The following is a 57671-nucleotide window of genomic DNA, read 5'->3' on the forward strand; positions in this document are numbered from 1 at the left end:
ATGATCAATGGACGCTCGGCCGCCGCCAGCCACTGAGCAACCTGCTTCAAAGCGTGCGCATTACAGGACGGTGGCGCCGTTGGCGGCAAACGCCGACCACCCGGCGTGGTCGGCGCCGGAGCCGCCAGCGGCTCACGCGGCAGTGACAGGTAAACCGGTCCGGCCGGCTCGCTAGCGGCAATGGCCAGACCCCGCATCACCGCCGTCTCCAGTTGCAGCGCCGAGGTCACCTCGAAGGACCATTTGGTACCTTCGCGCGCGAGACCAGTCTGATCGAACATTTCCTGGGCCCAATGGATGTGACGCGAACGACTGCCTGCCATGCCCCCCTCAGTCAACGGAGTACGTCCCGACATCAGCAGCATGGGAATATTGGCTCGCCCTGCGTTGAACAGGCCGTTAAGTCCGTTTGCGAGACCGACGTTCACATGCAACATGACCGCCTGCGGCCGCCCCGATACCATCGTGTGACCATGCGCCATCGACACGGCCAGATTTTCATGGGGAATCGTCAGGACGCGCGGCAGCCGGCGTGCGGGCTCAAGCGTTGCGAGCGCCTCGATCAATGACGGGAAGTCCGTTCCCGCATTTGCGAACAGATATTCGACGTGCTGCTCGCCAAGCAGGCGCAGCAGCACGTCACCGCCCATTGCGGGCACGACTTCGGTCGTCGTCGCCGCGCTTATTGTTGCGTCAGTCATCATTGTTTCGGTCATTGCTCACACCTTGTATCGTCAGAAGTTTGCGGGTTACATGCCGGTATGACGTACGGAAATCGTCTGCGGATACGTAAACTCGCGCAGCCCTTCGAGGCCACCTTCCGTTCCGAAGCCAGACTGTTTATGTCCGCCGAAGGCGGCATGCGGCGACAGGTAGGCAAACTCATTGATCCAGACGGTTCCCGTATCGAGCCGACGTGCAATCTCGGCGCCGTACTCTGGATCGCTAGTCCAGATCGACGCGGCCAATCCGAACTCGCTCGCATTAGTCCGAGCCACCACGTCGTCGATGTCGTCGTATTTGAGAAGCGGAAGAATCGGCCCGAACTGTTCCTCCTGAACGATCCGGCTTTCCTCGGGCGGATTATCCAGAATCGTCAGTGGCACGAAATAACCTGGCCGGTCCGGCAGTTCGCCTCCGGTGAGGAACCGATAACCGTTATTCCTGGCATCGGCGATCAGGACGCGCAGCCGCCCATATTGGGCTGCATTTTGCACCGGTCCCAATTGCACCCCTCGCTCGGCCCCATCGCCCATTCTTATCGTTTTCGCGTAGGCAACCAACGCAGCCTTGAATGGTTCGTAAATGTCCGCATGCACGTACATCCGCTTCGCCGCAATACAGACCTGTCCGGAATTACGGAAGGCAGCCCAGAAGAGGCTCTCGGCTATCGCGGTTACATCTACGTCGGGCAGTACGATGGCCGCATCGTTTCCACCCAGTTCCAGCGTGATACGTTTGAGCCGGTACGACGCACCCCGCATGACAAGCTTGCCGACCTGGGTTGAGCCAGTGAAGCTGATTTTGCCGATGCCCGGATGCTCCGTCATCCAGCCACCCAACGCGTTGGCGCCGGAAATGACGTTGAGCACCCCCGGCGGAAGAAGCTCGTTGAACATTTCACCGAGCTTCAAGGTAGTAAGGGGCGTGGTAGGTGCCGGCTTCACAATGAGCGTGTTGCCGGCAAGCAGCGCCGGCGCCACTTTAAGCATCGCGAGCAGAATCGGCACGTTCCACGGCAAGATAGCGCCGACGACTCCAATAGGAACGCGATAAGTCTCCATGCGGCGCTCGGGCGTGTCTTCCACGATCGTTGTGGGGAAATCGAGCCTGGCAGTTTCGGCGAGCCAGAAGGCCGAACGACGCAACTCTCTCTCCGCATCCGAATGAGTCTTCCCTTGCTCACGGGTCAGCAGACGCGTCAGTGGGTCGATGTGTTGCACTATCTGCTGCGACATTGCCAGAAGCATCTCGCGCCGACGCTCGACAGAAGTCGCGCGCCAGCCGGGAAATGCATCCGCTGCTGCGCCAACCGCCGCGTCCAGTTGAGCTAGCGAGCAGTCCGGCGCGTCGGCGAATACCTCTTCCGTGGCGGGATTGATGACGGCCACATGGCCGTCGGTCGTCACCGGCGAGCCGCCGATGGTCATAACGAAATTGCAGTTGAATTCCATGTCGTCCGTCCTCAACGCTGAATCCGCATGGGTTTGTGATGTCGATGCCGTTGTTGCTCAAAGTGCACGTGTGGCCCCTCCGTCAATCACGACAGAAGCACCGCGGATGTAACTGCCCGCGTCAGATGCGAGGAAAGCGATCAGCTTGCCAATTTCCTCCGGACGAGCGACCCGTTCAACCCCGAGATATCGCGCATAGGCCTCCGGCGCGTCCGCGAGGTTGATACCTTCCGATTGGGAAAAACGCACGAGCACTTCATCCAGCCGCCGACCAGACACCCGCCCGGGCAGCACTGCGTTAACCGAAACGCCATCGCGAAGGCCTAGCTCTGCGGCCGACTTGCTGAAGTTGAGCAAGGCTGCGGCGATAGCGCTTGCCAATGTGGAACCGGTGCGCGGCCGGATCGCGAATACTCCGGAGACCAGAACGACATGGCCGTGGCTTTCCACCAGATAGGGCCATGCCGTCTTGACCATACGCACCGCACCAAAGAACATCGCCGCGAATCCATCGGTCCAATCAGCGGACGTCAAATCAAGCAGCGTGCCCTGACGGAATTCCCCTGCCGTCGACACCAGCACGTCCAGCCGCCCAAACCTGCCGACGGCTTCCGCGACAATCTCCGGCGCTGCCTGCTCGTTCGTGAGATCTGCGGCCACGACGTGAACGACCGCGCCCGTCCGGATTGCGACTCGCTCCGCCACCTCCATCAATCGCTCGCGCCGACGCCCCGAAAGCACGAGGTCTAGCCCTGCGTCGCCCAGTTCCAGCGCTGTGGCCGCACCGATATCTCCACTGGCACCGAGAACGAGAGCGATGCGCCGCCCATTAGCCTGGTTCTGCACCATCAGTCGATCACACCGTACATGGCATCGCGCGACTGGTCGCCTACGGTCATATCGTCAGGATGAGTCTTCATCCCTCGCCGTATCACATCAAAGCTCATGTCTCGTCTCCACAAGGCGATCTCGCCTCTCTATTTAGATGTACGTATCTGAGTAGTGGCGAATCCGATCAATTCGACACCAACGCCTACCCGTCTTCTTTTCTGAATGGACACGTTAGCGGAGCGCGCGATGTCATAGCAATCGACCATTGGACTATGGGTTCATAGCGTGGCCGCTATGGGTAAGGCATCCTGCAAGGACTGAACGATCGCATCCCAAAGACGCCCGTGCCGGTCACCGGAGTCTGCATCCGTGGTCCGTCGACACAGCACGGATCGCTCCGGTGTCAGCAGACGGTCCCATTTAACGAACAGGCTGTGTGCACGATCCGGCTGGCCCGCGTCGAGAGGCAGGTGAACCTGCACCTCCCTATGACGCCGGCCGTTGTACTCGACCTCAAGCGAGGCCGGAAAGACGTTAGGAAAGTACGCGTCGAGGTCCTGCGCATGCCTGACATCAACCCGCGCCGCAAACCCAGCAAGCGCGCGGACCTGGCGCTCATCGCGATTCGCCTTGTACAGCAGATCGGGCGCAAAAGCGGCGCAGGCAAGTTGAAAACCCAGGTTGCAGATCGTGCTGAGACGATCTGCCGCTTCGAGCGGCCGTATCAGGAGCGCTACGTTGGCATGCGGAACGAAGGCCGTGATGTGCGTTATTTTCTCCGGCGTCATTCCCAGGGAAAGCAGATGCTGAAAAGCCACGATCGCGTTCGCGCCTTGTCGAGCCGTCACGAAGGGTTTAAAACCGACCGTCTCAAGGCCCGGGGACAATGCTTCGCAGGTTGGGAAAGCAGGCTTGCCGCCACCCGCTGCGGCGTGCAACCATTCCTCGGTGACCAGCGAGAGATCGCCGCGGAAACCATGCCCTGCTGCATCCGCGGCGCGCACGCCTCGCGCCACCGCTTCACCGAAGAGCAGCCAGCGTCCTGAGGGCATGCCGTGCGGTCGACCAATGCGCCCGCTGGCGCCTGCCAGCGCTAGCGCCATCGCATGCGCCAGCATCAGCGGTGCGTAGCGACGCGCTACCCCAACCGTCACCGCCGCGATCAGCGGTGCACAGAAAAGAGTTGGCCACACACCGCGCGCCAGCGCCTCGAAACCGCCGATTGCCTGACCAAGCTCGATTCCTGCGACATACCCTGCTGTAATGGCATCGCCTGAATCATCCGCCCCCCCTTCGTCGGCCGCCACGGCCAGCGCGCAAGGGACGACGATCGCACCCGGTGTCAGGCCGCCGGCCAGATGGATGTCGTCGCACTCACTAAGACGCGCAATGGCCGCTATCGTCGAAGCGCAGCTAACCGTATCCCGGCAATCTCCATTTAGGGCAGCGAGCGCGCGACCCTCGGGTGTGTCGAGACCGGCCCAAAACGCAGCGGCCGTGTCGGCCACGACAAGATCGACCCCAGGTGATGCAGTGCTGCTCGCCAACCGCTCAGCCCACGCGAGCAGGCTCATCATCGCGCTGGAATCGTGGCGATCGCCGCCTCTTCCCATTTTCGTGATCTCCCCGGCCACGCCGACAACGCGGCGCGGACGTGTTCGTGGATGTCATTCAATCAGCAGCGTATTGCGGTCCCCTGAAGCGCCAAGGATCAGCGGCACGCTCGCGCGCCACGGGCCGTCGTCTAGTGCCAGGTGCACTGACAGGACAACCAGGCTGCCTGGCGGCAACGAATGTGATGACGGTCGATCATGTGTGGCGATGACGGACAACGGATAGACGTCGATGCTTGCCTCGAGTGTCCATCCGACCAGTTTGCCGGGCATGTCCACCGCAGTTGCCTTCAATTCTGGAGCGCCATTGACCGCGTCGACCTCGGCTGCAACGGCAAACACCCAGTTTGCGGCGCCCCCCCATGAACGAGGTTGAGCGGCGGCTGCGACACAGCGTGTCAGGCGAACCCAGGCCCCCTTGTAAGCGATTGACAGTTCGATGCTGAAGCGCTCGCCTAACATCGCGTCGCCCTCGATGCGCAACAACGTCGCGCTCTGCCCAAGGTCGGGGGCGATCCGTTGCAACACCTCTTCGGCGCCCGCGAGACGTGCCACCGATTCAACCGCTGCGAGAATCTCTGAAGCGCGCTTCGCATCGCGCGGGATAGCCTCCAACGCAGCCTCGCCAATCGACGTGGCGTGCTGAGCAAGCTTAGCCTCTTCCCAATCCGCCGGCTGGCGCAAAGTCGCGTAGAGGCTGCTCGCATCGACTAGCGCGTCGCCACCAACGCCCTGGATCAAAGGTTCCGCGACCGACCACGGCAACGCATCGAATCCGATCACGCCGATTTTTCTCGGGGCGGCCGTTCTCTCATTGAGCAACATCGCGGCCTTTTCGCCGAGTCGAGGCGCAGAGATAATTTCTCCAATGTGCGAAACCTCACGAATCCACGGATGCACCCGCTCGGTGAGCGACGCGAGCAACGCTGGCGAGCTCTTCGGCAACACCATCAGAAGCGCCTCGCTCCAATACGGCACAAAGTGTGTCAACCACTGCACCGGTGCTGGTTGGGCGAACGACGTATACGCCAATACCGCATCCAGTTGCGAAGCGAGCATCGCCTTTTGCAACTGCCCCACTCGTGCGTCCAGCACCGCGGCTGGAACCTCTTCCCGCGACCAGCTGATGAGTCCTCGACGCATGTTGCTTGCTCCTTGAATAGAGGGCGGCTCTTAGGCCGGCACCGAGATGAGCTCGCGCGGTGTCGCCGTCAGGACCTCGCACCCTTGGGGCGTCACCCGCACCGTATCGCCGAGCACCATGTATCCGACTTCCGGGTGATAGGTATTGGGATGGACGATGAGCGTCATATCGGGTTCAAGTACGAGGTTGACGTTTTCGAGCACATGAGGGCCATCCACGAACAGCCCCAGACCGTGCCCGCGGACCCGGGTATAGGCCGAAGTAACATAGTCGCCAAGGCCGTGCCGGCGAAACACTTCGTTCTGAGCATAGGCAATCTCGCCGTGGGTTGCGCCCGGGCGTACCGCAGCAATCCCCGCCTCGAGCGCTTCGAGATACACCGCGAAGGCTCGCAGTTGCGCGCCGCTCGGCGGCCCGATCACGAGGGTCCGGCAAAGCTGTGCGTAATAGCCGTCGACGCAGGGCGTCAACTCTGTCGTCACCAGATCGCCCACGGCGAGACGCCGCTCACCAGGCGGATGCATGCCACGCACCTCCTGGCCACCGGAACCGAGGATGACGAAGTTCTCCGGACAGCCCTGCGCACGAAACCATGATTCGATATCTGCAATGAGTTCGTATTCCGTCCTGCCGACCCGCGATGCCGCGCAAAACACCTGGTAGCCGGCATCGGCCAACACTACCGCCCTGCCGACAGCCTCAGCCTCAGCCGGGCTTTTGTTGACCATCAGGCGGTCGAACCATGCGGTAGTCGCGGCCACGGTTGCACCCAGCGGGCCGCGCGCCAGCCGCTGCGGGCTCGCGTGCGCCGACGCCAACCCGACCCGGCGCGTCCCGCTCGATGCCAGCCATTCTTCAACATCCGCGAGCGGTGCACTGGACCACGACACCTGCAACGTGGTTTGCTCGGCCGCGATGCGGGCGGCTTCGACCGGGTTGTCGACGATCAGGCGACTCGCGCCCTGCCGGGCGATGCAGGCTACCGCCTGCCCTTCCATTGGAGTGACATCCAGTGCATAACGCAGATAGTCGCTGCGCCATGCATTGCCTGCAATCACCAGCAGATCAAGCCCGGCATCTTCCATCGCATGGCGCAGACGAGCAGATCGCTCGTCACGCAGAAGAGCGCTCACTTTGCGAACTCCTGATTGCTGGGTTTCGTCCCATAGTCGCGCTGCGCACCCTCGGCGCTGACATAGCCCTGGTGCAGATCCTCTTCGACAAGTTCGCGCGACCGCTCGCGCGGATCGCCGTAGCCGCCGCCGCCCGCGGTCCAGAAGGAGACCGTATCGCCGGCCGCGAGTACGATGTTGCTTTCCTTCGTCACCGAACGTTCCGTGCCGTCGCTGCGCCGTATCGACGCTGCGTTGCTGCGCCCCGGCTGCCCGCCTTCGACGCCCCACGGTGGTTCGATCGTGCGTTCCAGGTTGATGTTGACCGTAGACTTTTGCAAAGAGCGATAGCGCAATTCCACCCCGAGACCACCTCGCTGCCGCCCCGGGCCGCCACTGTCCTCACGCAACTTGTGACACTCCACCAGGAACGGATAGTGGATTTCCTGCAGTTCCACCGGTGTGTTGCGCACATCCCCCTGGCAAATCGAAACCGAGGCCGACGCGCCGTCCTCTTTGGACCGCCCCCCCCAGCCTCCACCGAAGATATTCATCAGCACATAACGCTCGCCGGTCTCCTCGCGCTGCCCGTAGAAGGAACAGCCCCCCATATCGCCCTTGTGCGCAGCAGGAATGAACGACGGCAACGCTGGCGCAAGCGCTCGCAGCAGCGTGTCGATCACGGTCGGCAGCGCAATACTCCACAGACCCAATGCTGCAGGCGGCCGAGCGTTGAGCATGGTGCCTTCCGGCGAGATCAGGGTGAGCGGCCGGAAGCAGCCTTCGTTAACCGGAGCATGAGGCATCGTGATGCATTTGAAGGCGACTCGCGCAGCGGACAGTCCGCCTGAGTACCCCGAATTGAGTGGGCCTGGAACCTGCTCGTTCATCTCCGAGTAGTCGATCGTCAAATCAGAGCCGCTTACCACAACCGAGACCTTGATGCGCAACGGGACGTCCAGGCGGCGGCCATCGCTGTCCATGTGCGATTCCGCGGTATAGGTCCCATCGGGAATGCAGGCGACGATGGCGCGAGCTTCAGCCTCGGCCTGATCCCATGACGCAGCGATACAGTCGCTGACGGTCTGCACCGAATAGCGCCCGTACAGTTCGGCGAGGCGCCGGCCGCCAAGCTGGCATGCTGCGATCTGTGCGCGCAAATCGCCAAGCGATGCATCCGGAAAGCGGATATTGTCCGAGATCATCTGCCAGACCCCTTCGTTACGGTGTCCAGCATCGTAGAGCTTGATCGAGCGCATCTGAATGCCCTCGTGGAAGATCTCGTAGGTCTGCACGTTACCGAAGCCCGTGCGCAGGCCCCCGACATCAGCCCAATGCGCGCGGTTAGCCGCGAAGGCCACTACTTTGTCGCCGAAGAAGCAAGGCGTGTAGACCACCACGTTGTTCAGATGCTGCCCGCACACCCCGGCATGGTTCATGATCACCACATCGCCCGGTGCGAAACCGTCCAGCCCGAAACGTTCGATGCCGTCCTTTACCGCGATGCCGAGGTCGGCCAGAAAGATCGGCAAACCGCCCTCGTTCTGGCAGATCATCCGTCCTTCGGTATCGATGAGGCCACAGCAGAAATCGCGCACCTCGTAAATCATCATGTTGTAGGCCGATTTGCAAAGCGCGAGAGCCATCTCTTCGGCGTAGGCAATCAGCGAGTTGCTGACCACTTCGAGTGTGATGGGATTCACGGTGGACCTCGCCGCGGGTCGTGGCTGTTGCGCGTCGAGGAGCGCCGCTGTCGAGTTGTGCGTGGTCTTCATTGCCGATTTCCTTCGGACAGTTTGATTGAAATCACGATGTGTCCGTGCTCAGTAATGCGAGCGACATCGCCAGGGAACAGAACGGTGGTCGAATGAGGCTCTTCGATGACTGCCGGGCCTTCTACAACGAAGCCCGGAGCGAGGCTGGGGCGCCAGAGAATGCGCGCCGCAAGGGGGTGCTCCGGATCGTCGAAGGTCACATCGCGCACCTGCTCGGGCTGACCCTCGCCCGCTTCGAAGGGCGCCGTCAGAAAGTTGTCGACTGTCGCGTCGCCGCGTGCGACCGTGGCGGTGAGCCGCAAATTGACCACCTCGATGATTTCTCCCGCAGCGGAATGCCCGTAGCGCTGATCATGCAGTTCATCGAACTTGCTGCGCATCGCGGTATTGGTATGCGAGAGGGCCGCTGGTCCCAGCAACGGAACCGTAATGCTGTGCTCCTGGCCGCGGTAGCGCAGGTCGACGGCGAAATCGAACTGTGCGCGCCTCTCGTCGAGTTCGTCTTCAGCGAGTTGGCGTTTGGCCGCGGTCGTGAGATCGTCGAAAGCCGCGATGACAACCTCCTGCTCCAGGCCGCCGAGCACACCCACCAGCGTGCGAACCAGGTCGTGGCGCCACGGCGCCAGTAGCATCCCGAGCGCGGAGAAATTTCCAGGCAGTTTGGGGATTACCAAGGTCGGGATGTAAATTTCTTTACACAATGCAGCGGCGTGAACAGGGCCGGCGCCGCCAAAGGCAATCATCGCCGTGTCGCGCGGATCGACGCCTTTGCGCACGGAGACCGCACGCACTGCGAGCGCCATCGCCGAATCGGCAATGCGTATCACGCCCATCGCAGCTTCCTGTGCCGACAAGCCGATAGAGTCGCCAATCTGCGCGCTGAGCGCTTGCTTCGCCCCGTCGAGATCCAGCGCCATGCCGCCACCCAAAAAACGCCCCGCGTTGAGCCGGCCCAGCACCAGATTGGCGTCGGTGACGGTCGGTTCAACACCGCCCTGGCCGTAGCACACCGGTCCCGGCGCCGCACCTGCGCTATGCGGCCCCACGTGCAGCCCGCCCACTTTGTCGCGCCAGGCGACGCTGCCGCCCCCGGCCCCCACCTCGACGATAGACACGACCGGCAATTGCATCGGCTGCCCCGTCGCGTAACCGCCGATGTAGTAGCCATCCTCGATTGCCGGGACACCATCGGTGATCAAAGTGGCCTTGGCTGTCGTGCCGCCCATATCGAAACCAATAGCCTGGCGGATATCCAAGAGCTTAGCGACGTGTCCCGCACCAATCATTCCCGCAACGGGTCCCGATTCCATCATCGACACCGGCTCGACTGCCGCATGCGCGAGCGACATGCTGCCGCCATTCGAGCGCATGATGTGGATCGCACCGCGAAAGCCGCGTTCGTCAAGGTGGGAGTTGAGCGTATGAAGATAGCGTCGCACTCGAGGCCCTACATAGGCATTGAGCGCGGTCGTCGAGGTCCGTTCATATTCCCGGAATTCGCGCAGGATCTCGTGTGACAACGTGACGAACAGATCCGGATAGGCTTCGCGCAGAATACGTCCCGCAGCAAGCTCGTGCGCAGGATTCGCATAGGCGTGCAGAAAGCATACGGCAACCGACTCAACGCCTTGCGCGACAAGCCGCGCACCGAGTTCCCGCACGGCCCGCCTATCGAGTTCAGTCAACACCTCGCCGCGCGCATTCAGCCGTTCGTGGACCTCATAGCGCAAGTGGCGCGGAATGAGCGGTTGCGGTCGCTGGAAGTGGATATCGAATGCATCCGGCCGGTTGCCGCGCCCAATCTCGTAGACATCACGAAAGCCTTCGGTGGTCAGCAAGGCCGTCGCCACACCTTTACGTTCCAGCACGGTGTTGATCGCAATGGTCGAGCCATGCAGAAACTCGTCCAGCTCGGAAAGCTTGATACCGGTCAGTTCAAGCGCCGTCGCCACACCGCGCGTGGGATTGGCTGGCGTAGTCAGGGTCTTCGCAAGAAGCAGTTCACCAGCCCGATAGCCAACCAGATCTGTGAATGTTCCGCCTATGTCCACACCTACTTGATTCATCTTATGTCCTATATCGTTAGTATCTCTACCGGTTCTGCCCCCGGGTTCTGAATTGTTCAATTCACTGCTGTGGCACGCATTCACGGCGACAGCAATCCGGAAACAATGTAAACAGGTCGATCGACGCGTGCCAGGTGAAGACGCGCCGAGCCGGCATCCCCTCATCCTGTTGACCTGAGGGGGATGCATAACATTGCAATGGCATTGGGCAATGCCGCGCTTTTTGCCGATACGGCTCGCAATGCTGGCAAGAAAGGGCTGCGATGGACAATAATCAGCGACCTGTCGTCGCCGCCCGCCGGTTCGGTGCGCATTCGGTTCGTCCCCTGCCTTGTTCTATGTGCTCAAATTTAATAAACCGCACAGCATCAAGGCAATCCGCCATCGAACTATGGGTTCATAGTAAGATCGCTATGGGTCATCCATGAACGAGGCTGGAACCATGCCGCCGATGACATTGCGCGGGCTACAGGTATTCGTGGCAGTTGTGGATTCAGGCGGTTTCGGAGCGGCGGCGACGGCACTCGATATCACACAACCGTCAGTCAGCGTCCATATACGCGAACTTGAAGCGAAGATCGGGGAACCGCTGTTCGAACGTCAACCGGGCGTATCTCCGCAACTGACTTCCGCGGGCCGCGCTTTCTATGCTTACGCGCTGGAAACACTCGAACGCACTATCGCGATCACCGAAGATTTCGGACAAGCAAAACGAAAGCTGCGATTCGCTGCTCAACGCTTTGTCGCCAACTCCCTGCTGTCAGAACCCCTGCGAGAATTTTCCGCAGCGTTTCCTCAAATCGAACTGGTCGTTCGTACCGGGACATTCGAAGAAGTGCATTCGCTCTGTTTGCGAGGACACGTAGACTTGGGATTCATGCTTAGCAATGGTGAAATCCCGGGCCTGCACAGCGAACCGATGAGACGCTACCGGCTCGCGTTCATCGCGGCACCCCACCATCCGCTCGCTAAATCCGCAGATATTCCGATCCAGACTTTGGCTGGCTATCCATTCGTCGTGCCTTATGACAAGTCCTACTTCGGGCGCACGATCATGCACATGCTGAAGGCGTTCGGTGTGGCCGAGCCGATCGTTGCGTCACAAGCGCAGGAATTCAGCTTGATCCGCGATCTGGTGATTGCCGGCATGGGGATTGCATGCACGCCCCGGCGCGCCGTTCAGAAGGACATCACTGCCGGCACGATTGTCGAATTGGACGTGGATGTCGAGCCCCGCTACCTGGTACTCAGTCATGTGCGCAATTCGAAGATCCACATGCCGGAGATCGACCGCCTGATCGAGATGGTCCGGCGCGCCGAGGGCGGCGGCTGACGGATCGACGAGTGGTGTGGGAAAGGGGAAACCCTCCCAAAGACGCCCGGCATGGCCGGCAACTCATTCGACAGCAATCCGGACGCCCATAGCTAACTGCCTATGAACCCATAGCCTATTGGTCGATTGCCACAACGTTTCGTCGCCCGTTAACGTGTTCATACAAGAGAGGAGACTCGTTTGATGAGCATCGAATCAACACAGGCAACGGCGGCAGGTGGGCGCCCGAATCGGGCGGGACAGAACCCGACGATCCGCCCCGTCGTCTGCAGGGCCGATTGGCGTCCGAAGACCCTGCAGACGGATGACTGGTGTATCGATCTGACTGCCCTGCAGGCTGCGGAGGTAAGACAGGCGCTCGCTCACGTGCGGCAGACGGGCAAGAGTTTCGACGACCTGACATCGGCCGATTTTCCGCTGCCGACGCTCGCATCAATACTCGCAGGACTTCGCGAGCAGTTGGAAAACGGTATCGGCTTCCGGCTCGTGCGCAATTTCCCGACTGACGGGTTAGGCAAGGAAGACCTTCGCATGATTTTCTGGGGATTGGGCAAGCATCTCGGCACGGCGGTCACGCAGAGCGCGCGCGGCGATCTGATCGGCGACGTACGTGACCTTCATCTGAATGCGGCGTCGGGCAAAATGCGAGCCTACACGTCCAACCTGAGCCAGAGCTTCCACACCGATTCTTGCGATGTGGCGGCCCTGTTCGTATTGCGCCAGGGGATCAGCGGCGGCGACAGTCATGTGGTGAGCGCCGTAGCGATTCACAATGAGATGCTACGGGTGCGCCCCGACCTGGTTGAAACCCTCTATCAGCCCTTCTACTGGAGCTGGCAGGACCAGGAAGCGCCGGGCGAGTTGCCCTATTATCAGCAACCGGTCTTCTGCGTGCACGATGGCATCTTCGCGTGCCGGGTTATCGGCGCGCACATCCACTCTGCTCAGGCTTTCCCCGAAGTTCCGCGCCTTACGCCGGCTCAGGTCGAAGCACTCGACATGATCCAGGCGCTTTCCGCCAGTCCAGAATTCCAGATGACGTTCAGGATGTGCCCGGGCGATCTGGAGATACTCAATAACCACGTCGTCCTGCATGGACGAACCCGCTTCGAGGATGGGACGACGGAAGAAACCACACGCCATCTGCTGAGGATGTGGCTCTCGGTTCCCGACAGTCGCGCCCTCAGTCCGCTGATGGGAACCATTTATCGGGATCTTACGCCCGGCGTGGTACGCGGTGGCTTCCCGAGCCGTTCGAATACGTACATGTACGAGACGAAAGTGATGACCGATTGAGTCCGGCGTCTGAAGCACAAAAAAAATGATGGAGGATGACATGAGTGGAGCGACGGACCTGAACGTCGACGAATTTATCGGCAGCCAGCCGCTGCGCTGGCTGCACGTACTGATCGTGGCCCTGCTGATCGCGACGATGGTGATCGACGGCTACGACATCTTCATGGTCGGCTTTATCCTCCCCGCGCTCGCGCACGGACTCAAGGTCCATCCTGCCGCATTGACCCAGGTACTCGTCATCCAGCAATTGGCATTGCTGATCGGAACGATGGTGGTGGGGCCGGTGATCGACCGCTTCGGACGCCGTCGTGTGCTGCTGATCGCGATGTCCGTGTTCGCGGTGCTGACGATCGCCACCTCGCAGATCCGTACGCTGGTGCAACTCGATGCGATGCGCTTTGCCGCCGCGTTCTTCTTCAGCGCGGTGATTCCCGCGACCCTCACGCTGGCGGCCGAGTTTGCACCGCGCCGGTATCGCGCCGCTGCGGTCTCGGTGGTGTTTTGCGGCTACACGGGCGGCAACCTGATCGGCGCGAGCGTGCAGGCCTGGATCCTGCCGCTGGGCTGGCAGGCGGCGTTCTGGGTTGGCGGGCTGTTGCCGCTGGTGCTGCTGGTCGGCCTGTGGCGGTGGCTGCCGGAGTCGGTGCAGTATCGCGCGCTGCGTAATCCGGCGGACCCGTCGATCGGGGAGACGCTGTGTCGGCTCGACCCGTCGCAGGCTTTCGCTGCCGGCCAGCGTTATATCGTGCGGCAGCGCGAGCGGCAGGCCCGGCTCTCACTCGGCGCGCTGTTCCGTGACGGCCGCGCGGCCACTACCTTGCTGCTGTGGCTGGCGTACCTCGCCACGGGCATCTTCACCTACATCAACAACTCCTGGACAACGACACTGCTGCATGTCGCGCGGCAGATGCCGATGTCGCAGATCGCCGGCCTGATGGCTATGAGCGCGGTCGCCGGCATAGTCGGCACGGCGAGCAGCGGTTTCGTCATGGACCGCTTCGGCGCTGCCCGGGTTCTGCCGGCCTATATGGCGGGAGCTGCTGCCGCGATCGCGGTGATTGCAACCATGGATCTGGATTCCGTCTGGACGCCGCTGGCCTTTGCGGCGCTCGGATTTCTCTACAACAGCGGGTGGGGCGCACTGAACGCGCTGTGTTCGATCATGTACCCCCCGGAGATGCGGGCGACCGGCGTCGCCTGGTCAATCGGAGCCGGCAAGGTCGGCGGGATGATCGGCCCGGTCATCGGTGGTGTACTGATCGCCGCGCAATGGGATCTCACGCCAATACTTCTGATCGCTGCTGTACCCGAATTTGTCGCCGCAGCAGCCGTGCTGGTGTTATTCATGCTGCGCAGAACGCAGCCGGTGCCGGCTCCAGCCGTCTGATTACAGGCGAGCCTCAACGTGATCCACCGACCAGAGCGAGCGAGAAGATCCCGCATCGAGGCGCGGGCCGCACCCGCTCTACAACGCGCAACCCTGTCGCAATGCATGAACGCTGCGTCCGATATTTCTCGCCTACATAGAGCAAACGATGACACCTTTCGTACATCTCTCCAGGGACGGCGCCGTCCTCGTGATTGAAATAGACAACCCGCCCCCCGGTGCCACCTTCGCACAAACGGCACGGCAGGAGTTGATAGGAGGACTCCTTGCCGCCCGAGCGGACGCGACTATTGACGCGATAATCCTGTGCGCAACGAATCACCCTTGCGAGGCTGACGCGGAGATCACCGGGTTAGACCTGGGGGGAATGTCTCACCCGGATTCGAACGACATCTTCAACGCCATCGAAGATCTCGCCCGTCCGGTCGTTGCAGTACTGCACGGAACCGTGCTCAGTGGCAGGTTGGAACTCGCGCTTTTAGCTCACTATCGGATCGCCGTTGCGTCAACTACCTTCAGGTTGCCGGAGGTGAAGCTGGAGATATCGCAAGGAACCGGCGGTACGCAACATCTTCCGCGGATTGCGGGGATGCGCGATGCGCTGGATAGGACGACGGGTGGCACGCCTATATCCGCACGCAAGGCCCAGGAGTTGGGGATTGTCGACGTCGTCGTTGAAAACGGGCTTAGGGAAGCGGCATTCAAACTTGTGCACGAGCTCGTCGCGAACGGAACTCCGCCGCGGCGCGCCCGTGACCTGTCCCTGGATAGTTCGGTGATCCACTCCAACTTCTCTAATAATTAATGGAAAAGGCGTGAGGACACAGACTCGCCGTCGACTGTTACGACTTCGGGCTCGCCGGGCGGTCAATTTGGATGGTTAGTGCAAGTACCATCCATCTGGCAAGATGACGTAACGATTTGCTCGAACCAGCTTATGTGCAAATTAGCTGCTCAGCTACGAAGCACAGTGATGAGCCAGGTAGCTGAAAGCACAACCCTTTCCCACACCCGCCGAATTTCATTCGATGGCGGCCTGAGTCTTCAGTGCACGAATACGCTGAGGTTCAGCGCCGTTAGGTCATGACGATGATGGCCTTGCCTTTTGTGCGCCGACCAGATTCCAGATCGCTAATGAGCGCGATGGCGTCGTCTAGCTTCTCGGTGCGACCGATCGAAATTTTTAGCTTTCCGCCATCCGCGAGGTCCGCGATCTTCTGCAGGATTTCCGTGTCCGGACTGCCGAAGACAAACTTGTGTCGCAACGAAAACAGAGTGCGCATCAACTTATAGAACGAGGGGTTGGTATCGACCACGACGCCGCGGCGTTTGATCAGCGCATCCCCCTCGCCGGGAGAAAGACTGCCGTTGCAATCGAACACAATGTCGAATTTCCGAGTCAGGTCAGCCGGGATTTCCAAGGTGTAGTCCAGAACCGAATCGATCCCGAGTGTTTTCGCATCGGCGAGCGCGCCCGGTCCGACGCGTCCGGTTACTGATGCACCGAACGCTTTGGCGATGCACACCGCAGCCTGTCCGACTCCACCATACGCCCCGTTGACAAACACGGTCTGTCCAGCCTTCAGGCGCCCCTTTTTGACAAGCGCTCGCCATGCGGTTACGCCGACCGCGGGCAACGTTGCCGCTTCCTCATGAGTGAGAGACGTCGGTTTTTTGACGGCCAGTTTTTCTTTCGTAATGAGCTTTTCTGCAAAAGCTCCGGACGGCTTCACCGGAACCGTGCCGCATACTTCGTCGCCTGCGCAAAAGCGCTTCACCCCAGCGCCGACGCTTTCCACGACGCCCGAAAAGTCAGTGCCCATCGCGCGCGGGAGCCGCCGCCCGGTCATGAATTTCATGGCGCCTTGCCGGATTTTCCAGTCGGCTGGATTAACGGAACTGGCTTTGACCCGCACTACGATCTCGTCGCTGGCTGGAGCCGGTAGCTCATAAGTTTCCAACTGCATCTCTTCGGGGCCACCGTAGCGGTGATACTGAATTCTTTTCATGGACGCCTCTGTATTAACGATTGTGACATGGCATCTCACCCAGCTTTCACCGCGGCGGCCTCGGCCAGCGCGGCCTCGATAGCGCGCTGCCGGGACTCGGCACCATAATTGACGCCTTCCGCACGAATGAACTCGATGTCCGCCACGCCGATAAACCTGAAGAAACCAGTCAGGTAGCTTTCCTGATGATCGAGTACCGCCATCGGTGACTGTCCGCTGTAAAAGCCACCGCGCGACGAAGCAACTATGATCCGCTTGCCACCACAGAGACCCTCCACGGCGGTTTCCGTGTAGCGGAAAGTCTTTCCGGGCACAGCGAGGCAGTCAATCCAGGATTTCAGCTGGCTCGGGATGCCGAAGTTGTACATCGGCGCGCCGATCACAACGATCTCGGCCGCAAGGAATTCGTCGAGTACCGACTGGATTGCAGCGAAGTCGTGCTGAAGTGTCAGCCTGGCAGCGTGATCGCCTCGCGCGTCGGTTACGTCGAGCTGCACCGAACCGGCGTTAAGGGCTCCGCTTTGGGATAGCGCTTCCAGCTTGAGATTCTGGAGTGCCGTCGAATGCTGCGGCACCGGAACCGCGGCAAGATCCCGATAGTTGACTTCAACCAGCGGGTTAGCCTGCTTCAGCTGGCTAACAATATGGGCCGAAATCTGCCGGCTGATGGACTGAGTGCCCGAGATGCTGGAATCGATGTGCAGGAGTTGCATGCTTACTTCCCCGAAACTGTGTGGACAAAGGTGACCGCTGTCGCGGTCAACAGGAACTTTCTGTTCGCAGGAACAATTTGTTCGTTACGCCATGGTACAGTTCGCAAAAGTTCGCACAAGGAGGCACTTTTTTGAGCGATACGCACACTTTTGTTCGCACAATCGATGCGTCCCACGATGAATGCCGGGCGGTCGCCGACACCCTCGCCCGCATCGGCGACAAATGGACGGTGATGGTGGTCGGCGCCCTGTCACAGGGGCCGATGCGTTATAACCAAATCGGTCGAGTAGTTGAGGGAATCTCGCAACGCATGCTCACGCTGACCCTTAAAGGCCTGGAACAGGACGGGCTTGTCGAACGGACGATGTATCCGACCATTCCGCCGCGTGTGGACTACGAGCTAACGGAACTTGGACGGATGTTGATCGTGCCGCTGCAGGCGCTGTACGACTGGGCGCTCGAGCATCGGCCGGCCATGTTGGCCGCACGGGAAAAATTCGCGGAGAGGGAATTGCAGGCCGCGTCGCGCCCCGCAAGCATCAGCACATCCAAATAACGATTTGCCAGCGTGAGCGTATGGCGACAGTCGACAAAGGGGCTACGGTATTTCCGGGAGGCCGTGTTCGCTCGCCGGGCCAGCCACGGATACACGCAGCTTCAAACAACGCAGCGTCGCTGTCCAATGCGACGCGATCCGATCAGGATGGCCACCTATCCTCCTACCACTCGTTCGCTGCACACCGAGTAAAACCCTGTCACAGTTTCTCGGGCGCAATCGAGACGCGGCTGCTATCCGCGTGGATGTTATTGAACCGCTTTAACGCTTCATGCGGCAGCGGCCGGGACCGAGCGCCATTGGTGATCCACTGGAACGAAGCTCTCCAGCCTGAGTACTTCAACAGCGTGCTATGGCGAATATGGCAAGCGACACCGCCCGATTTGACCGCTGCAGGGAAAAGCGGGCAGGCTCACCGTACAGGCTACAGGACCGGCATGCCGAGAAGTTCACGCACATCTCGTCCCGGGTCCGCGTCCGCCCCGAACGAAAAGTCACCCTGCTGTTGGCGTCTCGCGATCTGCTGCATCAGGAAGCGATAGCGCGTTCCAGCGCCGTCGAAACGCGAGTGCAGATCGCGCCGGTCCGCCGGTTCGGCGTAACGGGCGCTTTGCGGCCCTACCATGATGTTGTCCTGCGGGCCGACGATATAAGCAGCACGCGGCATCAGGATTCGAAACGGTCCCGGTGCGGCAGTAGTATTCATAGCAAAGTTGAGCCGGCAGCGGTCCTGCGATTCCGGTACGCACGGATGAAACAGCGGCACATGGAAGCCCGGTGTATAGCGACCGTATGCAAGTGCCACGGAATTGCGCACATGGACGTGAATGACCGCCCGAACGTCCTGGTACTTCGCCCTCACACCGCCGACCCAACGCATGATGGGCGCAACGGATTTGCTCTTGCAGTGGCGAATCATCGTCACCGTCTCGGAAGTAGACTGCACTTCGATCCGGTCGTCCTCGGAGTATTCGTCGCCGACCACGTTCGCGTGCAGAAAGTCGGCGTGTGTGAGGTCGAGCAGGTTCTCGAGCGATAACGCAGAGCAGCAGTCAAAGCGCAGCGTGCCACGGGTGTACCAGGGCAGGCCACCCTCACGCGGCAGAAACGGAACGTCTGGCACGAGCGATTCGTCGGCCTTCTCGGGGTTTCCGTACCACACCCAGACATAGCCATAGCGCTCCATGACCGGGTAATCGCCTGTCCCCATCGTGAACGCGGTCGAAGGAAGCCGCTTCGCCGCCGCAATGTCGGGCCGGTGTTCAGATGCATGCAGATCGCCTTTGGCGCGCCACAGGTAGTACGGCTGGGAGTGAACCTGACGTCTGGAAACGGACTCATGAACGTCGGTCACATGCGCCACCGGAAACCATGCATCGCGCAACTGCAGAACACCGGGGACCCAGTCTTGCACGGCGGGACGTTCCACCGCACGACTGGTTAGGGAAAGCTCCTCGGATAGCGTGGTGGTAGTCATGCGCAGCACCTATATTATTTCACGCAGCGCCCGCGGCACCCGACGACGGGAGCGCAGCAGCCAGGGGGGCCCAATCGCGGGAACAGCCGATTGCAAGTGTCGACAGCGCGGTGCCGTCGATGTTGTTTAGCAACGTCAGAGGCGACCGGCCGAGGCGGGATCGGAGCCGCAACAGTGTCGTGCGGGCACCGCGTGCCTTGACGGCAATGCCACCACGCCAGTGAACCGCCGTTGTCCCGCGAGCCGCTGGAGCGGTTGCAAGCGTCGCCCACAGCACAAGTTGCTCCGTGTTCGAACGAAGCTCGACTGTCGTTGTCGTGCCGCCCGGCGTTGTCGCCAGTTGCAGCGAGAACGGATAGTCGGTCACGAAGCGATGGTTCACCCTGCGGCGCGACGGTACGACGCCGCGCTCCATCGTGACGCGGCCGCTGCGCAACCTTGGGTCGCGCGTCACGTAGTTCGTGACGCGCAGGCCGGCGATACTCATCAGCAGATGCGGCGCATCGGCGAGCGCAGCGACGTAATCTTCATGGTGCAGGCTAACGATTGCCGAGCCGAAGAACGGATGTGCGCAATGTTCCGGCGCGCGCTCGACGACGGTCGAAGCCTCGAACCCGGCAGCATCGCCAGCTCGCACGAATACGAAACCATCGCGTTCGATGACCTGCCACGTCCGCGCGCCATAGCGTGCCGGCACCCGTTCGGTATCCGACAGATTCGGAATCGCCGTACACGCACCCGTCTCTCCTTCGTATGTCCAACCATGATAGCCGCACTGCAAGCGGCCTTCCGGCGTCATGCGGCCCAGCGACAGCGGCGCGCGGCGATGCGGGCAACGGTCCTCCAGCGCGCGGGCCGTTCCGGTCCTGTCGCGGAACAGCACGACTGGCTCTCCCACGCACATCCGACCGATCGGCTTCTCGCCGGACACCTGCTCCGATAGCGCCAGCGGCCACCAGCGCCCGCGAGCACTGTGGTCCCAAAAGCGCATCGGCAACACGACTGCTTCGTTCGACGTATTCATACGGTTCTTCCTGGCGAAGGACCTCTCTTCCCGATCACGCACGATGCGATGGATTCGTTGGGTGGTCCCAGATGATGCGACACAACGAGGACTTCATTCTGCGGCCATATTTTGTCAGCCGTCAAATAAACGTCCGTAGGTGTTTGCCATGAGATACTGCTTACCCGCGCCCTTGTTTCTTGCGTTCATGAAAGACACCCAAGCCGCTCATCCCGAAACCATCGCACCTGCGCGCCGCAAGCGCGGTCGCCCAGCCGCCAGCGCCGATCCGGTCGCGCCCGACGAGCATCTGCTCGCGCTGGCCATTAAGGCGTTCGCGGAGATCGGCTACGAAGGCGCGTCGATCCGGGATCTGAGCCGGCGCCTGAAGGTGAGTCACAACCTGATTCCGTCGCGGTTCGGCTCAAAAGAAAACCTGTGGCGCCGCGCCGTTGATTTCGGCATCGCCGAATCGATGTCGGCGATGAATGAGATTTTCGACGCGCAATACGAAACCGACGCGGATCGTCTACGCGACCTGGTGTTGCGTTTCATCGACTGGGCGGCGGCCAATCCCGATTCGATCAGCCTGGTCAATACCGAAGCGCGCTGCGAGTCCTGGCGGCTCGACTACCTGTACAACGCATACGTAAGTCCGTTTCACCTGCAACTGGATCGTCTGCTGGCGCGCATCGCACGAAAACGGCACGTGCGCCCGATCTCCAGCGCTACTTTCATGGTGCTGCTGGTCCAGGGCGTCGGCAACTTCCTTGCGTTGGGTCCACTGATGCGACGGCTCGCGCCCGAAGGTCGGCGCACGCCCGCGGATGCAAAACGCGACGCGGCCACGATTGCAAACGTGCTGCTCAGCACCGTGCTCGGCGAGGAGAACATGCCGGTCCGTGAAGTCCGCGCACACAGGCGCGAGCAGCGTAGGTCAACGTGACCCGCCTGAGCCATGCCGTGACGCGCGCGCCGCGAATCCGGCCGCGGCCCGTTCAGGTCTGCCGGTTTGGCAGGCGCACCTTCAGTCCGTCGATCTCGTTGGCAATCTCGATCTGACAGCCCAGGCGGCTAGCAGGCGAGCGCGGCTCGACCGTCGCCTCCAGCATCGCGTCCTCCATATCACCGAGTGGAGCAAGCCGGCTCGCCCACGGCTCATCGACGAAGATATGGCAGGTCGCACATGAACATGCTCCGCCGCATTCTCCTGCGATCCCCGGCACACCGTGATTGATAGCGGCCTGCATCAGGCTTACGCCCACAGACTCCTCGATACTCGTACAGGTGCCGTCGGCCCCGACGAAGGTGATTTTTGGCATGCTCGACAATTGCTCCAGAGGGTTAGCTTCCCAAGCTATTCGTACCGTCCTGCCAGTGACAGGCAAGCGAGATTCAGACTGGCGACGCTGCCTGGTCGATCATTCCGTCCCACATTTTTTTCAGGCGCGCCGGCAAATCCGGCGATCGTCCCGATGGCGGCATGACCAGCAGCGAAAGCCGCACGCGCAGGACCAGTTCGGCGAGTATTGCCGGGTCGCCCGTAATTCCCAACAACGCATCGACGTCGCGCAGATAAGGTCCGAGCGCTTCGCCGATCTGCTCCGCATAGAGCGGAAGTGACCGTGCGAAGAAATCGAACACGAACGTCGGCTCCATCTCGAGCAGTCGCGCGAGTTCAGTGTGCGCTTCCTGCTCGACCAGGATCGCGAGGACACCATTCTTACGCTCTTCGGGATCGTCACTTCGTTCCATCAAAGCGCTGACGGACGCCCCCAGGCGATGGCGTTCACGCGCGCCGAGTCCTTCGAGCAACGCTTCTTTGGTCGAGAAGTATCGATAGAGCGTGCCGCGCGCCACCCCAGCGACACGGCAGACGTCACTCAGCGACAAACGCAGCAATCCGCGCCGGCCGATCGCCTCGACGGTCGCATCGAGAATCCTGTCGACACTTTCCTCACGCCCGAATGAACGCAGGCGCCGCTCACTCGCCCTTGTGTTCCGCTTGGGCGGCGTTGCGACGCGCCCATCCGTTCTCTTCACACCCGACGCCCGCGCCATTGAATGCCTTGTCTTTCCAGAACCGTTGATCTCCACCGACACCAGTCCCAAGCTACAGGCAACCACCCATAGCGCCTTCTCGACAGTCGTCGGGGTCCCGTCCAATTCTTGAACAAATAATACAATAATAATACTTTTTGTCTATTAACTGGAAAGCACCGGTAAGTCGCCATGAATTCACAAGGTATAGAGCAGGGTTTACTTGCACTTGTCAAAATGAACATATAAACACTATTCTGTTCAATATGTGCATACACGCCAATGTAGCGACAAGCACAAAAACAGGAGACACCGTATGCGACCTTCGCCATCCTCGCCCGTGCCGTTGCAGCTCACGGTGATCGTCGACCGCGCCGCGTGCTGCGGCTACGGCGTATGCGCCGAAATTTGCCCCAGCGTTTACAAGCTCGATGACAACGGTATCGTCTATGTCGAGAGCGATCTTGTGCCGGCGGGTCTGGAGAAAGCCGCAAAGGAAGCTGCAGCCGCATGTCCGCAGGGTGCGATCGCGACGGAAGAAAAGACCGGCGCACAACGCTGAATCTCGCAGCGGCGATAGCAAATGGAATGGACGATGGCTGAACTCTCTTCTTTCGACACAACCGAATTCCGCAAAACGCTCGCCACTTTCGTGACAGGCGTGACGATCATCACGACCTGCACCGAAAGCGGCGAACGCGTCGGACTGACGGCCAATAGCTTCAATACGGTTTCGCTGTCGCCCCCGCTGGTGCTATGGAGTCTGGCGAAAACGTCACGCAATATCGACGCTTTCAGTCGGGCCGGACACTGGGCCGTCCACATTCTCGCTGCCGACCAGCAGGACCTGTCCAATCGCTTCGCAAAGAGCGGCCACGACAAATTCGCCGGCGTGGAAACTGATGCGGGCACAGGCGGTGTGCCGCTGTTGCGTGGCTGTGCGTCGCGTCTGCAATGCAGGACATCGTTTCGCTACGACGGCGGCGACCATCTGATCCTTGTCGGCGAGGTGCTCGACTTCGACCGCAGCGAGCATCCGCCGCTCGTCTTCCATGGCGGCAGCTACGGTCTGGCGTTGAAAAACCTGAAGTTGCCGCCACGCGACACGGACGAAACGTCGGCAGAAGGACCGGCGAGCTTCAAGGAAGACTTCCTCGACTATCTGCTACCGCGTGCCCACTATCAGATCTATTCACGCATTCGGGCCGCTCATGCGTCTCATGGACTGTCGGATTCGGAGTTCTTCGTGCTCAGCAGTCTCGTCGCGCAGGACGGACGAACGCTCAGCGAGATCGACGCGATGTTTTCAGTCACCGGGCATTGCGTCACGTCCGACACCGTCCAGTCACTAGCCGGGCGACACCTGGTCCATTACACGACACCGGCCACCGACGCGATGGCAGCCCGCCTCACGCTGACGCCTGAAGGGCGCGAAACGACGCTGCGGGTCATGGCCGCCGCGAAGGCAATCGAGGCGGAAATCTTTGCACAGCTCGGCTACTGGGAATCGGTTTGCCTGAAGCTGTTACTCAGGCAGGTAGTCGCTATGACCGATATCGGGCTGCCTGCGATGTGGGCCGCGCCAGCCTGATATCCGGACCGCCAGATGGTAAACCAGCACTCTGCTTCAGACCGACAACCGATGGAAACCGGAAGGGCGCACTAGACGGAATAGTCGGGATCGTTACCGGTTCGGGCGGATGCATCGGGCGCGACCGCAGGCACCGTCGAAATCACCGAAGCGAGACGAACCATGTAGACGACTGTCAGCACCTGACACGCTATCAAAGCAAGCCGGCAAACATTCATACACTGGAGTCCACGACGTCATGAAAGTACTCGAGAAAAAGATTGCGGTCATCACCGGAGCAGGCTCCGGCATTGGGGAAGCCACTGCGCACCGGTTAGCCGAAGAAGGTGCGGCGGTGGTCATCGCCGATCTCGACGGCGAAGCCGCACACCGGGTTGCCGTTGCGATTGCCGCGCGTGACGGACAGGCCATCGCCATACGCACCGACATCGCCGATGAGGCGCAAATTCGCGCCATGACCGAGGCAGCACGTCAAAGGTTCGGCGGCATCGATCTGCTGTTCAACAATGCCGCGGTGACATCGGCGGCGCACTTCGCGCGCGACCTCGACGTGATCCAGATGGATGTCGAAACCTGGGACCGGACAATGAACATCAACGTGCGTGGCGCAATGCTGTGCTGCAAGTATGCGATCCCGCAGATGCTGGAGCGCGGCGGTGGTGCTGTCATCAACATGGCCTCGGGTCTCGGCCTGTTCGGGGATCTCACGCGCACGGCATACGGAACTTCGAAAGCGGCGCTGATCGGCCTGACACGTTTCATTGCGACGCAGTACGGCAAGCAGGGCGTGCGCGCCAATACGATCGCTGCCGGACTGATCGGCACCGACGCGGTCAAGACAAATCTCAGCCGGCAGGAACTCGATTTTCTACTCGAGCATCAACTGAGCCCGTCGCTCGGCGAACCCAGCGATATCGCCGCGACGGTCGTGTTTCTCGCGTCCGACGCGGGACGCTTTATCACTGGCCAGACCATTCCCGTCGACGGCGGCTTTTCGGCGCACGTCCCTCAATACGCGGACGTTGCACGCATGATCGCCCAGTCCTCTGCTGCGTAAGCACTACTCGACTACCTATCGACGATCCATCGACCCATCGACGAACGATGAAAGACAATCTCTTCTCCATCCACGGCAAGATAGCGCTCGTGACCGGCGCGACGAGCGGCATCGGCCTGATGATCGCGCGCGGTTTTGTCGAGCACGGCGCGCACGTGTACGTGGTCGCGCGCAACCAGACGGCCTGTGCGCAGGTCGCAGCCGACCTGGGCGGCACAGGCCGCTGTATCGCGTTGCCGGCCGATCTGTCATCCGCCGCCGACCGTTCGCGGATTGCCGACACCGTGATGAGCCGCCATTCGCGGCTCGACATCCTCGTCAACAATGCTGGTGCGCTCGCCGACGAATCCATCGACACGTTTTCGGAAGAAAGCTGGGACGCCGTAATGGGGCTGAACCTGAAGGCGGTCTTCTTTCTGACGCAAAAGCTGCTGCCGGCACTACGCAACGGAGCAAGCGCCGACGCGCCCGCGCGGATAATTAACGTGGGCTCGATCGGCGGACTGCGGATTTCCGGACGCGAAAACTATTCTTACGTGGCGTCCAAGGCCGGTCTGCATCACCTGACGCGAGCACTCGCGCGCCGTCTCGGCGCTGAGCACGTCAACGTCAATGCGATCGCGCCCGGCCCGTTTCCATCGAAGCTCACCGAAGGCGTGCCGGACTCGGTCAAGCAGGCCGTGTGCGAACGCATTCCGTGCGGGCGCTTCGGGGAACCCGACGACGTCGCCGGCACGGCCATCTACCTCGCATCCCGCGCATCCGCCTACGTAACCGGCGCCGTGCTGCCGCTTGACGGCGGCAGTGTCGGTGCGACCTAGAACACCTGATGTGCCTGATACGCTCTTTCCCAGAGGCACGGCTTGCCAGGACTCAAGCTGCAACAGAACAGGAGTAGCCATGGCCGAATCGAAAAAAGTCATCATCACGTGCGCCATCACCGGCGCGATCCATACGCCGTCGATGTCACCGCATCTGCCCGTCACACCGGCTGAGATTGCCACTGCGGCGATCGCAGCGGCGCAAGCCGGCGCGGCGATCGTGCATCTACATGCGCGCGATCCGAAAGATGGCCGGCCGGATCAGCGGCCAGAAGCCTTCGCACCGTTCCTGTCGACGATCAAGGCGGGCTGCGACGCGATCGTCAACCTGACGACCGGTGGTTCGCCGTACATGCCCGTCCACGAGCGTATCAAGCCTGCCATTGTATTCAAGCCCGAAGTCGCCTCGATGAACATGGGCTCGATGAACTTCGGCCTCTTTCCGATGCTGCAACGTTTCACCGAGTTCAAACACGACTGGGAACGACCCTATCTGGAGAACAGTAAGGACCTGATCTTCCGCAACACTTATCGCGACATCGAATACGCGTTGCGCGAACTGTCGGCGAGCGGCACGCGCTACGAGTTCGAATGTTATGACACTGCGCATCTGTACAACCTTGCACACTTCGTCGATCTCGGCCTCGTCAAGCCGCCCTTCTTCGTGCAGACCGTCTTCGGCATACTCGGCGGCATCGGTGCGCATCCCGACGACGTGATGCATATGAAGCGCACCGCCGACAGACTGTTCGGCACCGACTATCGGTGGTCGGTGCTGGGTGCCGGACGCAACCAGATGCCGATCGCCGCGATGGCCGCCTCGATGGGGGGCAATCTGCGCGTCGGTCTCGAGGACAGTCTGTGGATCGGCAAGGGCAAGCTGGCAAGTTCGAATGCCGAGCAGGTCGAAAAGGCAAAGGAGTTATTGCGTGGTCTGGGACTCGAACCCGCTACACCGGAGGAAGCACGCGAGATCTTGTGCCTGAAGGGTGCGGCTAACGTCGAGTTCTGAAACGCGAGGCGTACACCGTCTGCTCCCCTCACGCATCCGTAATGAAGGGAGCCGCTCCGCAACTCATCGTTGCGGAGCGAACACGACGTTCAATGGCCTGAACGAGCGCGTGAACATTCCCTGGAAACGAGGCGGTTCCGCAGCGGGATCGAGCCGCAGATCCGGTAGTCGGTCCAGCAGAGCATTCAGCGCCAACCGCATTTCCGCGCGCGCGAGTTGCGCGCCCGCGCAACTGCGCGGTCCGACATTGAACGCGAGGTGGTCGCGCACCGCCGGTCGATCGAGATCGACATGAGCCGGACACGCAGAATAATGCGCCGGGTCGCGGTTAGCCGCCGCGTTGATCGTAAAGATAACCTGATCCTTGCGGACCGGCATGCCGCCCAGTTCGATGTCCTCGTTTGCGACACGATAGCGGTACTGGACAGAACCCCAGACCCGCATCACTTCCTCAATAAAGCTCGTCAGCGCCTCGCCACGGTCTCCGCTAACCCGTTCGAATACCGCACGCTCCGTGAGCAACACATAGATTGCGTTCGACAACGCATGAACCGTCGTGTCGCTGCCGGCCAAATACAGTTCGCGGCAGGTGGCCAGCACGTCCTCCTCGGTTGCATCTGCCAACACTTCGGGGGCTTCCGCCCAGAGCCGGCTGATCAGATCGTTGGTCGGATTGTCACGCCGACTACGCACATACGGCAGCAAGATCGCATTGAGTTGGTGCGACGCATCGAGCGCGCGCTGGGTCGCGTCCTCGCCGAGAAAGTGCCGGCCACCTGCCCAGACCATGATGTCGTCGTGAAGCCGCATGACCCGGTGCAAGAACGCGTCGTCGAGTGCATCCATCCCGAACAGCGACATGAACGCCCTGCAAGGCAGTTGCAACGCGAGCTCGCTGAACAGTTCTGCGCTGCCCCGCTGCACAAAGCGATCGATCAGAAACTTTGTGACGGGGCGAATGTGATGCTCAGTGTAGACAGCAATATTCGCCGGCTTGAACAATTGCACCACATAGCGATGCATCCGGTCATGCTCCGCACCTTGCAAGACCGTGACGTTGCGCCGGCCGCCCTTCACTTCGATCATTGTGGCGTCCGCGTCAGCATATGGATGGCGGAAGTGCCCTTCATCGGAAAGGACCTGTTTGCACAGATCGTACGACAGTACGAGCCAGCCTTTCATCCGCTCGTCCCACAGCACTGGAGTGCGTTCGCGCATCGCGTCATAGAACGTATGGGGATCGGTATCGCTCGTCGAGAGCAGCGACGGTAAGTCATTCGCGTTCATCATTGAGTTCCTTGATGGTTAGCTCGACTGGCTCGTTCAAACAGGGTGCGATCAAGGTCCCAGTCGGTCACAATCGCATCGACGTCGGCACCTGCCGGGCGAGGTCCACGCGGCAGGCCGGCCGGCGTACGGCTGAAGCGCGGCGCCGGCGCATTTTGGGCAACTCCATCGACCTCGACGAAGGTTTCGCGGGCCACGTTGTGAGGATGCTGAAGCGCCTCCTGCAGACTCAACACCGGCGTGACACAAACATCTGCACCTTCGAACACGCGACACCATTCGTCGCGTGGCCGGGTAACGAAGATCGCCGCGAGTTCGGCTTTCAGCTCGGGCCAGTCGTGTTCGATGTTGCGCGCAGTATGCGACGGATAACCCGCTGACATGAAGCGCTCGGTGTCCACCCCGAGCCGCTCGAGAAACGCCGCATAGAACTGCGGCTCGATTGGCGCGACAGACAGAAACTTGCCGTCCTGGGTTTGATAGGTGTCGTAGTAGTGAGCGCCTCCGCCAAGGAAATTGCGGCCCACGCCATCAATGAATTTTCCGTCCGCGCGATAGCCAAAAAACATGCCGAGAAACGAAGCCGCCCCATCGAGCATCGCCGCGTCGACCACCTGCCCAAGTCCCGAAACACGAGCCTCCAGCAACGCGCACGTTACGCCGTAGGCTAGCAGCAGACCGCCGCCGCCGAAGTCACCGATCACATTGAGCGGCACCGCCGGCTTGCCGCCCGTCGGTCCGATCTGATTGAGCAACCCGCTGATGCCGATGTAATTCAGGTCATGCCCCGCACGCTGCGAGAGCGGCCCTTGCTGTCCCCATCCGGTCATGCGCGCATAGACGAGCCTCGCGTTACGCTCCAGACAGATCTCCGGACCGATGCCAAGCCGCTCGGCAACACCCGGGCGAAACGCTTCGATCAGCACTTCGGCCTTGTCGATCAGCGCGAGCGCGCTCGCAACGCCCTCCGGCTGCTTCAGGTCGAGCGCAATCGAGCGCCGGTTGCGCAACAGCGGCGAAGTGTCCGGCGTGTGTTGGTCACCGTCTGGGCGGTCGATGCGCACCACGTCAGCGCCCATATCAGCCAGCATCATCGCGCCATAAGGTGCCGCGCCCAACCCCGCAATCTCGACGACACGAACTCCGTGCAACGGACCCATGATCAGCTCCCCCTGCGTTCGTCGAGTCCCAGACCGCGCCCGATGATCTCCTTCATGATCTCGGACGAGCCCGCGAAAATGCGCGTCACGCGCGCGTCGGTATACATCCGGCAGATGCGGTATTCCTCCATATAGCCCGCGCCGCCGTGCAGCTGCACACAGTCGTCGATCACGCGATTCTCCAGTTCGCTCGACAGCAGCTTGGCCTCGGCGGCGATCTCCGCAGTCAGTTCGTCGGCGTTGTACGCGATCACACACTGGTCGACGAAAGTCTGGATCGCATCGAGTTGTGCGCGCAGCGACGCCATCGTGAACCGGCTGTTCTGAAACGTACCGATCGCGCGGCCGAAGGCATGGCGGTCCTTGATGAAGTCAAGCGTGAGGTCAAATGCAGTCTGCGCCGCCGCCATCGAGCCGACCGCCGCGATCAGCCGTTCACCGCTCAAAAACCGCGCAAGATAGCCGAAGCCCTTCGTCGGATCGCCGAGCACGTTCGACTTCGGCACCTTGACGTCGTCGAAGAACAGTTCCGACGTATCCTGAGCAGCCAGCCCCATCTTGTGCAGCCGGTTGCCGCGCCGAAAGCCGGGCCGGTCCGCTTCGACAAGAAAAAGCCCGATACCGTAACGCTGTTCCGGCACCGTACGCGCCGCCACGATGAACAGATCACCGAGTTGACCGTTCGAGATGTAGGTCTTGGATCCGTTCAGCAGCCAGTGATCACCGCAGTCTTTCGCGTGCGCCTTCATCCCGGCCAGATCGCTGCCCGAGCCGGGCTCAGTCATCGCAATGCCGAGAATCGTCGTGCCGTCGATGCAGCCAGGCAGTATCCGTTGCTTCTGCTCGTCATTGCCGAGTTTGCCGATGTATGGCGCGACGAGACCGGAGTGCAGATTGATGTAGAAGCCGGGCTCGCCATGACGGATGTTCTCCTCATAGACGATCTGTTCGTAGCGGAAATCGCACACGCCAGCGCCGCCGTATTGCTCGTCGGCCCACATCAGCAAATAGCCCTGCTGCCCAGCCTTCTCATAGGCCCAACGGTCGACGATGCCCTGCTCGCGCCAGCGCGCGGCATGGGGTTCGATCTCGCGCTGAAAAAAACGCCGCACCGAATCGCGAAACTGCTCGTGTTCTGCCTCGAAAATCAGTCGCCGCATGGGGTATCCCTCGACGCTATGCAGTTACGCGACGGCTTCGGACGCATGCCCGGCCACCGCGTGAAAGAGGTGGCCTCGAATCGCCCGCTCGCGCAGCCATGCCGAGGGTTTGAAGCGCGGGCCGTAAGCAGCTGCCATGCGTTCACACTCTTCAATAAACGTGCTTAGCCCAACGGCGTCGATCAATGACAGTGTGCCGCCTGTGTACGACGGGAAACCCCAGGCGAGCACCGAGCCGATATCAGCGTCGGCGGCATGCGTGAGCACGCCCTCTTCCAGACAGCGCGCCGTTTCTAGCGCCTGGATATAGAGAATCCGCTTACCGGCTTCATCGACGGAAGGTTGCGGCGCGACCGGCGGAAACGCCGACTTTAGCTCGCTCCAAAGGCGCTTTTTACTTCCTTCCGGATAGTCGTAAAAACCACCACCGCCGCGCCGACCCGGTCGTTTGAATTCGTCGAGCATCCGCCGCATGACGTCATACGAACAGGGTAGGTCATATGCGTCGCCGAGTGCCTCGCGTGACTGCATCACGATCTTCCACGGCAGTTCAATCGAGACTTCGTCAAGCACCGCAAGCGGGCCTACAGGCATCCCGGCGAAGCGCGCGGCGTTCTCGATCAAGGCCGGCTCAACGCCCTCTTCAAGCATGCGCATGCCTTCGTGAATGAACGTCTGGAACACCCGGCTCGTGTAGAAGCCGCGGCTGTCGTTGACAACGATGGGTGTCATCCGCAGTTGAGCGACCAGATCGAGCGCCTGTGCGACAGTCGTCTCGCTGGTCTGCTTGCCGACTATGATTTCGACCAGCGGCATCCTGTCGACCGGCGAAAAGAAATGTAGACCGATATAGCGCTCAGGCCGGTCCGACTGCCGGGCAAGCTCGGAGATCGGGAGCGTTGACGTGTTGCTGGCAAAGAATGCCGACTTCTGCAACACTGCCTCCGCCTGGCGCGTTACATCTGCTTTTACCGACTTGTCTTCGAACACCGCTTCGATGACGAGATCGCAATCGGCGAGCGCGCTATAACTGGACGTCGCAGTGATGCGCGCGAGGATCGCGTCGGCGCTGGCCTGGTCGCGCCGTCCGCGCTCGACCGCGCCGGCCAGCAGCTTGCGCGAGTAGTCGCGGCCGCGTTCCGCCTGTTCCTGCGTCGCATCCAGCAGCACCACGTCAATGGCCGCCAGTGCCGCGACGTACGCAATGCCTGAGCCCATCATTCCCGCGCCCAGTACGCCGATCTTGCGGGCATCGAACTTTGGCACCCCTTCCGGACGGCGTGCCAGTCGATCGGCCAACCCCTTGTTCACGAAGTTGGTCCGGACGATATTGCGCGCGACAGGACCCGACATCAGCCGCGCGAAGTGCTTCGATTCCACAGTCAGCGCCTTGTCGAACGGCATCAACGCACCTTCGAACACGCAATCGAGAATCGCAATGGGTGCAGGATAGTTGTGAAAGGTTTTCGCGCCGACTTTCGCAACGTTCATCGAGTACGTTGTCGCCAGCGACGAACTGAGCAGCCCCGCCCCTTCAGGCAGCCGATAGTTCTTCGTGTCCCACTTGCGCACCGGGTTGGGCGTCTCGATCAACCATCTGCGCGCGGTTGGGAGTAACTCGGTTGCGGGAACCACTGCGTCGACCATGCCTAGCGCGAGTGCTTCCTGCGGCGTCACGGACTTGCCGTCTAACAGCAAAGGCAGCGCCTTGTCGACCCCGATCATGCGCAGCAGTCGCTGTGTTCCGCCCGAGCCGGCCAGCAGGCCAACGTTGACCTCCGGCAAACCGACTACGGCTTTCGGATCGTCGACAATCACACGCCAGTGACAGGCGAGGCAGAGCTCGAACCCACCACCGAGCGCCAGTCCATTGATCGCCGACACGAACGGCTTGCCGCATGTCTCGAGCCGCCGATGCATCTCAACGGAAGCGCGCCGGCTCAGCGCAAATGCCTGCTGCCGCGACACGCCGGCATCAAAAAGGCTCATCAGATGCTTGAGGTCGGCGCCAGCCATGAAAGCCGGCTTCGCGGATGTGACGATCGCGCCAACGATCGACGGATCGGTCGCCACTCGTTCGATTGCCTCGATGAAATCGTCAATAAACGCTGGACCGACGACGTTCATCGGTCGTGCCGGATCGTTCAGCGTAATCAGTGCGATGCCTTGCGCATCGACATGCATAGTCAGTGTTTGCATGCTCGAAATTCCATGTATTCGATAGTCAGGCGGCTCAGACACGCTCAATAACGGTCGCGGTGGCAAGACCGTTGCCCGCGCAAAGCGTAATGAGCGCGGTGTTCAGATCGCGGCGTTCGAGTTCGTCAAGCACAGTGCCAAGAATCATCGCGCCCGTGGCGCCGAGTGGGTGGCCCATCGCAATCGCGCCGCCATTGACATTGACCCGTTCAGGATCAAGTTGCATCGCGCGAATAAAGCGAAGCACGACCGACGCGAACGCTTCGTTGATTTCGAACAGGTCGATATCGGCAACCGTCATGCCGAGGCGCTTCAGCAGCTTCTGCGTGACCGGCGCAGGGCCGGTCAGCATAATCGTCGGCTCGCTGCCCATCGATGCGAAACCTTTGATTCGCGCCCTCGCGCTCAGGCCAGTCGCAGTACCAAATGTTTCGCTCCCAAGTAGTACAGCAGCCGCACCGTCCACGATGCCGCTCGAGTTACCGCCGGTATGCACGTGCTCAATCGCTTCAACCTGTGGATAGCGTTGCAACGCGACTGTGTCGAAACCCGCCGTGATCCCGAGCGCCGTAAACGCCGGTTTCAGGTTGGCCAACCCTTCGAGCGTCGTATCAGGGCGAATGTACTCGTCGCGATCGAGGATCACTTCGTCGAGCAGGTCGCGTACCGGCACGATCGAATTCGTGAAGTAACCGTTCTTCCACGCGTGTGCCGCCCGGCGCTGACTTTCGAGCGCGAACGTGTCGACATCGGCACGCGTGTATCCGTCAATCGACGCAATCAGATCCGCACCGATTCCCTGCGGCGCGAAATAGTTGTGGTAGGCGACCCATGGGTCAGCGCTCCATGCGCCTGAGTCCGCGCCAATGACCGTTCGCGACATCGACTCGACGCCACCGCCAATGGCAGCCTCCGATTGTCCCGACATAATCTGCGCCGCGGCATTGTTGACCGCTTCGAGCGCCGACGCGCAAAAGCGGTGTACCTGCTGGCCCGCGACGCTCTGTGCGTAGCCGGCGGCCAGCAGCGCGGCGCGGGCGATATTACCGCCCTGCTCGCCGACCGGCTGCGCACAGCCGAGAATGACGTCGTCTACCAAAGAGGTGTCGAGCGCATTGCGCTCAGCTAGAGCGCGCAATGCGGTGGCCGCCAGTTTCGCCGCCGACACTTCGTGTAGCGCGCCGTCAGGCCGCCCACGCCCGCGCGGCGTGCGCACGTGATCATAGATGAATGCTTGAGTCATGTTGAACAGATCGGAGAGTGTTCAGGGCCGCGGGTCTGCGGGTTCATGACATGCAGCGTCGCAGCGCGCCGCTGCGCCGGCAACTATCCAAAGATAGAAGAACCCAGGTCAAGCATTTGCGATAGTGGCGTCGTCCATTCAGGAGACTGGCAATGAGCGCAGTGATTTACTCAAACACGCAAGACGAATCCGAACTGATCAGTGCATTCGAACCGTATATCGGCGAAGACCTCGTGCGCAGCCGTATCGACGTCACCACGATCGGCGATCTGCTTCTCAAGGCATACGATCGATATCCCAACGCCGCGGCGCTCATCTTTCCGGACAAGACCTGGTCCTACGCGGAACTCGTCACACGGGCGTTGCGCACAGCGCGCGGTCTCCAGGCGATGGGCGTCAAGCCAAAGCAACACGTGGGCATCCTGATGTCGACCTCGCCGGAACTAGTCGAAGTATTCTTCGCAGTGGCGTTCTGCGGGGCCGTATCCGTGCTGATCAACGGCCGATACCGTTCTAGCGAACTGGCGTACGTGATCGAGAACGCAGACCTCGTCACGCTGGTGACGACCGATGCGATCGCGGATCACGTCAACTACGTGGACCGGCTTAACACTGCATTGCCCGGCCTGTCCGACGCGGCCGACTCTCACGCACTGACGTTGCCGGGCACGCCCCGCCTGCGCAATATCGTGTTGCTCGGCGACACGTCCGCGCGAGGCTTCGTTTCGCAACAGAGCTTCGAGGAGGCCGCCGAACGCATCGATGAAATCGACGTGCATCGCAGCCGCGTGAGGACGCGTGTGCGCGACACTGGGATGATCCTGTACACGTCGGGCACGACCTCGAATCCGAAAGGCTGCCTGATCACGCATGAGGCCATGGCGCGCAACAGCAGCGTGCTGGGTCGCCATCGCTTCCAGCTCACCGCTGACGACCGCATCTGGTCGCCTCTGCCACTCTTCCACATCGCCGCGGTGCTGCCGATGCTGTCGATCTTCGAAGTCGGTGGCGCCTACATCGGCATGGAATATTTCGACGCCGGGCTGGCATTAAAAATGATCGAAGCGCACCGCGCAACGATGGCGTTCGTACCGTTTGTCACATTCCTGCAAGCGCTCGCTTACCATCCGGACTTCGCACGGACAGACCTATCCCGGGTCAAGTTGATGAACAGCTGTTTCGCCGTGCAGCCGAAGAGTGTGGGAGACGCGTTCCGGGAGGGCATGCCGGATACGCTGCAGGTCGGCACGTACGGAATGACCGAGGCATCGGGAATCGTCTCGACCGGCACCTGGACGATGGATCCAGAAGACGGCTTCACGAAGCTCGGCATTCCGCTTGTCGGGCTCGAAGTCCGAATCGCCGACATGGTGAGCGGCGCCGATGTCCCGGCCGGCGAACGCGGCGAAGTCTGGCTGCGCGGCTACAGCATGTTCGACGGCTACTACCGCGACGCCGAGAAAACCTCGCAGGCGTTGGATGACGAAGGCTGGTTCCATACCGGAGACATCGGCTCGATCGACGCGCGGCAGCACGTGATGTTTTACGGGCGGTTGAAGGAAATGCTCAAGGTTGGCGGCGAAAACGTGGCAGCCGCAGAGATCGAGACTCTGCTCGGTCGCCATCCGGGCGTCAAGCTCGCACAGGTGGTGGGTATACCGGACGAAAAATACAGCGAAGTTCCCGCCGCGTTCGTCGAACTGAAACCGGGCGCCAACGCATCGGCTGATGATCTCATCGAGTTCTGCCGTAGCGAAATATCGTCGTTCAAGGTGCCGCGAGTCGTGCGCTTCGTCACAGAATGGCCGATGTCGACGTCGAAGATCCAGAAATTCCAGTTGCGCGACGCGCTTCTAAGCGAACTGGGCCTTCAATGACGCGCGTGACACGACGATTTCCGGCACATGGCGGCGTCACGCTCGCATCCGATCTCGCCGGCGACGCGGCGGCGCCACTGGTGATCCTGCTGCATGGAGGCGGACAGACGCGCCGCGCGTGGCGCCACACCGCCAATGCGCTGAGCCTGCGCGGACTGCGCGTCGTCTCGGTCGACCTGCGCGGACATGGCGAAAGCGACTGGGCCCCCGACGGCGACTACAGTCTCGACGCGCAGATCCAGGATCTACGCGCGCTAGCGAATGCGCTGCCCGAATCGCCGATGCTCGTTGGCGCATCACTCGGTGGTTTGATTGCGCTCGCCGCGGTCGGCGAAGCGGCCGTAATCGCGCGAAGCCTGGTTCTGGTGGATGTCGCACCGCGCGTCGATGCGGTCGGCGAAGCGCGAATCCAACACTTCATGCGACAGCATGGCGACGGATTTGCGAGTATCGACGAAGCAGCTGAGGCAGTGGCAGCCTATCTTCCGCACCGGCCGCGTCCTGCGAACACATCGGGCCTGAAACACAGCCTGCGGCTCCAGCATGGCCGTTACTACTGGCATTGGGACCCGGCGCTCATCAATTCGCTCGACGCCAGTCCGAACCGACTCGCCGCACGCTACGACGCCGCTGCGCGCAACGTACGGGTGCCGACCTTGCTGGTACGCGGCGCACGCAGCGAACTCGTGACCCATGAAAGCGTTAGCCATCTGAAGACTGTGATACCGCACGCGGAATCGGTCGACGTGGCAAGCGCAGGACACATGGTGGCTGGCGACCGAAACGACGCGTTCAGCGCCGCATTGCTCGCCTTCATCGAACGCCAGTTGCAAAATTGACGCCACGAACCGGTGGCTATGACAGCGCCCGCGGGCAAGATCACCGCGTCCACGGGTCGCCCATTGCAGACGCGAGCATCAGCATGTTCTGCAGACCGCCGTCGACGATTACGTTTTCACCGGTGATATAGCTCGCATCCGGCCCTGCTAGAAAGGCGACGACGGCGGCCTGCTGCGCGGGCGAGCCGACCATCTGCAATGGGTTGCGTTTTGCCGCGGCCGCACGCTGCTGCGGGTCCGAATAACGCGCGTCGGTCATGGCAGTGTGCGTCGAACCGGGAGATACGCTGTTGCAGCGAATCCCGTCCGGCCCCCACTCGCACGACATCTGTCGGATCAGCATCACTAGCGCGGCCTTGCTGGCGCTGTAAGCACCCAGAGGCGGCGTCGGCTGTTGCGCGGAAACGGACGCGGTGGCGACCACGCAGCCTTTCGACGCGGCGAGCATCGGATGCGCGGTTTTCGCCAGCAGCCAGGTCGCACGCGTATTGATCGCAAATGACCTGTCGAAGTCATCGACCGACAATTCAAGCAGGCTCGCGCGCTGGATGATGCCCGCGTTGCTGATCAGCGCGTCAAGGCCGTCCCATGCGCGGGCGGCGGTCTCGACGATCCGCGTGGGCACGCCCGCGTCGGACAGATCGCCGACGAACGTGAGCACCTGTGCCCCATCTTCCTGCAAACGACCGGCGGCATCTTCGAGCGCGGCCTCGTTCAGATCAACCAGCAGCAATTGCGCAGCGCGCCCTCCGCGCCCCTTCGCATCCGCGGTGAAGCGTTCGGCCACCGCGCGGCCAATGCCGCTCGCTGCGCCTGTAATGATGGCTCTCATCGAATCTCCGTTTTCTTGTGGCTGCCACGCGACTGCGTCGCGACTTGGGCGTACTTCAACCTGGACTCTGGACTCGTGAGCCACCTGCTTCAACTATCGGAAGATAGCCGCACAAGATTTATACAATATGCCCAATAAACGTATATTTTGTTCACCATCCTGACTTATAATTTTTGCAAATAGCGTCACAAGACGCCACGTTCGACAGCTTCGCATGGCGGGTCTCGATAAACGACACCACGGCGATTGTGTGGGACGACAAAATCAGGAGACACGGCATGGAAGTGACGCGAACCCGTCTGGCTTCGCCAGTCGAGGCGGTCGAGCCGATCGCACGGCCACGCCTGATTGCACGGCTCAACCATATCGAACACGCCCGCCTGACGGTCGTGCAAGCCCCCGCCGGATACGGCAAGACCAGCCTCCTCACGCAGTGGCTCAAAGCCATCACGATGATGGGCAAGGCCGCTGGATGGATTACGGTCGACGGCTCCGGCTGCGACGCGTCGGGCTTTCTCAGCTATGTCGCCGCGGCGCTTGCGAAAGCCGCTCCGTCGCGCGAAGGGGAGTTCCTCCGCCTCATCGACACAGAACGCTATCTGCCCCCTTCACTGCTCGCGACGTCGATATCGAACCTTTTGTGCGATGTGGACAGCGCGGTATTCCTGTTTATCGACGACACTCATCTGCTCGATCCAGGCGCGCTTGACGCGCTGCGCCGGTTGCTCGACCAGTTACCGGCCAATACCCATTTCATCGTGGCCTCACGCACGGTACCGGCGGTGCCGCTCAGCCGGTTGCGCGCGCAAGGTCAACTAATCGAGATTGGCGTCGATGACCTGCGCTTTCGCGATAAGGAAGCGCTGCAATACCTCGCCAGCGTGGGCCATCAAAGACGAGGCGAAGAATTGCTGAGAGCATTGACCGAGCGCGCCGAAGGCTGGATCACCGCACTCAAGCTCGCTGCACTCGCATTGCAGCGCGACGCTGCACCAATTGCCTTCGCATCATCGTTCACCGGTACGCGCCGCGCAATTTCCGACTTCTTCGCGGAGGAAGTTCTGGCGTCGCTCGATGCGCCAGTCCGTGACTTCCTGCTGAAAACGTCCGTGCTCGAGCGGATGTCACCCGCGCTCTGCGATGCGCTCACCGGCACGGCCAATGCCCGCGACATGCTCGACCGGGTCGAAGCGGCCGGCCTGTTTCTCGCGGCGCTCGACGAGGAACGCGAGTGGTATCGCTATCACCTATTGTTCGCCGAATTCCTGCGCCGCCACCTGACCAGTCGGGACCCCCAACTCAGCCGCGAGCTGCTGCTGCGCGCCAGCGACTGGTTTTTCCAGCATGCTCAATACACTGATGCCGTCGAACATGCATTGCAGGCTGGCGAACCGACGCGCGCCGCGGCGATCCTCGAAGCGTGCTGCCAGGACTGGGCGTACTCCGGACGCATCCGGTTGGTAGCAAAGTTTGCCACTCAGATACCGCGCGATATCCTGACTCGCTATCCCACGATCCTGTTGACGTGGGCATGGCTGCTGACGCGTCATCTGTCATTCGACGAAGCGCAGCAGATGCTCGACACGGTCCGAGCTCATCTCGAACAACAGCTTGGCAACGGAACGCTGAGCGCAACCGAAGCGCGTCCGGTGATGTACCTGTTGCAACATCGCGAGATGACGCTCGCCGCCGCCCAGGATGATGCGATGCTCGTCGAGGAAAAATGTACGGTGTTGCTGGCCGAGTACCGTGAAGAAACTCATCCATATCTCACCGGTACGATCTATGCCCAACTGGCCTATTCGCAACGCGAGCGCTACAAACTGACAGACGTTGAGCGCTACGCGGCGCTCGCTCATGGCGTGCTGGCGCGCTCGGGCTTCGATTTCGCGCTGATTTCCGCACAGGCCAGTATCGGACCATCGCTATTTTTCGCCGGTAAGACCGATGCGGCCTTGCGTGCACTCGAGGAAGGGCTCGAACAGGCCACAGCCTATGGCGGTATAGATTCGGCACTGGTCGCGCTACCGGCCATGCCGCTCGCCGAGATCCTGTACGACCGCAATGAAATCGAGCGAGCGTCACAGCTGCTCGCAAGCGGTCTGCCGCTCGTCACCGAGTTCGGTTTTGTCGACCAGTTGATGCCAGGCTACTCGACGCTCGCACGCATTCGGGCCTCCCAGGGCGATCATGATGGAGCGATGCGTGCACTCGATCAGGGTATTTGCATTGCGCTCGATCGGAACCTGCCGCGACTGCGCCTCGGGCTGGTCGCCGAGAAGATCCGTCTCCTTGTGCTCGCCGGAACAGAACCCCGGCAGTTGGCGGAATACGCTCGCAGTTGCGAGGTTCCGTCTAGCGCAGAAGGGCTGCGGCCGCTGGCCAATGTGACTTCGGTCGACGAATCCCGCGCCTTTGCGTGGGCGCAAACGGCTATCGTGCAGGATCACTTGTCCGATGCGTTCGCGCTCGTCAAACAATGGCGCAGCTTTTGCCACGCCGCCGGCGCGGTACGCTCGCTGCTGCGCTGGACGATCCTTCTCGCAAAGATTCTGCTGCGCGAAGGCGACCCTCGCGCTGCCCGCCGTGCGTTGCGCGAAGCGCTTGCGTTGGCCGCCCCACAAGGGCTGATCCGCAGCTTCATCGACGAAGGCCCATGGCTTCGTACGTTGCTCAGTGACGGCGACGCCGTCACGCCACAGTCCGCTCATCCCACCGACGTCTTTGCCGCACACGTGCTCACCGCATTCGATGAATCCGGCGCCCAACGCCTGCCATCCATTTCGCCTGCCGAACCGCTCGAAGGTCTGTACGGCGCGCTGAGTTCAACGGAACTCGAAGTGCTGACCCTGGTCGCATCCGGGTTACGCAACCGGGAAGTCGCACTGAAACTCGGGACGACCGAAGGCTCGATCAAGTGGCATATGCAGCAGGTGTATGACAAGATCGGCACCCGACGGCGCCTGCAGGCAATCGAGCGGGCGCGCGCGCTTGGCCTCATTCACTAGCGGCAGCCGGATAGCCCGCCATCGACAGGCAACTCAGCGCCCGTGACATACGCGCCGGCTCGCGAGGCCAGGAAGATGCACATACCGGCGATGTCCTGCGGCGAACCGAGCCGGCGCAGCGGAATTCTTTGTTGTAGTCCGTTGGTACGCTGCTCGTCCGCGCGAATATGCGCGGTCATTGGCGTCGGGAAATAGCCGGGCATCACCGTGTTGACGGTGATGGATGCCCCTGCGAGATCCTTTGCGAGCACCCGTGAAAGATGGTGAATCGCGGCCTTGCTGGCAGCATAGGAATACGCGTCGATCGGCTCGACGACCGCGCCAGCAAGCGAGCCGATGTTGATCACCCGGGCGGGATCGTCGGGCATCGCCGCGCACCTCAACAACGGCAATAACTCGCGTACGAGCGTAAATGGTCCCTGTACGTTAACCGCGAACACCGAGGGCCATGCCTTGTCCGGAAACTGTTCGAGCGGCGCGCCCCAAGTCTTGCCAGCGTTATTGACGAGAATATGCAGGCCGCTCTCGCGCACCGCCATCGTCTGCGCCAGCTCTACAGCAGCGGCGGGCGTCGAAAGATCGGCCACGATGCCGTGACACTCGCCGAGCGCACCGAACTCATGCGCCGTCCGTTCGGCGTCTTCAGGCTTGCGCGACGTGATGTAGACCTTTGCGCCGGCACGCACGAAGCCTTCCGCAATCATGCGCCCCATGCCGTTCGCGCCACCCGTCACCAGCGCGACCTTTCCACGGATATCGAACAGGTCGGTCACCGGTAGTCCCTTTTCATCGTTCATGGTTCATTCTTCATTCGCGTGGCTCAAATCCTGATCGTGACCTTGCCTATCTGATGACCGGCCTCCAGGTAGTGCAGCGCTTCGCCTGCCTGCTCGAGCGGGAACGCTCGGTCAATCACCGGTTTCACTTCCTGCGCGTCGACGAACGCAAGCATATTCCGGAAGTCGTCGGTGGTTCCCATTGCTGTGCCGATCACGCTCGCGTGGCGGAGAAAGAGATCCGGTGCGGAAAACTCGACGGCCGTGCCGCCGGTCGAGCCATAGATCAGCACGCGTGCGCCGAAATTCAACGCGCGCACGTATTGACCGAACGAACTTCCCGGCGCGCCGTCGATAACAACGTCGATGCCGCCCGATAACGCCTGCAGCGCCTTGCCCCATTTGTCCTGTCGATAGCAAACGCCACCCGCGGCACCCAGACTTTCGCCAATCGTCAGCTTTTCGGTCGAGCCGCTCGTCACGTACACAATTGCGCCCATTGCTGCCGCGAGCCGCAAGGCGAGCGTCGCCACGCCGCCGCCGATGCCTGTCACCAGCACCTTTTCACCCCGCCGGATTTGAGCCTTGGTCACCAGCGCACGCCATGCGGTCACGCCGCCCGTCGGCAGGCAAGCCGCTTCCTCGAAGCTCAACGACGCGGGTTTCGCAAATGCATGCGCAGCGGGAACGCAAACGTATTCGGCGATAGTGCCTGCCGTCGGCATACCGAGCACGCTGAACTGCTTCGATGGATAGGCCTTGTTGTCACCCCAGTCGCGGCCCGGATAGAGCACGACTTCGCGCCCCACCTGGTTCCGATCGATGCCCTGACCGACCGCATCGATGATGCCTGCGCCATCCGCGCCGAGTATGCAGGGCAGCCGCATCCCCGGATACTGGCCACGACTGATCCAGAGTTCGCGGTGATTCAGCGAAGCCGCTCTGAGCGCAATCCGCACCTCGCCAGCACCCGGCTCCGGCACGGCAACCTGCTCGACTCGCGCGCTGGTCGGGCCGTCGGCAACTGTCAGCACGAGTGCCTTCATCGTTCGCGTCATACCGGGTCTCCGCTGACCTGCGATGCGCTCACCGCTGCCGGATGCCATTTGCCGTCGCCGTGGCTTTCATACGGCGCGGCCAGTTCAAGCAATACGCCGTGTGCGCTCTCCGCTGACACCCACGTCCATTTCTGCCACGGCATTGACGGATCGGTATTCAGGTGCTCCGATGCCATCTTGACGCCCCGCTCCCGCAGCGCCCGCACCGATCCCTCGAGATCGTGCGACGTAAAGCAAAGGTGATGAACATGCTCGCCGCGCTTTTCCAGTCGTCGACCCAGCGGCGTGTTCGGCGCGGGTTCGATCAACTGGACCTCCGCACCGTGATTCGAGACGAACGTCGCCCATCGCATGCGATCCGCGCCGCCAACGAATTCCTCGTATTGCACAACCGATTCGGCAAGTTGCGCCGGGTCCAGCACACCGAGGATCTTTGTCCAGTCGTCGATTGCCTGATCCAGGTTTTTGACGAGTAGACAGATATGAGCAAGCGGTCCGCTTGGCATGATGTTCTCCAATTACCGCGACACGGTCAGGGCGCGTCGCTCGAGGCAGCGATATAGAGGCGCGCTGTGCCGGATATGGCAACGCTTTGCTGATTGACTTTGAGCCAGACGTCGCAGTCGACCGTTTCGCCGGCAGGCGACGCTTCGATTGCGGTGACCTTACCGCCCGCTTCGACACTATCCTCCGCGAAGACGTTAGCCACGAACCGACAATCCAGCTTGACAAGTCGCGCCTGCGGCAACGCTTCGGCAAGCATGTTCATCACGTAGGCAAGATTCGCTGGCCCCTGATTGATCACTCGGTCGCCGAGACCCATACGCGCGACCGCTGCCGGGTCGAGGTGGATTGGATTCGGGTCGCCAAGCACCTGTGCGAGCGCTTTCATATGATCCGCGCTGACGTGGATTAGCCTCCAGGGCTGCAGCTCGTCGCCGTGCTTAATCGACATGAAGATTTCTCCTCGGCAGTATCCAGGTATTCACACATTCGAGCACGGACTCGCCGCCTGGCGTGGTCATCCTGAGACGGTAGCGCAGCATATCGACCACACCAATTTTCTTGCTCGTCTTGCGTGTCAGATCGACGATTTCGCCGCCGACTCCGTAGGTCACGTCGGTCATTAGCACGCCGCTGAACGTAACTTCGGTCGAGCCCAGCAACGGGCCGTCCGCCGCGTCGAATTGGCACTTCTCGAGCAGCCCGTCGACGCTCAGTCCCATGCCAGCCTGGGTCGCGATATAGCAATAGATGGGATGCGCAGTACCGTCGCCGGCCACTTGCGCCGCGACGGCATTGCACAGGCGGCGATTCTCTTCTGCTGCGATCCGATAGGTACCGCCTGGCAGGCTGTACCCGGCAACATCGGGGACGCCCTCAGATGTCTGAACGTTGGTCACCATGAATTTCTCCTTGTCGCACGATCCGCTCGCGCATCGCGACGCTCAGAACGAGCGCGGCAAACCAAGCGCCTCGGCGATACCGTTGCGCGCCATTTCGTTCGTGATCGGCCCGATACGCCACAAGCGCGCGTCGCGCCAATAACGCTGCATGTCAGTTTCGGCGGAATAACCCATGCCGCCGAGAATCTGAATACCGAGATCGGCTGCGCGCACCGCATATTCCGAGGCGGTTACTTTCAGCATGCTCGATTCGATGTGACAGGGACGACCGCTGGATTGCAGCCAGGCGGTATGGTAGAGCATCAGCTCGACTGAGTGTCGCCACGTCGCGATATCGGCAACGTAGTGCTGCAGCGCCTGGAACTCACCGATCAGCTTGCCGAACGCGCGGCGTTGCTTCATGTAATCGAGTGCGTCTTCGAGCACGCCGTCCAGCACGCCAGTACAGAATGCGGCCACCATGATCCGTTCGTTGTTCAGAGTCGGTAGCAGCATGTACCAAGCCTTGCCAGGCTCGCCCAACACCAGATCATCCGGCACGAACACGTTATCGAAGTGAACCGTGCACGATCCCATCGATCGCATGCCGAGCTTGGGCAACGGCGTAATGCTGATGCCTGGCGACTTTGCCGGAACGAAGAACAGGGTCACGCCCTGGTGGCGCTTTTCGACGTTCTTGTCCGTCCGCGCAAGGACCAGAATATAGTCGGCGACATGTGCGGACGAACTCCATATCTTTTCGCCACTAAGAATCCAGCCGTTGTCGCCTCTCACCGCCTCTGTACGCAATGCGCCGAGCACATCAGTGCCGCCGCCTGGTTCCGTGAAGCCGATCGCCGCACGGAGCTTGCCTTCAGCAATCTGCGGCAGAAAACGCTGCTTCTGCTCTTCAGAGCCGTAAACGCCAATCGACTTCCCGCCGGCGAACGACGTAATGCCCCAGATCCACGCGAGGCCACCGAGTGTGCGCGCCAGCTCACGGCCGAGAATCATCTGTGTCACAACGTCGCCGCCCTGCCCGCCATATTCCTCGTCGATGCCGATGCCATGAAAACCGGCGGCAGTGAATTTGTCCCACAGTGCAAACGGATAGTCGTGCTCGTTGCGTTCGAGTTCGCGCGCCCACGACTTGGGCGTTTCCTTGTCGACCCACTTACGCACCGAATCCTGAAACGCGCGCTGATCTTCCGACAACTCAAAATCCATTCCGTGTCTCCGGTAATTATTCACCCAGCCGATCTCGTCAGCATGGCAGTCACTGTGAACTGACAGGGACAGGCGCTCAACTATCGAAAGATAGCGGTCGAAGCGGAAAGGCGCGGGAGCAGAACAGGCGCGGCGCGTGCATCAGAAGCGCATGCCACCATCCACATCAATGCAGCGGCCCGTAAAGAAATCATTCTCGAAGATGAAGCGCGCGGCCGCCGCGATTTCATGCACAGCGCCCAGCCTCTTGAGCGGCACTGGCGCAAGCAGCTTGTCGAGCATCTCGCGTCTCATTTGTGACAGGATGTCCGTTGCGGTAAAACCCGGCGCAATCGCGCCTACTCGAATGCGATAACGCGCGAGTTCGCGCGCCCAGACCGTCGTCAGCGCCACCACGCCCGCCTTCGCCGCACTGTAATTGCTTTGACCGACATTGCCATCGCGCGCAAGACTTGACATGTTGACGATCACACCTCCATTACCGAAGCGCACCATCTGTTCTGCCGCTGCACGCGCGCAAAGAAACGTGCCCGTCAGGTTGACGTCGAGCACCGCCTGCCATTGCTGCATGCTCATCCGTGCGACGACTTCGCCATCCTTCACGCGCACCAGCATCGAATCGCGCACGATACCGGCGTTGTTCACCAAACCGTCGAAGCGCGCGTAATCGACGCCGACCTGTTGCATCACACGGTCCACATCGGATTCGTCGGCGACGTTTGCAAGGTACGTACGCACCTTGCCGCCCTCCGCTTCACACTGCGCCGCCGTCTGCTCCAGCTCATCGCGATTCACATCGATCAGCGCCACGCTCACGCCTTCGGACGCGAGCGCGAGCGCAATCGCGCGACCGATGCCCTGTGCGGCCCCCGTCACTGCGATTGTCTTGCCTGTCAGTTGCATGGTTTGCTCCTGGGTGACGCCATCCGCGCGCCTAAGGGGTGCGGCGTGGGCAGCGTTTCGAAGAATTGGGATAACCGGTCGCTGCGCACATCGCCGGCGACCGGCAGGTCATGCAGGATGGACAGGCGCCGCCGCCTCCCTGAGATCGAACTGCGAATCCGCGGCCTGTTGCGGCGTGATGCCCTGACCGCCCGCCAGCACGCTTGCCATGACGCGTCTGGCCGCCATGTGATTAGCTGGCTGGTTGACCGTCTCGACGCCCACGAGCCTACCTTGGCGAAAGCAAAAGACGGTGCATCCGATCCCTTGCGGATCGTTACGCACGACTGTCTGGTCGTAACCGTGTATCAGTCCGGCGATCTGCAGCTTGAGTCCCCCCTGATCGCTCCAGAACCACGGCACGGTGCGATAGGGAATCGCCCGGCCGACGATGCCGGCGGCGACACAGCGCGCCTGATCCGTCGCGTTCTGCACCGATTCCAGACGGACTTCCTGATCCTGCGCGAAGCTGTTTGGATGCGCGGCGCAATCACCGATCGCACTGATGTGCGGGTCGGCGGTGCGCATGAAGCAATCGACGACAATACCGTTGCGCACGGCAAGATCCGCTGTCATGGCCAGCTCAATGTTCGGCTGCACGCCGATCCCGACCACGATCAGATCGCCGGCCACATGCGTTCCGTCTGCCAGATCCACGCCGGTTGCTCGATCCTGTTCACCGGCGATCTGTTGCACCTGAGCATTGAACATGAAGCGCACGCCGTTGCGGCTGTGTTCGAGCGCAAAAACCGCAGACGTCGCGGGCGATACCGCCCGCGCCATTGGACGATCCGCGACGTCGATCACGGTGACCTCTACCTTCGACTTGAGGGCCGCCGCCGCAATTTCGAGCCCGATGAAGCCCGCACCGATCACGACGAGACGCCTGACATCGCGCAAACGTTCGCGAATCGCATGCGCATCGCCTAGCGTGCGCAGCGATAGCACGTTGCCCAACGTCGAACCGGGCACTGTCAGCCGCCGGTTGCTGGCGCCCACTGCAAGCACCAGATGTGCGTAATCGAGGACCGCACCGTCGTCGAGCCTCAGGCTCCGGTTCGCGCGATCGATAGCGACCGCGCGGCGGCCGCCCAGCAGATGGATCTGTTTGTCCGCATAGAACGTTTCCGGACGCATCCGCAATCTAACCTCGTCCACGCCGTCGAGCAAATACCCCTTCGAGAGTGGTGGTCGGTGATACGGTAGATGAACCTCGTCGCCGATCAACACGATCCGCCCAGCATAGCCTTCGTCGCGTAAAGCAGAAGCCGCCTGGAAACCGGCGAGCCCGGTACCGACGATCACAACCGGATGCTTACTCATGTGCGATTCCTCCCTTGCCGTCGTCGATTGCTGTCATGCCGACCCACGACGACTTGCGCCGCGCTGGCGTCTGCGAACCGGCAGGCTGCGTTGGCTCAGCAGACATGGCGGCGGTTCGCGGTCGCAGCAAAAAGTACGACAGCGCGGGGATCAGCACCAGCGCTCCAACCATGTTCCAGAGGAACATGAACGTCAGCAGGATACCCATGTCCGCCTGAAACCGGATTGGCGACCACGCCCAGGAGACGACGCCACCCGCCAGAGTGAAGCCGACCAGCGCAACCACCTTGCCGGTGAACTGGAGCGCTTCACGATACGCTTCGACCAGCGTGGCCCCTGCGCGCAGCCGCGCAAGCAACACTGACAGCAGGTACAGCGCATAGTCGACGCCGATGCCCACGCCGAGTGCGATGACCGGCAAGGTCGACACCTTGACGCCGATACCAAGCATTACCATCAGCGCTTCGCACAGCACCGATGTCAACATCAGCGGCAGCAACGCGACAATCACGGCCTGCCAACTGCGAAACGTGATAAAGCTCAGGACCGCGACCGCCGCGTAGACCAGCATAAGCATTTGCCGGTTCGCCTTTTCAACAACGATGTTCGTCGCAGCATCAATACCCGCCGAACCGGCGGCCAGCAGAAAGTGTCGCTCCGGCGTATCGTGAGCGGCGGCAAAACGCTCGACGGCCGACGCGACTCGCGTCAAGGTCGCTGCCTTGTGATCGGCGAGGAAGGCCTGCACTGGCGCAACCGACCTATCCTGATTGGTCAGCTCGGGCATCGCCACCACTACGTTGGAGAACGCATCCTGCGAAACGAAGGGGTCGCGATTGATCGTCATCCACTTTGGCGAACCTTCGAAATTTCCTGCGGTGTACATGCGCATCACGCCGGCTGCAGACGATGTGCCACGGACGCCTTCGACCTCGCGCAACTGAGCTTCGAGACGATCCATTTCGACCAGCGTCGGGAATTGCGCGACGCCACCCGACGGTGTCTTGACGATGACGGCGAACACGTCGCTCGACAACCCGTAGTGGGCATTGATGAATGCGTTGTCCCGGTTGTAGGTCGAGTGCGGGCGCAATTCGGGCGCACCCGCATTCAGGTCACCCACCTGTAAATGGGCGCTGACCGACAGACCAGCAGCGAACAATACGACGGAAGCCGCAATCGCACCGATAGCCCAGCGACGCGTCGCAAAGATTTCGAGCGCAGCGAACATCTTCGCCCCGGACCCTGCCATTTGCGCCGATGCCTTCTGACTGTTCAGGCTGCGGCGCGCCGCCGTCGAACTGACGCCGATAAACGACAACAGGACCGGAAGCAGCACGAGATTGGTAAAGATCAACACCGCGACGCCAATGCTCGCGGTCAATGCCAGGTCGCGAATCACCGGCACGTCGATCAGCATCAACACGGCGAACCCGACAGCGTCGGCTAGCAGTGCCGTCAGTCCCGCTATAAACAGGCGGCGAAATGTGTAACGGGCGGCAACATAACGGTGCGCGCCGCGCGCGACGTCCTGGGTGATGCCGTTCATCTTTTGCGCACCGTGCGAGACACCAATCGCAAACACCAGGAACGGCACCAGCATCGAATACGGATCGAGCACGAAGCCGAGCCACTGGACTACGCCTAATTGCCAGATGACCGCGGCGACGGAACAGACAAGCACCAGCACCGTGCTGCGCACGCAGCGCGTATACGCGAACAGCGCCAGCGCGGCAATCGCCGCCGCGACACCAAAATAAGTAATGACCTGAGTCAGGCCATCGATGAGATCTCCCGCCAGCTTGGCAAAGCCGACGATATGCACCTTGACCGACTTTGACTGTAACGAACGCACCTGCTTTTCGAGCCGATGAGACAGCTCCCGGTAGTCGATTTTCTTGCCGGTGGCGGCGTCGGCATCGAGTAGTGGTACAAAGATCATCGACGACCTTTGGTCATTCGCAACCACCGAACCGACGATTCCGGCGCGATCGATATTGCGCCGCAGTTTACCGACGGCCTTCGGCGAGCCGTCGTAGTCGTCCGGCATCACCGGGCCGCCACGAAAACCGTCTTCGGTGATTTCAGTCCAGCGAACGGTCGGCGTCCAGAGCGACTTGACAAAACTGCGGTCGACGCCGGGCATCAGGAAGATCCGGTCGTTCGCCTGCTGCAGCGTGCGCAAATACTGCGGATCGTAAATATCGCCGCTGGTGTTTTCAACCACGACACGCAGCGAGTTGCCAAGCGCCCTCAGCGAATCCGCATTGTTCAGGTAGTTCTGAATGTACGGATGCGACTGCGGCATCATGTTCTGGAAGTTCGCATTTACCTGCAATTGCGTCGCGCGCCAGCCGAGCAACGCAGTGAGCAAGGCACAGATCGTAACAATCGTCGCGCGATGATTGAAGATCAGCCGTTCGAGCCAGCTGCCGGAACGTCGATCGAAACGCGCCGGGGAACCCGCATCGATGGGTACGCCTTCGCCCTTATTGCTGTTCAACATGGTGGATTTCCGGTTTCGTTCAGGACAAAAGACTCAGCTTTTTTTCGGTACGACTGGTTGCGCCGTAGCACGACCTGGTAGCGCCTGCGCCCAGATGCCGAACGGTCCACACAGCGCGATCGCGTCATCGCCATCCGGTGCGATACCCGCGAAGAGCATCGGCGAACCAACGGGTACGCGACTGAAACCTGCCTCGCCCGGTCGGTTGATCAGAACCGTACCCGTGCCCGCTAGCACGACCGAGCCATCCGCGAGGACGCTCGCGGCGTTCAGTGTCGCGTCGGTACCGGTTTCGACCCGCGTCCATGAGGTGCCGCCATCGCTGCTGCGATAGACGTTGCCGCGCAGCCCAAACGCAAAGACGCGTCCCGCCGTGCCCGCGATGCCGAAGTAGCTGCCGCCATAACCGGTGGCTATCTGCTCGAAACGTCCGCTGACCCGGTCGAGTCGATAGACCATGCCACGCTCGCCGGCGATGTAGAGCTGCCCGGCAATCGCACGAATCGCGTTCAGATTAAGGAACGACGGATTGTCGATGTGCTCAAGCGCCGGCAGCCAGGTCTTGCCGCCATCCGAGGTCATCGCAAACGTACCGAACGAGCCCACGGCGTAGCCGTGCGTCGCGTCCTCGAACCAGACGTCGAGCCACGGCAGCGCCGGGCCCGCCTTACTGTTGCGCTCAACTTCCTGGAGCGCGGGCTGAACCGACATGTCGCCGGCCGCAATCGCTGCGCGGTACCGCCGCGCGAACTGCTGCGCGGCCATCCGCCCGTCGAACTGCTTGACCCAACTGTTGCCGCCATCCGCACTGTGCAGGATCACGCCGTCGTGGCCAACCGCCCAGCCGTCGCGTGCGGTCGCGAACATCACCGCGGTCAGATCGCTTTGCACCGGGCTCGCCACCTGACGCCACGATACGCCGTGATCATCGGACACGACGATCACGCCACGCATGCCGACCCCGATCAGCCGTTGCTGAACCGCCGCGACTGCCGTGACCGGCTGTGTCGCCGGCGAGGATACGTGCGTCGCCGGCGAGTCGAGTGGATCGACGAAACCCACTGCGGTTTCCCTTGCGGCAAGCACCAGCGTCGCCGTGCTCACACACAACACCAGGGCTGCGGTGAGGCCCAGGCGCATTGCAATATTGCGCAATTCCTTCGGATCATTCATATGTCACCCGTGTGCCACGAGACAGGGAGCGGCCCTTCCGGGTCCGCTCGACAGCGACCTCACTACGTGCCGGCCATGGCGCAACCTAACGCACGCCATTGCCTTCCATCGCTTGTGGCGTGTACGCCGACTGGTTCGGCAGCGCATCGAAAGTCTTCATGTACATCGACGGTCCGCCCTGGACAGCGGTGATCACATAATTTCCCTTCGTCAAGTCATAGGAGATCTGGCTCGGCTGCCCGACGCGCGGCTTGTCGTAAGGCACGATGTTGATCGTGTGAGCCACGCGATACAGCGCACCGCCTTCGTCGTAGGCTTCGTACGCGACGATGAGCCACGTGTCTTCATCGATATAGTACGTGCGGCGGCTGTATGCGTGACGCTTGCCTGGCAGTAACGTCGCGTCGACCACCCACACGCGATGCTTCTCCCACCGGACAGCGCTCGTGTTTTCGTGTTTATCGCCGACCAGATCGGTCGCTTCGTACGCGCGGTAATTGTTGTATGGAACGATCATCTCCTTCTTGCCGACCAGCTTGAAGTCGAAGCGGTCCATCCGGCCGGTGAAGCCGCCCAGTTCGTCGAACAGCAGCGTCCCGCCGATCGACGCTGCCGGCGTGTCATACTTCAACTCCGGTGCAACGCGCACCCTGCGCTGGCCCGGCGTGTACACCCAGGTCGTGTCGTCCTTGTCGCCATGGTTGATCGAAAAGCGTTGCAGAAACAGTTGTCCAACCTGTGACGGCGGCCCGAAGTAGCTGGTATAACCGGCGAAATAGAAGTCGTCGTTCAGCTTGCTCTGCTTCTCGTCGTAGTATGGGTACATGAACTTGCATTCCTGATCCCCGACCAGCGTCTGATGCCCCGACCGGTCGACGAAGATCGTCGAGAACCGGAAGTCCGTGCGTGGCCCCTGATAACGCAGCAACTGATTCCACATCACCTCGTAGCCGTCCTGGGGAATCGGAAACGGCAGGCCGCCGTATGCACCGGCCACCGCATCGCCTCTGGTCTGCCCACTCAGTTTCGCTGCGGTCGCATTGCGCACTGTATTCTTGAGAACCCAGTCCGGATACGCCATGGTTCGGCGAGTTTTGTACACCTCGACGCGATAGTCGGGAAAGCGCTGGAAGAGTGCCTTTGTGCCCGGCGTCAACTGATCCGCGTATTGCGCCAGATTCTGTGCGGTGATCGTATAGAGCGGCTTGTCCTCCTTGAACGGATCCGGATAGCGGCCACTGCCCGGCTTGAAATCCGCCGGCATCGCCAGCTTTGTGACGCCGCCGTCATACGCGGGGATGGAGCCGTCGGCATTGCCGGCCTGCTCCGCACCGAACTCCGTGAGCTTGCCCCCGAGTTCTTTAGCCTGTTCCTGCGACACGGCCGCCTGCGCCTGCGTCGCGAAAATCGACATCAACAAGACTGCTGTCAGCGTTCTCAGACAATTCATTTTCGTCTCCTGCCTGTATGCCTAGAATGTTGTGGAGAACGTCAGCGACACCCAGTTGCGGTCATTGAACATCCCCACGTTATTGCCGCCGGAATAGTAAGAAAGCCCGTTTGCGGGATTGGTGCTCAGCGTGCCGAGGTTCCCGTGATTGCCGTTGTAGGCAAGGGTCACGAAGTAACGCTGCTGAATGGTCGCCGATACGCCGATGCTGTACGTGAGGTCGCGATGCGCGACCGGCACGCCAAGGCTGGCCGTACTGCCGATGAGACCGTATTCCGCGAAGATTGGCATCGACAGATCGACACCCGGGAACACCTGCAACCATTGCGGCGAGAACAGGAACGCCACCACCACCGAGTTGCGCGTAACGCAACCGTTGTTCTCGTCGCCCGGCACGACCGAACCGTTCGCGAGTGCCACCGTGCACGCCTGCGAATTGTTCACACTCTGAAAGCGTCCGCCAGCGTTATTGGTAACCGACAGCAAGTGCGTGTATCCGACTTCGAAGAGCGCCGTGCCGGCCTGATAAAACGGCGTGGGCGTCAAGCCAACCACCGCATTGGCCAGCACGTTCAGCGTGTTGCCGCGCGCAATCAGCGACGCGTTGGAGTTGTCGCTTGCAACCGGCACACCACCATTGGTCTTCAGTCCCGTGTTCTTGCGATACGACACCTCCAGCCCGGTACTGATGCCGCCGATTTCCTTGTCCAGGCTGAAGCCGATCAACTGGGTGTCTGTCGGATAGACAAAGCGATAGAACGAGCCAATCACGTTACTCAGCGGGCCGTTGGCACCGTAACCTCCGAGTACCGGGCCGGCCGTCTGCGTTTCATCGAAGCGGCGATAGTAGAGGCCCGCCGTGCCGTCGAGCCACGCCGGCGACCAGTGTGTCGTCACGCCGAAGTTGTTGCTCACGTTAGAAGGCTTATTCGTATCCAGACGTTGCAGGCTGTACGGCACGCCGCCGATCGGAAACCACTGCTGCGGACCATCGAAGCCAAGATCCGCCGGCCCGGTGAAGGTGCCGCCTTCGGGCAGACGGTTGCCCTGAAACTCGAGAAAGTACTGACCGCCGAGTTGCCATGTCGGCGTGATCTGCGTGCTGAAATTGATTTGCGCACGCGGAATCGCCAGTTCCTTTGCGGTGGTGCCTGGCGAGTTCGCGGCCTTGATCAGGTCGAGTGCACTCTGCGAATAGGCGATACCCATGCCGGAAAGAAACAGCGAATTGCCCCAATACTGGTTGAGCCGCCCAACCTTCAACGATGTCTGATGACCAGCGAGATCGAAGTTCGAGAAGACAAACGCGTCGAGCAGCTGCGCGCCCTGTTCGTAGAATCGCTTCGTATAGGGTGAGTATGTGCTGTTGTAGTAGTTGCTCTGGCCAGCATATCCCGGGCCGGTCAGCGCATTGCTGTTGTACGCAAAATCTTTCCAGCCTGAGGCGCTCACGCGCACGCCGACGGTGTTCTGGTAGACCGCGTCAAATTCCGAAAGCAGTGAGAAACGCTCAGTGACAAGATCCCCCGCCTTGGAAAATTTGCCATCCGACGCCTGATTCGCCGGATTGTTAGCGATATCGGGATCGAGACTCTGCGCGCGCATACCCAAATTGGCCTGCACCGTGTTGTCCCAATGCACATTCCAGTCCGATCCAGTCGAAAACTGGAACGCCGACGCGCTTCCCGCCGATGCGAGCGCCACTATGGCTGCTGCTACCGATTTCATGCGCGGTACTGCCGACCCGCAAACTCTTCGCATTGTCGTGTCTCCATGCCTCGCGTCATAGACGAGGCTTATTGTCTGGTAAGAATACGGGCCTTTTATGCAAAGGTCTCAAGCAAACGCGCCGTGCTCTCCGGGTCGCCGACCAACACTGCATGGTCGCCTTCGAGTGAGTGGACCTGCCAGCCGAGTTCGGCTGCGCGCGCGTGCTGCTGGGTCATGTTCGTATCGGTGCAGGCGATGTAATCCACCGGTTTCGACACCGATTCCGCACCTATCTGGACGCCGCCGACCACGCACATCATCGGCATGTCAGACAAATGCTCGAGCATCCACGCCTGACGCTCGGCGCTCATCCGGAACGGCGCATCTTTCGCCATCGCGCGCTGCTGACCGGCGACATCGGAGTAAAGCGGCACGTCGCCACGACGCACAGCTGCCGCAATCCCGCATGCCTGTTCGTACGTCATGTATCCCATTGCCTGCGCAACCGATTCGCCCTGCTTCAACACCAGCGCGTCGAGGTACACCGTCCGGCGCACCCGCGCACCGGCCGCAGCCAGCACGCCGGGCACCACAGCGCCTGAGTAACTATGCGCCACCAGAATGCAATCCTCGATATCCTCGAAGTGCAGCGCATTAACCACGTCCGCCACGTGCGTTTCGGGCGTGATGCCGTGCGCAACCAGATGGCGCCTGTCGCCAAAGCCCGTAAATGTCAGCGCGTACACATCGTGCCCGCGTTGCTCAAGCAGTTTGCGAACCGGCTTCCAGATCCATGACCCAGCCGCGCCGCCGTGCAATAAAACGAATGTCGACATCAAACGCTCCTTATTGGATGAATCAGTATCAAAGAGGCTGCGTGTCACCGCTCAGCGGTTCGGATTGACGGGAAGCTGTGACCTGTCGATCACACCGAGCTGGATGAACATGCCGAGCACGTCGGCAATGCTGAAAATGCGGATGACCTTGTCGCCGTTGAAGGTCACGATCGAGATCCACTCGACGTTGACCTCGTTGCCGGTCGGTTGGATGCCCATGTACGGGCCGCCGCTGTGAACGCCGTAGTGGTGGCAATACGCCCACACCTTGTCATCAGTCGCGGTCATTTCCTTGATCGTGTAGCGGCACGGCGGAAACGTTGTGAAGTTTGCCATCGGCGACTTGATCCATTCATCGTAAGTGCCGAGATCCGGGCGCGACGCGTTGATATAGCGGAAGTCCGGATCGAAATACGTCGCCAGCGCCTCCCAATCGCCACGGTTGCAGCACGCCTGAATGTCGCGCCACGTCTGCATATTCTTTTCTTGCTGCGTCATGCTGACTCCTGTTGGAATAGATCGTCGATGGCGGGCGTCTCAGCGTGCCGTTTCGTAGTTCGTGACAAAGTCTTCGGGTACGGAAGGTCCCCACAGATACATCGAGTCGTGCACTGGCTGATCGGTGCCAACCCATTCGACGTCCGCGGGGATGTAGTCCATGCCCGCGGAATACTCGGCGTAGCTTCCCCACGGATCACGCACGTAGTGGAAATAGTTCGAGCCGAGCACGTGACGCCCAAGCCCCCAGCCCAGCCGGTAACCCGCGTCGGCCATCTGCATCGCCCCAAGGCCTATCTCCTGAACCGAACCGGTATCCCAACTCGAGTGATGCAGGCCCGGGCCGTCGGAACGCACGAGTGCGATCAGGTGATGTTCGCTACCATGCGGTGCATGCATGAACGCAACAGCGTCCGCCGAGCGGTCGGACAGACGCAGGCCGAGTGCGGCTTCGTAGAAAGCGATCGTGCGGCTCACGTCCGGCGTGAACAACGCGAGGTGGGCGAGGCGTCGCGGCCGGACTTTCGGCGCGAGACTGCGGCTCGTCGCGCCGCGCAATGCGGATGCTGCTGGCCATTCGGAATACAATGATTTTTCACGCGGCGCGGCGCGCCCGGCAGCCCGGATTTCGATCAGGTTGCCCGCAGGGTCGCGCAGCCAGATGCTATCTTCCGATGATGCGCCCTGCCATTCGATATCGAGCGACACGAGCCGCGCGCGCAACGCGTGAAGGTCCTCTGCGAAGGCACCGAAACAAACCGAATGCAGGCGTTTGTGCGATCCTTCGACAAGCGTCGCCCACCTGTGTGGCTCACCTTCCGCATGCAGATCGAGGCCGCCTCCGGTAGCGCGCACGTCGAGACCGAACGCCGAAAAAAAATCTCGTGCTTCGCCGAGATCCGGCACGGCAAGTCTAAAATGATCGAGCGAATGAACCCCAAGCGCGCCTTCGCGTCGCAGCGGGCATTCTTCGTGCAAGGCAGTTGTCACGGCCGTCTCCACCATGTTGCGAAACCGCTGGCCTGATCCTGGCCAGTCGGTCCCTGAGGGCGATATGGGATTCGTTTAAGCGTCTACGACAGGATTTCGCAACACGCCGATCTGTTCGATCTCCACCTCGCACACGTCGCCCGCTTTCATGTAAAGCGCAGGCGAGCGCGCGTGACCGACGCCGGAAGGCGTGCCAGTGACGATCACATCGCCGCTTTCAAGCGTCATCGCTTCGCTGAGCAGCGCGACGATCGACGCAACGTCGAAAATCAACTGGTCCGTCGACGAACGCTGCACTACTTCTCCATTGAGCCGGGCCGTGATCTTCAGACCGCTCGCGCCAGGCGGCAATTCATCTGCGGTTACGAAACACGGGCCGAACGCGCCTGTACCATCAAAATTCTTCCCGACGGTCCACTGAGGCGTCCGCAACTGATAGTCGCGAATCGACGCATCGTTGAAGATCGAATAGCCCGCCACGTGCTCAAGTGCACGCTCTTTCGGGATATTTCGGCCTCCCTTACCGACGATCGCCACCAGTTCGGCTTCGTAGTCGAGCAGCGTGGATACCTTGGGTCGGACGATCGGCGCGCCATGCCCGATCAAGCTTGATGCGAAGCGCGCGAAGATCGTCGGATACGCGGGAATGTCGAAGCCGCCCTCCTTCGCGTGGTCGGCATAGTTCAGGCCGAGGCAGATGATCTTGCCCGGCTCGCGCACCGGCGGCAGTAGCAGAACCTTGTCGAGCGCAACCGGCACGCCGTTGCGCAAAGTCCTCGCGGCCGCGGCGAGCGCCTCGGGTCCCGCCTCGATGAGACTTGCAAGCGAGCCTGGGTAGCCAGCATCGCCGACACACAAACCGATAAGTTCGCTGTCGGCCTGTCCAATTGCCAAACCTAACTTGCCATCGCGAATGAATTCGAAAAAACGCATGACGGGTCCTCGATACCTTGGAGCTGAATGGGGTTCTATTCGAAGGCGTGCATGCCGCACGCTGCTGCACGTTCAATCAGATAAAGTCCGGCGGCGAGATATTCGTCTCGAAGCCGAGTTGTGAGCGGCCAAATATCTCGTATCCGACATAAGGCAGATTAGCCGTGTGGCGCGCGCCGACATTCAGGTCGCGCCACATGCGCTGCAGGTCGTTCGATTCAGCAAATGCTCCAGCCCCCGCGATGAAC

General features: G+C 61.2%; 51 protein-coding genes and 1 pseudogene (2 of these 52 cut by a window edge). 14 read left to right on the plus strand and 38 right to left on the minus strand.

Going from position 1 to position 57671, the window contains the following annotated elements:
• The 8 genes from ACOSV0_RS10500 to ACOSV0_RS10535 form a co-directional block, all read right to left on the minus strand.
• Positions 1-716, minus strand: the start of a protein-coding gene (locus tag ACOSV0_RS10500; protein WP_434106106.1) for a thiamine pyrophosphate-requiring protein. It extends 1039 nt beyond the left edge of the window; only the first 716 of its 1755 coding nucleotides appear in the window; the start codon lies at positions 714-716; its stop codon lies beyond the left edge, outside the window.
• A gap of 33 nt (positions 717-749) precedes the next feature.
• Positions 750-2174 (minus strand): aldehyde dehydrogenase family protein, encoded by a 1425-nt coding sequence (locus tag ACOSV0_RS10505; RefSeq protein WP_434106107.1) that lies wholly within the window; start codon positions 2172-2174, stop codon positions 750-752.
• Between the two features lie 57 nt (positions 2175-2231).
• A complete protein-coding gene (locus ACOSV0_RS10510) occupies positions 2232-3023 on the minus strand; it encodes an SDR family oxidoreductase (RefSeq protein WP_434106108.1) in 792 nt (263 codons plus the stop codon).
• A gap of 260 nt (positions 3024-3283) precedes the next feature.
• Positions 3284-4618 carry an MmgE/PrpD family protein gene (locus ACOSV0_RS10515; protein WP_434106110.1) on the minus strand — a complete coding sequence of 445 codons (1335 nt, stop codon included), beginning with the start codon at positions 4616-4618 and terminating at the stop codon, positions 3284-3286.
• Positions 4619-4672: 54 nt separating this feature from the next.
• Entirely contained in the window at positions 4673-5761 is a 1089-nt protein-coding gene (locus ACOSV0_RS10520; protein WP_434106112.1) for an aminopeptidase P family N-terminal domain-containing protein, read from the minus strand.
• Positions 5762-5791: 30 nt separating this feature from the next.
• Entirely contained in the window at positions 5792-6895 is a 1104-nt protein-coding gene (locus tag ACOSV0_RS10525) for a M24 family metallopeptidase (RefSeq protein ID WP_434106114.1), read from the minus strand.
• Complete coding sequence (locus ACOSV0_RS10530) at positions 6892-8649, minus strand: hydantoinase B/oxoprolinase family protein (RefSeq protein WP_434106115.1); 1758 nt, start codon at positions 8647-8649, stop codon at positions 6892-6894. The genes ACOSV0_RS10525 and ACOSV0_RS10530 overlap by 4 nt, the downstream gene beginning before the upstream one ends.
• Positions 8646-10775 (minus strand): hydantoinase/oxoprolinase family protein, encoded by a 2130-nt coding sequence (locus tag ACOSV0_RS10535; protein WP_434106117.1) that lies wholly within the window; start codon positions 10773-10775, stop codon positions 8646-8648. Before ACOSV0_RS10535 ends, ACOSV0_RS10530 begins: the two co-directional genes overlap by 4 nt.
• A 364-nt stretch (positions 10776-11139) precedes the next feature.
• On the opposite strand from ACOSV0_RS10535, the gene ACOSV0_RS10540 reads away from it, so the two are divergent.
• From ACOSV0_RS10540 to ACOSV0_RS10555, 4 genes are all read left to right on the plus strand, one after another.
• A complete protein-coding gene (locus ACOSV0_RS10540) occupies positions 11140-12048 on the plus strand; it encodes a LysR family transcriptional regulator (protein WP_434106119.1) in 909 nt (302 codons plus the stop codon).
• A gap of 183 nt (positions 12049-12231) precedes the next feature.
• Positions 12232-13344, plus strand: a complete 1113-nt coding sequence (locus ACOSV0_RS10545) for a TauD/TfdA family dioxygenase (protein WP_434106121.1) — start codon at positions 12232-12234, stop codon at positions 13342-13344.
• Between the two features lie 40 nt (positions 13345-13384).
• A complete protein-coding gene (locus ACOSV0_RS10550; protein WP_434106122.1) occupies positions 13385-14731 on the plus strand; it encodes an MFS transporter in 1347 nt (448 codons plus the stop codon).
• A 148-nt stretch (positions 14732-14879) separates the two neighbouring features.
• Positions 14880-15536 carry an enoyl-CoA hydratase/isomerase family protein gene (locus ACOSV0_RS10555; protein WP_434106124.1) on the plus strand — a complete coding sequence of 219 codons (657 nt, stop codon included), beginning with the start codon at positions 14880-14882 and terminating at the stop codon, positions 15534-15536.
• Positions 15537-15807: 271 nt separating this feature from the next.
• Here ACOSV0_RS10555 and ACOSV0_RS10560 read toward each other — a convergent pair whose 3' ends face one another.
• Both ACOSV0_RS10560 and ACOSV0_RS10565 read right to left on the minus strand, forming a co-directional pair.
• The gene (locus ACOSV0_RS10560; RefSeq protein WP_434106126.1) at positions 15808-16740 is read right to left on the minus strand and encodes an NAD(P)-dependent alcohol dehydrogenase; all 933 of its coding nucleotides are present in this window, start codon (positions 16738-16740) and stop codon (positions 15808-15810) included.
• A gap of 35 nt (positions 16741-16775) precedes the next feature.
• Positions 16776-17453 carry an FMN-dependent NADH-azoreductase gene (locus ACOSV0_RS10565; protein ID WP_434106127.1) on the minus strand — a complete coding sequence of 226 codons (678 nt, stop codon included), beginning with the start codon at positions 17451-17453 and terminating at the stop codon, positions 16776-16778.
• A 131-nt stretch (positions 17454-17584) separates the two neighbouring features.
• Here ACOSV0_RS10565 and ACOSV0_RS10570 point away from each other — a divergent pair, with 131 nt between their 5' ends.
• Positions 17585-18010: a winged helix-turn-helix transcriptional regulator gene (locus tag ACOSV0_RS10570; protein WP_434106128.1), complete on the plus strand. Its 426-nt coding sequence runs from the start codon at positions 17585-17587 to the stop codon at positions 18008-18010.
• A gap of 424 nt (positions 18011-18434) precedes the next feature.
• Here ACOSV0_RS10570 and ACOSV0_RS10575 read toward each other — a convergent pair whose 3' ends face one another.
• Positions 18435-19487 carry an oxygenase gene (locus ACOSV0_RS10575; RefSeq protein WP_434106130.1) on the minus strand — a complete coding sequence of 351 codons (1053 nt, stop codon included), beginning with the start codon at positions 19485-19487 and terminating at the stop codon, positions 18435-18437.
• Positions 19488-19506: 19 nt separating this feature from the next.
• Positions 19507-20511, minus strand: a complete 1005-nt coding sequence (locus tag ACOSV0_RS10580) for a Rieske 2Fe-2S domain-containing protein (RefSeq protein ID WP_434106132.1) — start codon at positions 20509-20511, stop codon at positions 19507-19509.
• Positions 20512-20698: 187 nt separating this feature from the next.
• Here ACOSV0_RS10580 and ACOSV0_RS10585 point away from each other — a divergent pair, with 187 nt between their 5' ends.
• A complete protein-coding gene (locus ACOSV0_RS10585) occupies positions 20699-21436 on the plus strand; it encodes a TetR/AcrR family transcriptional regulator (RefSeq protein ID WP_434106134.1) in 738 nt (245 codons plus the stop codon).
• 52 nt (positions 21437-21488) lie between these two features.
• On the opposite strand, the gene ACOSV0_RS10590 is transcribed toward ACOSV0_RS10585, so the two are convergent.
• On the minus strand, positions 21489-21812 hold the full coding sequence (locus ACOSV0_RS10590; protein WP_434106136.1) for a 2Fe-2S iron-sulfur cluster-binding protein: 324 nt from the start codon (positions 21810-21812) through the stop codon (positions 21489-21491).
• A gap of 73 nt (positions 21813-21885) precedes the next feature.
• The gene (locus ACOSV0_RS10595) at positions 21886-22533 is read right to left on the minus strand and encodes a TetR/AcrR family transcriptional regulator (RefSeq protein WP_434106137.1); all 648 of its coding nucleotides are present in this window, start codon (positions 22531-22533) and stop codon (positions 21886-21888) included.
• A gap of 313 nt (positions 22534-22846) precedes the next feature.
• On the opposite strand from ACOSV0_RS10595, the gene ACOSV0_RS10600 reads away from it, so the two are divergent.
• The 5 genes from ACOSV0_RS10600 to ACOSV0_RS10620 all read left to right on the plus strand — a co-directional run bounded on the left by ACOSV0_RS10600 (position 22847) and on the right by ACOSV0_RS10620 (position 27011).
• A complete protein-coding gene (locus tag ACOSV0_RS10600) occupies positions 22847-23092 on the plus strand; it encodes a ferredoxin (RefSeq protein WP_175171798.1) in 246 nt (81 codons plus the stop codon).
• A 33-nt stretch (positions 23093-23125) separates the two neighbouring features.
• Complete coding sequence (locus ACOSV0_RS10605) at positions 23126-24121, plus strand: flavin reductase (protein WP_115782990.1); 996 nt, start codon at positions 23126-23128, stop codon at positions 24119-24121.
• Positions 24122-24359: 238 nt separating this feature from the next.
• Positions 24360-25178, plus strand: a complete 819-nt coding sequence (locus ACOSV0_RS10610) for an SDR family NAD(P)-dependent oxidoreductase (protein WP_115782989.1) — start codon at positions 24360-24362, stop codon at positions 25176-25178.
• A 47-nt stretch (positions 25179-25225) separates the two neighbouring features.
• Positions 25226-25999: an SDR family oxidoreductase gene (locus ACOSV0_RS10615; protein ID WP_115782988.1), complete on the plus strand. Its 774-nt coding sequence runs from the start codon at positions 25226-25228 to the stop codon at positions 25997-25999.
• A gap of 79 nt (positions 26000-26078) precedes the next feature.
• On the plus strand, positions 26079-27011 hold the full coding sequence (locus ACOSV0_RS10620) for a 3-keto-5-aminohexanoate cleavage protein (RefSeq protein ID WP_434106138.1): 933 nt from the start codon (positions 26079-26081) through the stop codon (positions 27009-27011).
• A gap of 63 nt (positions 27012-27074) precedes the next feature.
• On the opposite strand, the gene ACOSV0_RS10625 is transcribed toward ACOSV0_RS10620, so the two are convergent.
• Genes ACOSV0_RS10625 through ACOSV0_RS10645 form a run of 5 tightly spaced genes read right to left on the minus strand, consistent with a single transcriptional unit; the run spans position 27075 to position 34060 of the window.
• Positions 27075-28301 carry a cytochrome P450 gene (locus tag ACOSV0_RS10625; protein WP_115782986.1) on the minus strand — a complete coding sequence of 409 codons (1227 nt, stop codon included), beginning with the start codon at positions 28299-28301 and terminating at the stop codon, positions 27075-27077.
• The gene (locus ACOSV0_RS10630; RefSeq protein WP_434106139.1) at positions 28298-29458 is read right to left on the minus strand and encodes a CaiB/BaiF CoA transferase family protein; all 1161 of its coding nucleotides are present in this window, start codon (positions 29456-29458) and stop codon (positions 28298-28300) included. The genes ACOSV0_RS10625 and ACOSV0_RS10630 overlap by 4 nt, the downstream gene beginning before the upstream one ends.
• Before the next feature lie 2 nt (positions 29459-29460).
• Positions 29461-30618, minus strand: coding sequence for an acyl-CoA dehydrogenase family protein (locus tag ACOSV0_RS10635; RefSeq protein ID WP_434106141.1), 1158 nt, complete (start codon positions 30616-30618; stop codon positions 29461-29463).
• Positions 30619-30642: 24 nt separating this feature from the next.
• A complete protein-coding gene (locus tag ACOSV0_RS10640; RefSeq protein ID WP_434106142.1) occupies positions 30643-32817 on the minus strand; it encodes a 3-hydroxyacyl-CoA dehydrogenase NAD-binding domain-containing protein in 2175 nt (724 codons plus the stop codon).
• Positions 32818-32851: 34 nt separating this feature from the next.
• Positions 32852-34060 carry an acetyl-CoA C-acetyltransferase gene (locus ACOSV0_RS10645; protein WP_115782983.1) on the minus strand — a complete coding sequence of 403 codons (1209 nt, stop codon included), beginning with the start codon at positions 34058-34060 and terminating at the stop codon, positions 32852-32854.
• A gap of 152 nt (positions 34061-34212) precedes the next feature.
• On the opposite strand from ACOSV0_RS10645, the gene ACOSV0_RS10650 reads away from it, so the two are divergent.
• On the plus strand, positions 34213-35937 hold the full coding sequence (locus ACOSV0_RS10650; protein WP_434106144.1) for a class I adenylate-forming enzyme family protein: 1725 nt from the start codon (positions 34213-34215) through the stop codon (positions 35935-35937).
• 5 nt (positions 35938-35942) lie between these two features.
• The gene (locus ACOSV0_RS10655; RefSeq protein ID WP_434106145.1) at positions 35943-36776 is read left to right on the plus strand and encodes an alpha/beta fold hydrolase; all 834 of its coding nucleotides are present in this window, start codon (positions 35943-35945) and stop codon (positions 36774-36776) included.
• 40 nt (positions 36777-36816) lie between these two features.
• Here ACOSV0_RS10655 and ACOSV0_RS10660 read toward each other — a convergent pair whose 3' ends face one another.
• Positions 36817-37608, minus strand: coding sequence for an SDR family NAD(P)-dependent oxidoreductase (locus tag ACOSV0_RS10660; protein ID WP_434106146.1), 792 nt, complete (start codon positions 37606-37608; stop codon positions 36817-36819).
• Between the two features lie 278 nt (positions 37609-37886).
• Between ACOSV0_RS10660 and ACOSV0_RS10665 the strand changes: the two genes are divergently transcribed.
• Positions 37887-40616: a LuxR C-terminal-related transcriptional regulator gene (locus ACOSV0_RS10665; RefSeq protein ID WP_434106147.1), complete on the plus strand. Its 2730-nt coding sequence runs from the start codon at positions 37887-37889 to the stop codon at positions 40614-40616.
• Here ACOSV0_RS10665 and ACOSV0_RS10670 read toward each other — a convergent pair.
• From ACOSV0_RS10670 to ACOSV0_RS10755, 18 genes and pseudogenes are all read right to left on the minus strand, one after another.
• Entirely contained in the window at positions 40613-41413 is an 801-nt protein-coding gene (locus ACOSV0_RS10670; RefSeq protein ID WP_208645755.1) for an SDR family oxidoreductase, read from the minus strand. The two genes, ACOSV0_RS10665 and ACOSV0_RS10670, sit on opposite strands and share 4 nt — an antisense overlap.
• A 23-nt stretch (positions 41414-41436) precedes the next feature.
• The gene (locus ACOSV0_RS10675; protein WP_434110243.1) at positions 41437-41892 is read right to left on the minus strand and encodes a zinc-binding dehydrogenase; all 456 of its coding nucleotides are present in this window, start codon (positions 41890-41892) and stop codon (positions 41437-41439) included.
• A gap of 219 nt (positions 41893-42111) precedes the next feature.
• A pseudogene (locus ACOSV0_RS10680) lies at positions 42112-42498 on the minus strand (alcohol dehydrogenase catalytic domain-containing protein); the annotation flags it as partial.
• Positions 42447-42956, minus strand: coding sequence for a VOC family protein (locus ACOSV0_RS10685; RefSeq protein ID WP_434106148.1), 510 nt, complete (start codon positions 42954-42956; stop codon positions 42447-42449). The gene ACOSV0_RS10685 and the pseudogene ACOSV0_RS10680, both read right to left, overlap by 52 nt.
• 26 nt (positions 42957-42982) lie before the next feature.
• Entirely contained in the window at positions 42983-43405 is a 423-nt protein-coding gene (locus tag ACOSV0_RS10690; protein ID WP_115782977.1) for a MaoC family dehydratase, read from the minus strand.
• Positions 43395-43856 (minus strand): hypothetical protein, encoded by a 462-nt coding sequence (locus tag ACOSV0_RS10695; RefSeq protein ID WP_208645753.1) that lies wholly within the window; start codon positions 43854-43856, stop codon positions 43395-43397. Before ACOSV0_RS10695 ends, ACOSV0_RS10690 begins: the two co-directional genes overlap by 11 nt.
• A 42-nt stretch (positions 43857-43898) precedes the next feature.
• Entirely contained in the window at positions 43899-45062 is a 1164-nt protein-coding gene (locus ACOSV0_RS10700; RefSeq protein WP_115782976.1) for an acyl-CoA dehydrogenase family protein, read from the minus strand.
• 141 nt (positions 45063-45203) lie between these two features.
• Positions 45204-45965: an SDR family NAD(P)-dependent oxidoreductase gene (locus ACOSV0_RS10705; protein ID WP_434106149.1), complete on the minus strand. Its 762-nt coding sequence runs from the start codon at positions 45963-45965 to the stop codon at positions 45204-45206.
• 108 nt (positions 45966-46073) lie between these two features.
• Positions 46074-47327: an NAD(P)/FAD-dependent oxidoreductase gene (locus tag ACOSV0_RS10710; RefSeq protein WP_434106151.1), complete on the minus strand. Its 1254-nt coding sequence runs from the start codon at positions 47325-47327 to the stop codon at positions 46074-46076.
• Positions 47320-49833 (minus strand): efflux RND transporter permease subunit, encoded by a 2514-nt coding sequence (locus tag ACOSV0_RS10715; protein WP_434106152.1) that lies wholly within the window; start codon positions 49831-49833, stop codon positions 47320-47322. Before ACOSV0_RS10715 ends, ACOSV0_RS10710 begins: the two co-directional genes overlap by 8 nt.
• A 33-nt stretch (positions 49834-49866) precedes the next feature.
• Entirely contained in the window at positions 49867-51006 is a 1140-nt protein-coding gene (locus tag ACOSV0_RS10720) for a WD40/YVTN/BNR-like repeat-containing protein (protein ID WP_434106153.1), read from the minus strand.
• A gap of 85 nt (positions 51007-51091) precedes the next feature.
• Positions 51092-52456 carry a DUF1329 domain-containing protein gene (locus ACOSV0_RS10725; RefSeq protein ID WP_115782971.1) on the minus strand — a complete coding sequence of 455 codons (1365 nt, stop codon included), beginning with the start codon at positions 52454-52456 and terminating at the stop codon, positions 51092-51094.
• Positions 52457-52477: 21 nt separating this feature from the next.
• The gene (locus ACOSV0_RS10730; RefSeq protein ID WP_434106154.1) at positions 52478-54184 is read right to left on the minus strand and encodes a DUF1302 domain-containing protein; all 1707 of its coding nucleotides are present in this window, start codon (positions 54182-54184) and stop codon (positions 52478-52480) included.
• A gap of 95 nt (positions 54185-54279) precedes the next feature.
• Positions 54280-55002 (minus strand): alpha/beta fold hydrolase, encoded by a 723-nt coding sequence (locus ACOSV0_RS10735; protein WP_434106155.1) that lies wholly within the window; start codon positions 55000-55002, stop codon positions 54280-54282.
• Between the two features lie 51 nt (positions 55003-55053).
• Complete coding sequence (locus tag ACOSV0_RS10740; protein WP_115782968.1) at positions 55054-55500, minus strand: ester cyclase; 447 nt, start codon at positions 55498-55500, stop codon at positions 55054-55056.
• 39 nt (positions 55501-55539) lie between these two features.
• Positions 55540-56490: a VOC family protein gene (locus ACOSV0_RS10745; RefSeq protein WP_434106157.1), complete on the minus strand. Its 951-nt coding sequence runs from the start codon at positions 56488-56490 to the stop codon at positions 55540-55542.
• 75 nt (positions 56491-56565) lie between these two features.
• Positions 56566-57423: a fumarylacetoacetate hydrolase family protein gene (locus ACOSV0_RS10750; protein ID WP_434106158.1), complete on the minus strand. Its 858-nt coding sequence runs from the start codon at positions 57421-57423 to the stop codon at positions 56566-56568.
• A gap of 76 nt (positions 57424-57499) precedes the next feature.
• Positions 57500-57671, minus strand: partial view of an acyl-CoA dehydrogenase family protein gene (locus ACOSV0_RS10755; protein WP_115782965.1) — the end only. It continues 1049 nt past the right edge of the window; only the last 172 of its 1221 coding nucleotides appear in the window; its start codon lies beyond the right edge, outside the window; the stop codon is at positions 57500-57502.

The sequence above is a fragment of the Paraburkholderia caffeinilytica genome (assembly GCF_051027425.1).
GTDB lineage: Bacteria > Pseudomonadota > Gammaproteobacteria > Burkholderiales > Burkholderiaceae > Paraburkholderia > Paraburkholderia caffeinilytica_A.

What these genes read in the sequence shown, in the direction of transcription:
- ACOSV0_RS10505 (WP_434106107.1), bottom strand. Translation starts at nt 2,174, where the DNA reads ATGGAATTCAACTGCAATTTCGTTATGACCATCGGCGGCTCGCCGGTG.
- ACOSV0_RS10510 (WP_434106108.1), bottom strand. Translation starts at nt 3,023, where the DNA reads ATGGTGCAGAACCAGGCTAATGGGCGGCGCATCGCTCTCGTTCTCGGT.
- ACOSV0_RS10515 (WP_434106110.1), bottom strand. Translation starts at nt 4,618, where the DNA reads ATGGGAAGAGGCGGCGATCGCCACGATTCCAGCGCGATGATGAGCCTG.
- ACOSV0_RS10520 (WP_434106112.1), bottom strand. Translation starts at nt 5,761, where the DNA reads ATGCGTCGAGGACTCATCAGCTGGTCGCGGGAAGAGGTTCCAGCCGCG.
- ACOSV0_RS10530 (WP_434106115.1), bottom strand. Translation starts at nt 8,649, where the DNA reads ATGAAGACCACGCACAACTCGACAGCGGCGCTCCTCGACGCGCAACAG.
- ACOSV0_RS10540 (WP_434106119.1), top strand. Translation starts at nt 11,140, where the DNA reads ATGAACGAGGCTGGAACCATGCCGCCGATGACATTGCGCGGGCTACAG.
- ACOSV0_RS10545 (WP_434106121.1), top strand. Translation starts at nt 12,232, where the DNA reads ATGAGCATCGAATCAACACAGGCAACGGCGGCAGGTGGGCGCCCGAAT.
- ACOSV0_RS10550 (WP_434106122.1), top strand. Translation starts at nt 13,385, where the DNA reads ATGAGTGGAGCGACGGACCTGAACGTCGACGAATTTATCGGCAGCCAG.
- ACOSV0_RS10555 (WP_434106124.1), top strand. Translation starts at nt 14,880, where the DNA reads ATGACACCTTTCGTACATCTCTCCAGGGACGGCGCCGTCCTCGTGATT.
- ACOSV0_RS10560 (WP_434106126.1), bottom strand. Translation starts at nt 16,740, where the DNA reads ATGAAAAGAATTCAGTATCACCGCTACGGTGGCCCCGAAGAGATGCAG.
- ACOSV0_RS10565 (WP_434106127.1), bottom strand. Translation starts at nt 17,453, where the DNA reads ATGCAACTCCTGCACATCGATTCCAGCATCTCGGGCACTCAGTCCATC.
- ACOSV0_RS10575 (WP_434106130.1), bottom strand. Translation starts at nt 19,487, where the DNA reads ATGACTACCACCACGCTATCCGAGGAGCTTTCCCTAACCAGTCGTGCG.
- ACOSV0_RS10580 (WP_434106132.1), bottom strand. Translation starts at nt 20,511, where the DNA reads ATGAATACGTCGAACGAAGCAGTCGTGTTGCCGATGCGCTTTTGGGAC.
- ACOSV0_RS10585 (WP_434106134.1), top strand. Translation starts at nt 20,699, where the DNA reads ATGAAAGACACCCAAGCCGCTCATCCCGAAACCATCGCACCTGCGCGC.
- ACOSV0_RS10590 (WP_434106136.1), bottom strand. Translation starts at nt 21,812, where the DNA reads ATGCCAAAAATCACCTTCGTCGGGGCCGACGGCACCTGTACGAGTATC.
- ACOSV0_RS10600 (WP_175171798.1), top strand. Translation starts at nt 22,847, where the DNA reads ATGCGACCTTCGCCATCCTCGCCCGTGCCGTTGCAGCTCACGGTGATC.
- ACOSV0_RS10605 (WP_115782990.1), top strand. Translation starts at nt 23,126, where the DNA reads ATGGCTGAACTCTCTTCTTTCGACACAACCGAATTCCGCAAAACGCTC.
- ACOSV0_RS10610 (WP_115782989.1), top strand. Translation starts at nt 24,360, where the DNA reads ATGAAAGTACTCGAGAAAAAGATTGCGGTCATCACCGGAGCAGGCTCC.
- ACOSV0_RS10615 (WP_115782988.1), top strand. Translation starts at nt 25,226, where the DNA reads ATGAAAGACAATCTCTTCTCCATCCACGGCAAGATAGCGCTCGTGACC.
- ACOSV0_RS10620 (WP_434106138.1), top strand. Translation starts at nt 26,079, where the DNA reads ATGGCCGAATCGAAAAAAGTCATCATCACGTGCGCCATCACCGGCGCG.
- ACOSV0_RS10625 (WP_115782986.1), bottom strand. Translation starts at nt 28,301, where the DNA reads ATGATGAACGCGAATGACTTACCGTCGCTGCTCTCGACGAGCGATACC.
- ACOSV0_RS10630 (WP_434106139.1), bottom strand. Translation starts at nt 29,458, where the DNA reads ATGGGTCCGTTGCACGGAGTTCGTGTCGTCGAGATTGCGGGGTTGGGC.
- ACOSV0_RS10635 (WP_434106141.1), bottom strand. Translation starts at nt 30,618, where the DNA reads ATGCGGCGACTGATTTTCGAGGCAGAACACGAGCAGTTTCGCGATTCG.
- ACOSV0_RS10640 (WP_434106142.1), bottom strand. Translation starts at nt 32,817, where the DNA reads ATGCAAACACTGACTATGCATGTCGATGCGCAAGGCATCGCACTGATT.
- ACOSV0_RS10645 (WP_115782983.1), bottom strand. Translation starts at nt 34,060, where the DNA reads ATGACTCAAGCATTCATCTATGATCACGTGCGCACGCCGCGCGGGCGT.
- ACOSV0_RS10650 (WP_434106144.1), top strand. Translation starts at nt 34,213, where the DNA reads ATGAGCGCAGTGATTTACTCAAACACGCAAGACGAATCCGAACTGATC.
- ACOSV0_RS10660 (WP_434106146.1), bottom strand. Translation starts at nt 37,608, where the DNA reads ATGAGAGCCATCATTACAGGCGCAGCGAGCGGCATTGGCCGCGCGGTG.
- ACOSV0_RS10665 (WP_434106147.1), top strand. Translation starts at nt 37,887, where the DNA reads ATGGAAGTGACGCGAACCCGTCTGGCTTCGCCAGTCGAGGCGGTCGAG.
- ACOSV0_RS10670 (WP_208645755.1), bottom strand. Translation starts at nt 41,413, where the DNA reads ATGAACGATGAAAAGGGACTACCGGTGACCGACCTGTTCGATATCCGT.
- ACOSV0_RS10675 (WP_434110243.1), bottom strand. Translation starts at nt 41,892, where the DNA reads ATGGGCGCAATTGTGTACGTGACGAGCGGCTCGACCGAAAAGCTGACG.
- ACOSV0_RS10685 (WP_434106148.1), bottom strand. Translation starts at nt 42,956, where the DNA reads ATGCCAAGCGGACCGCTTGCTCATATCTGTCTACTCGTCAAAAACCTG.
- ACOSV0_RS10690 (WP_115782977.1), bottom strand. Translation starts at nt 43,405, where the DNA reads ATGTCGATTAAGCACGGCGACGAGCTGCAGCCCTGGAGGCTAATCCAC.
- ACOSV0_RS10695 (WP_208645753.1), bottom strand. Translation starts at nt 43,856, where the DNA reads ATGGTGACCAACGTTCAGACATCTGAGGGCGTCCCCGATGTTGCCGGG.
- ACOSV0_RS10700 (WP_115782976.1), bottom strand. Translation starts at nt 45,062, where the DNA reads ATGGATTTTGAGTTGTCGGAAGATCAGCGCGCGTTTCAGGATTCGGTG.
- ACOSV0_RS10705 (WP_434106149.1), bottom strand. Translation starts at nt 45,965, where the DNA reads ATGCAACTGACAGGCAAGACAATCGCAGTGACGGGGGCCGCACAGGGC.
- ACOSV0_RS10710 (WP_434106151.1), bottom strand. Translation starts at nt 47,327, where the DNA reads ATGAGTAAGCATCCGGTTGTGATCGTCGGTACCGGGCTCGCCGGTTTC.
- ACOSV0_RS10715 (WP_434106152.1), bottom strand. Translation starts at nt 49,833, where the DNA reads ATGTTGAACAGCAATAAGGGCGAAGGCGTACCCATCGATGCGGGTTCC.
- ACOSV0_RS10720 (WP_434106153.1), bottom strand. Translation starts at nt 51,006, where the DNA reads ATGAATGATCCGAAGGAATTGCGCAATATTGCAATGCGCCTGGGCCTC.
- ACOSV0_RS10725 (WP_115782971.1), bottom strand. Translation starts at nt 52,456, where the DNA reads ATGAATTGTCTGAGAACGCTGACAGCAGTCTTGTTGATGTCGATTTTC.
- ACOSV0_RS10730 (WP_434106154.1), bottom strand. Translation starts at nt 54,184, where the DNA reads ATGAAATCGGTAGCAGCAGCCATAGTGGCGCTCGCATCGGCGGGAAGC.
- ACOSV0_RS10735 (WP_434106155.1), bottom strand. Translation starts at nt 55,002, where the DNA reads ATGTCGACATTCGTTTTATTGCACGGCGGCGCGGCTGGGTCATGGATC.
- ACOSV0_RS10740 (WP_115782968.1), bottom strand. Translation starts at nt 55,500, where the DNA reads ATGACGCAGCAAGAAAAGAATATGCAGACGTGGCGCGACATTCAGGCG.
- ACOSV0_RS10750 (WP_434106158.1), bottom strand. Translation starts at nt 57,423, where the DNA reads ATGCGTTTTTTCGAATTCATTCGCGATGGCAAGTTAGGTTTGGCAATT.